The organism is Halorubrum zhoui (assembly GCF_051194155.1).
In the GTDB taxonomy this organism is placed as follows: Archaea; Halobacteriota; Halobacteria; order Halobacteriales; family Haloferacaceae; genus Halorubrum.
Genome location: NZ_JBLZNJ010000003.1, coordinates 109,688 through 164,864 on the forward strand (window position 1 = coordinate 109,688; position 55,177 = coordinate 164,864).

The 55,177-nt window shown below is 67.5% G+C and carries 57 protein-coding genes, 3 tRNA genes and 2 pseudogenes (2 of these 62 cut by a window edge); 16 read left to right on the forward strand and 46 right to left on the reverse strand.

Annotation, left to right across the window (positions count from 1 at the left end):
- The 6 genes from ACNTAO_RS04715 to ACNTAO_RS04740 all read right to left on the reverse strand — a co-directional run.
- A protein-coding gene (locus ACNTAO_RS04715; RefSeq protein ID WP_435160810.1) for a TRAP transporter permease crosses the window boundary here: on the reverse strand, window positions 1–1,005 show its 5' portion. It extends 987 nt beyond the left edge of the window; the window shows 1,005 of its 1,992 coding nt (coding positions 1–1,005); the start codon lies at window positions 1,003–1,005; its stop codon lies off the left edge, out of view.
- A gap of 81 nt (window positions 1,006–1,086) precedes the next feature.
- Window positions 1,087–2,229 (reverse strand): TAXI family TRAP transporter solute-binding subunit, encoded by a 1,143-nt coding sequence (locus tag ACNTAO_RS04720; RefSeq protein WP_435160811.1) that lies wholly within the window; start codon window positions 2,227–2,229, stop codon window positions 1,087–1,089.
- 180 nt (window positions 2,230–2,409) lie between these two features.
- Window positions 2,410–2,838: a universal stress protein gene (locus tag ACNTAO_RS04725; protein ID WP_435160812.1), complete on the reverse strand. Its 429-nt coding sequence runs from the start codon at window positions 2,836–2,838 to the stop codon at window positions 2,410–2,412.
- 501 nt (window positions 2,839–3,339) lie between these two features.
- Window positions 3,340–4,161, reverse strand: a complete 822-nt coding sequence (locus ACNTAO_RS04730) for a fumarylacetoacetate hydrolase family protein (protein ID WP_435160813.1) — start codon at window positions 4,159–4,161, stop codon at window positions 3,340–3,342.
- A complete protein-coding gene (locus tag ACNTAO_RS04735) occupies window positions 4,158–4,505 on the reverse strand; it encodes a cupin domain-containing protein (protein WP_435160814.1) in 348 nt (115 codons plus the stop codon). The genes ACNTAO_RS04730 and ACNTAO_RS04735 overlap by 4 nt, the downstream gene beginning before the upstream one ends.
- Before the next feature lie 99 nt (window positions 4,506–4,604).
- Entirely contained in the window at window positions 4,605–5,906 is a 1,302-nt protein-coding gene (locus ACNTAO_RS04740; protein ID WP_435160815.1) for a nickel pincer cofactor-dependent isomerase, group 22, read from the reverse strand.
- 104 nt (window positions 5,907–6,010) lie between these two features.
- On the opposite strand from ACNTAO_RS04740, the gene ACNTAO_RS04745 reads away from it, so the two are divergent.
- Entirely contained in the window at window positions 6,011–7,120 is a 1,110-nt protein-coding gene (locus ACNTAO_RS04745) for a mandelate racemase/muconate lactonizing enzyme family protein (RefSeq protein ID WP_435160816.1), read from the forward strand.
- On the forward strand, window positions 7,117–8,334 hold the full coding sequence (locus ACNTAO_RS04750; RefSeq protein WP_435160817.1) for a mandelate racemase/muconate lactonizing enzyme family protein: 1,218 nt from the start codon (window positions 7,117–7,119) through the stop codon (window positions 8,332–8,334). Before ACNTAO_RS04745 ends, ACNTAO_RS04750 begins: the two co-directional genes overlap by 4 nt.
- 73 nt (window positions 8,335–8,407) lie before the next feature.
- On the opposite strand, the gene ACNTAO_RS04755 is transcribed toward ACNTAO_RS04750, so the two are convergent.
- The 4 genes from ACNTAO_RS04755 to ACNTAO_RS04770 all read right to left on the reverse strand — a co-directional run bounded on the left by ACNTAO_RS04755 (window position 8,408) and on the right by ACNTAO_RS04770 (window position 11,523).
- Window positions 8,408–9,394 (reverse strand): D-2-hydroxyacid dehydrogenase, encoded by a 987-nt coding sequence (locus ACNTAO_RS04755; protein ID WP_435160818.1) that lies wholly within the window; start codon window positions 9,392–9,394, stop codon window positions 8,408–8,410.
- Window positions 9,395–9,523: 129 nt separating this feature from the next.
- Window positions 9,524–10,789: an MFS transporter gene (locus tag ACNTAO_RS04760; RefSeq protein ID WP_435160819.1), complete on the reverse strand. Its 1,266-nt coding sequence runs from the start codon at window positions 10,787–10,789 to the stop codon at window positions 9,524–9,526.
- A 111-nt stretch (window positions 10,790–10,900) separates the two neighbouring features.
- Window positions 10,901–11,101, reverse strand: a complete 201-nt coding sequence (locus tag ACNTAO_RS04765) for a hypothetical protein (protein WP_435160820.1) — start codon at window positions 11,099–11,101, stop codon at window positions 10,901–10,903.
- Between the two features lie 104 nt (window positions 11,102–11,205).
- Window positions 11,206–11,523, reverse strand: a complete 318-nt coding sequence (locus tag ACNTAO_RS04770; RefSeq protein ID WP_435160821.1) for a BolA family protein — start codon at window positions 11,521–11,523, stop codon at window positions 11,206–11,208.
- A 185-nt stretch (window positions 11,524–11,708) separates the two neighbouring features.
- On the opposite strand from ACNTAO_RS04770, the gene ACNTAO_RS04775 reads away from it, so the two are divergent.
- The gene (locus ACNTAO_RS04775) at window positions 11,709–14,117 is read left to right on the forward strand and encodes an amino acid permease (RefSeq protein WP_435160822.1); all 2,409 of its coding nucleotides are present in this window, start codon (window positions 11,709–11,711) and stop codon (window positions 14,115–14,117) included.
- A gap of 9 nt (window positions 14,118–14,126) precedes the next feature.
- Here the strand turns inward: ACNTAO_RS04775 and ACNTAO_RS04780 are convergent, their stop codons facing one another.
- Window positions 14,127–15,047, reverse strand: a complete 921-nt coding sequence (locus ACNTAO_RS04780) for a DMT family transporter (protein WP_435160823.1) — start codon at window positions 15,045–15,047, stop codon at window positions 14,127–14,129.
- 79 nt (window positions 15,048–15,126) lie between these two features.
- The gene (locus ACNTAO_RS04785) at window positions 15,127–15,786 is read right to left on the reverse strand and encodes an ArsR/SmtB family transcription factor (protein WP_435160824.1); all 660 of its coding nucleotides are present in this window, start codon (window positions 15,784–15,786) and stop codon (window positions 15,127–15,129) included.
- Between the two features lie 95 nt (window positions 15,787–15,881).
- Here ACNTAO_RS04785 and gpmI point away from each other — a divergent pair, with 95 nt between their 5' ends.
- Complete coding sequence (gene gpmI / locus ACNTAO_RS04790; RefSeq protein WP_435160825.1) at window positions 15,882–17,447, forward strand: 2,3-bisphosphoglycerate-independent phosphoglycerate mutase; 1,566 nt, start codon at window positions 15,882–15,884, stop codon at window positions 17,445–17,447.
- A gap of 65 nt (window positions 17,448–17,512) precedes the next feature.
- Here the strand turns inward: gpmI and ACNTAO_RS04795 are convergent, their stop codons facing one another.
- The 22 genes from ACNTAO_RS04795 to ACNTAO_RS04900 form a co-directional block, all read right to left on the reverse strand.
- Window positions 17,513–18,559, reverse strand: a complete 1,047-nt coding sequence (locus ACNTAO_RS04795; protein ID WP_435160826.1) for a dipeptide epimerase — start codon at window positions 18,557–18,559, stop codon at window positions 17,513–17,515.
- Window positions 18,556–19,611: an N-acetyltransferase DgcN family protein gene (locus tag ACNTAO_RS04800; RefSeq protein ID WP_435160827.1), complete on the reverse strand. Its 1,056-nt coding sequence runs from the start codon at window positions 19,609–19,611 to the stop codon at window positions 18,556–18,558. Before ACNTAO_RS04800 ends, ACNTAO_RS04795 begins: the two co-directional genes overlap by 4 nt.
- Window positions 19,612–19,673: 62 nt before the next feature.
- Complete coding sequence (locus tag ACNTAO_RS04805; protein ID WP_435160828.1) at window positions 19,674–19,991, reverse strand: DUF5785 family protein; 318 nt, start codon at window positions 19,989–19,991, stop codon at window positions 19,674–19,676.
- 466 nt (window positions 19,992–20,457) lie between these two features.
- Window positions 20,458–20,817 (reverse strand): DUF7976 family protein, encoded by a 360-nt coding sequence (locus tag ACNTAO_RS04810; protein ID WP_435161354.1) that lies wholly within the window; start codon window positions 20,815–20,817, stop codon window positions 20,458–20,460.
- 35 nt (window positions 20,818–20,852) lie between these two features.
- Window positions 20,853–21,896 carry an Mrp/NBP35 family ATP-binding protein gene (locus tag ACNTAO_RS04815; protein WP_435160829.1) on the reverse strand — a complete coding sequence of 348 codons (1,044 nt, stop codon included), beginning with the start codon at window positions 21,894–21,896 and terminating at the stop codon, window positions 20,853–20,855.
- Between the two features lie 99 nt (window positions 21,897–21,995).
- Window positions 21,996–23,072, reverse strand: coding sequence for a S1C family serine protease (locus ACNTAO_RS04820; RefSeq protein ID WP_435160830.1), 1,077 nt, complete (start codon window positions 23,070–23,072; stop codon window positions 21,996–21,998).
- Window positions 23,073–23,114: 42 nt separating this feature from the next.
- The gene (locus ACNTAO_RS04825; RefSeq protein ID WP_435160831.1) at window positions 23,115–23,939 is read right to left on the reverse strand and encodes an isopentenyl phosphate kinase; all 825 of its coding nucleotides are present in this window, start codon (window positions 23,937–23,939) and stop codon (window positions 23,115–23,117) included.
- Entirely contained in the window at window positions 23,936–24,952 is a 1,017-nt protein-coding gene (gene mvk / locus ACNTAO_RS04830) for a mevalonate kinase (RefSeq protein WP_435160832.1), read from the reverse strand. The genes ACNTAO_RS04825 and mvk overlap by 4 nt, the downstream gene beginning before the upstream one ends.
- Before the next feature lie 103 nt (window positions 24,953–25,055).
- Window positions 25,056–25,889 carry a 30S ribosomal protein S2 gene (rpsB, locus tag ACNTAO_RS04835; protein ID WP_435160833.1) on the reverse strand — a complete coding sequence of 278 codons (834 nt, stop codon included), beginning with the start codon at window positions 25,887–25,889 and terminating at the stop codon, window positions 25,056–25,058.
- Between the two features lie 16 nt (window positions 25,890–25,905).
- Window positions 25,906–27,108, reverse strand: coding sequence for a phosphopyruvate hydratase (gene eno, locus ACNTAO_RS04840; protein WP_435160834.1), 1,203 nt, complete (start codon window positions 27,106–27,108; stop codon window positions 25,906–25,908).
- On the reverse strand, window positions 27,108–27,287 hold the full coding sequence (locus ACNTAO_RS04845) for a DNA-directed RNA polymerase subunit K (RefSeq protein WP_435160835.1): 180 nt from the start codon (window positions 27,285–27,287) through the stop codon (window positions 27,108–27,110). Before ACNTAO_RS04845 ends, eno begins: the two co-directional genes overlap by 1 nt.
- A gap of 2 nt (window positions 27,288–27,289) precedes the next feature.
- Window positions 27,290–27,484, reverse strand: a complete 195-nt coding sequence (locus ACNTAO_RS04850; protein WP_435160836.1) for a DNA-directed RNA polymerase subunit N — start codon at window positions 27,482–27,484, stop codon at window positions 27,290–27,292.
- A gap of 12 nt (window positions 27,485–27,496) precedes the next feature.
- On the reverse strand, window positions 27,497–27,895 hold the full coding sequence (locus tag ACNTAO_RS04855) for a 30S ribosomal protein S9 (protein WP_435160837.1): 399 nt from the start codon (window positions 27,893–27,895) through the stop codon (window positions 27,497–27,499).
- Complete coding sequence (locus ACNTAO_RS04860) at window positions 27,889–28,338, reverse strand: 50S ribosomal protein L13 (RefSeq protein ID WP_435160838.1); 450 nt, start codon at window positions 28,336–28,338, stop codon at window positions 27,889–27,891. Before ACNTAO_RS04860 ends, ACNTAO_RS04855 begins: the two co-directional genes overlap by 7 nt.
- Window positions 28,335–28,688 carry a 50S ribosomal protein L18e gene (locus ACNTAO_RS04865; protein ID WP_435160839.1) on the reverse strand — a complete coding sequence of 118 codons (354 nt, stop codon included), beginning with the start codon at window positions 28,686–28,688 and terminating at the stop codon, window positions 28,335–28,337. Before ACNTAO_RS04865 ends, ACNTAO_RS04860 begins: the two co-directional genes overlap by 4 nt.
- Before the next feature lie 35 nt (window positions 28,689–28,723).
- A tRNA-Leu gene (locus ACNTAO_RS04870) sits at window positions 28,724–28,808 on the reverse strand.
- Window positions 28,809–28,926: 118 nt separating this feature from the next.
- Window positions 28,927–29,679 carry a DNA-directed RNA polymerase subunit D gene (locus ACNTAO_RS04875; protein WP_435160840.1) on the reverse strand — a complete coding sequence of 251 codons (753 nt, stop codon included), beginning with the start codon at window positions 29,677–29,679 and terminating at the stop codon, window positions 28,927–28,929.
- A 1-nt stretch (window position 29,680) separates the two neighbouring features.
- Entirely contained in the window at window positions 29,681–30,070 is a 390-nt protein-coding gene (locus ACNTAO_RS04880; protein ID WP_435160841.1) for a 30S ribosomal protein S11, read from the reverse strand.
- A 6-nt stretch (window positions 30,071–30,076) separates the two neighbouring features.
- Window positions 30,077–30,604 (reverse strand): 30S ribosomal protein S4, encoded by a 528-nt coding sequence (locus ACNTAO_RS04885; RefSeq protein WP_435160842.1) that lies wholly within the window; start codon window positions 30,602–30,604, stop codon window positions 30,077–30,079.
- Entirely contained in the window at window positions 30,601–31,113 is a 513-nt protein-coding gene (locus tag ACNTAO_RS04890) for a 30S ribosomal protein S13 (protein WP_435160843.1), read from the reverse strand. The genes ACNTAO_RS04885 and ACNTAO_RS04890 overlap by 4 nt, the downstream gene beginning before the upstream one ends.
- A gap of 56 nt (window positions 31,114–31,169) precedes the next feature.
- Window positions 31,170–31,255: transfer RNA gene (locus ACNTAO_RS04895), tRNA-Ser, on the reverse strand.
- 172 nt (window positions 31,256–31,427) lie between these two features.
- Complete coding sequence (locus ACNTAO_RS04900; RefSeq protein ID WP_435160844.1) at window positions 31,428–31,895, reverse strand: universal stress protein; 468 nt, start codon at window positions 31,893–31,895, stop codon at window positions 31,428–31,430.
- A gap of 109 nt (window positions 31,896–32,004) precedes the next feature.
- Between ACNTAO_RS04900 and ACNTAO_RS04905 the strand changes: the two genes are divergently transcribed.
- Entirely contained in the window at window positions 32,005–32,373 is a 369-nt protein-coding gene (locus tag ACNTAO_RS04905) for a DUF7977 family protein (protein ID WP_435160845.1), read from the forward strand.
- A gap of 170 nt (window positions 32,374–32,543) precedes the next feature.
- Here ACNTAO_RS04905 and ACNTAO_RS04910 read toward each other — a convergent pair whose 3' ends face one another.
- Entirely contained in the window at window positions 32,544–33,029 is a 486-nt protein-coding gene (locus ACNTAO_RS04910; protein ID WP_435160846.1) for an AbrB/MazE/SpoVT family DNA-binding domain-containing protein, read from the reverse strand.
- 147 nt (window positions 33,030–33,176) lie between these two features.
- Between ACNTAO_RS04910 and cmk the strand changes: the two genes are divergently transcribed.
- The 4 genes and pseudogenes from cmk (at window position 33,177) to ACNTAO_RS04930 (ending at window position 35,390) form a co-directional block, all read left to right on the forward strand.
- Entirely contained in the window at window positions 33,177–33,755 is a 579-nt protein-coding gene (gene cmk / locus ACNTAO_RS04915; protein WP_435160848.1) for a (d)CMP kinase, read from the forward strand.
- A 7-nt stretch (window positions 33,756–33,762) separates the two neighbouring features.
- Entirely contained in the window at window positions 33,763–34,794 is a 1,032-nt protein-coding gene (locus ACNTAO_RS04920) for an RNA-guided pseudouridylation complex pseudouridine synthase subunit Cbf5 (RefSeq protein WP_435160849.1), read from the forward strand.
- A gap of 67 nt (window positions 34,795–34,861) precedes the next feature.
- A tRNA-Pro gene (locus ACNTAO_RS04925) sits at window positions 34,862–34,932 on the forward strand.
- A 165-nt stretch (window positions 34,933–35,097) separates the two neighbouring features.
- Window positions 35,098–35,390: pseudogene (locus tag ACNTAO_RS04930) on the forward strand (DUF433 domain-containing protein).
- A gap of 15 nt (window positions 35,391–35,405) precedes the next feature.
- On the opposite strand, the gene ACNTAO_RS04935 reads toward ACNTAO_RS04930, so the two are convergent.
- From ACNTAO_RS04935 to ACNTAO_RS04945, 3 genes are all read right to left on the reverse strand, one after another.
- On the reverse strand, window positions 35,406–35,939 hold the full coding sequence (locus ACNTAO_RS04935) for a hypothetical protein (protein WP_435160850.1): 534 nt from the start codon (window positions 35,937–35,939) through the stop codon (window positions 35,406–35,408).
- 495 nt (window positions 35,940–36,434) lie between these two features.
- Complete coding sequence (locus ACNTAO_RS04940) at window positions 36,435–36,863, reverse strand: universal stress protein (RefSeq protein ID WP_435160852.1); 429 nt, start codon at window positions 36,861–36,863, stop codon at window positions 36,435–36,437.
- 184 nt (window positions 36,864–37,047) lie between these two features.
- Entirely contained in the window at window positions 37,048–37,461 is a 414-nt protein-coding gene (locus tag ACNTAO_RS04945; RefSeq protein ID WP_435160853.1) for a type IV pilin domain-containing protein, read from the reverse strand.
- Between the two features lie 172 nt (window positions 37,462–37,633).
- Between ACNTAO_RS04945 and ACNTAO_RS04950 the strand changes: the two genes are divergently transcribed.
- From ACNTAO_RS04950 to ACNTAO_RS04960, 3 genes are all read left to right on the forward strand, one after another.
- On the forward strand, window positions 37,634–38,647 hold the full coding sequence (locus ACNTAO_RS04950; protein WP_435160854.1) for an AI-2E family transporter: 1,014 nt from the start codon (window positions 37,634–37,636) through the stop codon (window positions 38,645–38,647).
- Between the two features lie 171 nt (window positions 38,648–38,818).
- A complete protein-coding gene (locus ACNTAO_RS04955) occupies window positions 38,819–39,043 on the forward strand; it encodes a UPF0175 family protein (RefSeq protein ID WP_435160855.1) in 225 nt (74 codons plus the stop codon).
- The gene (locus tag ACNTAO_RS04960) at window positions 39,044–39,556 is read left to right on the forward strand and encodes a PIN domain-containing protein (RefSeq protein ID WP_435160856.1); all 513 of its coding nucleotides are present in this window, start codon (window positions 39,044–39,046) and stop codon (window positions 39,554–39,556) included.
- A 302-nt stretch (window positions 39,557–39,858) separates the two neighbouring features.
- Here ACNTAO_RS04960 and ACNTAO_RS04965 read toward each other — a convergent pair whose 3' ends face one another.
- The 5 genes from ACNTAO_RS04965 to ACNTAO_RS04985 form a co-directional block, all read right to left on the reverse strand.
- The gene (locus ACNTAO_RS04965; protein ID WP_435160857.1) at window positions 39,859–41,247 is read right to left on the reverse strand and encodes an NAD(P)/FAD-dependent oxidoreductase; all 1,389 of its coding nucleotides are present in this window, start codon (window positions 41,245–41,247) and stop codon (window positions 39,859–39,861) included.
- A gap of 88 nt (window positions 41,248–41,335) precedes the next feature.
- Complete coding sequence (locus tag ACNTAO_RS04970; RefSeq protein ID WP_435160859.1) at window positions 41,336–41,815, reverse strand: type II toxin-antitoxin system VapC family toxin; 480 nt, start codon at window positions 41,813–41,815, stop codon at window positions 41,336–41,338.
- Between the two features lie 9 nt (window positions 41,816–41,824).
- Window positions 41,825–42,103, reverse strand: coding sequence for an AbrB/MazE/SpoVT family DNA-binding domain-containing protein (locus tag ACNTAO_RS04975; RefSeq protein ID WP_435160860.1), 279 nt, complete (start codon window positions 42,101–42,103; stop codon window positions 41,825–41,827).
- A 162-nt stretch (window positions 42,104–42,265) separates the two neighbouring features.
- The gene (locus ACNTAO_RS04980; protein ID WP_435160861.1) at window positions 42,266–42,988 is read right to left on the reverse strand and encodes a queuosine precursor transporter; all 723 of its coding nucleotides are present in this window, start codon (window positions 42,986–42,988) and stop codon (window positions 42,266–42,268) included.
- On the reverse strand, window positions 42,981–43,223 hold the full coding sequence (locus tag ACNTAO_RS04985; protein WP_435160862.1) for a ribbon-helix-helix domain-containing protein: 243 nt from the start codon (window positions 43,221–43,223) through the stop codon (window positions 42,981–42,983). The genes ACNTAO_RS04980 and ACNTAO_RS04985 overlap by 8 nt, the downstream gene beginning before the upstream one ends.
- A 293-nt stretch (window positions 43,224–43,516) precedes the next feature.
- Here ACNTAO_RS04985 and ACNTAO_RS04990 point away from each other — a divergent pair, with 293 nt between their 5' ends.
- The 3 genes from ACNTAO_RS04990 to ACNTAO_RS05000 all read left to right on the forward strand — a co-directional run bounded on the left by ACNTAO_RS04990 (window position 43,517) and on the right by ACNTAO_RS05000 (window position 49,374).
- Window positions 43,517–45,262 carry a COG1361 S-layer family protein gene (locus tag ACNTAO_RS04990; protein WP_435160864.1) on the forward strand — a complete coding sequence of 582 codons (1,746 nt, stop codon included), beginning with the start codon at window positions 43,517–43,519 and terminating at the stop codon, window positions 45,260–45,262.
- A 3-nt stretch (window positions 45,263–45,265) separates the two neighbouring features.
- The gene (locus tag ACNTAO_RS04995) at window positions 45,266–47,794 is read left to right on the forward strand and encodes an efflux RND transporter permease subunit (protein WP_435160865.1); all 2,529 of its coding nucleotides are present in this window, start codon (window positions 45,266–45,268) and stop codon (window positions 47,792–47,794) included.
- A gap of 65 nt (window positions 47,795–47,859) precedes the next feature.
- Window positions 47,860–49,374 (forward strand): hypothetical protein, encoded by a 1,515-nt coding sequence (locus tag ACNTAO_RS05000; RefSeq protein WP_435160867.1) that lies wholly within the window; start codon window positions 47,860–47,862, stop codon window positions 49,372–49,374.
- An 86-nt stretch (window positions 49,375–49,460) separates the two neighbouring features.
- Here the strand turns inward: ACNTAO_RS05000 and ACNTAO_RS05005 are convergent, their stop codons facing one another.
- From ACNTAO_RS05005 to ACNTAO_RS05015, 3 genes and pseudogenes are all read right to left on the reverse strand, one after another.
- The gene (locus ACNTAO_RS05005) at window positions 49,461–51,077 is read right to left on the reverse strand and encodes a DUF7827 domain-containing protein (protein ID WP_435160868.1); all 1,617 of its coding nucleotides are present in this window, start codon (window positions 51,075–51,077) and stop codon (window positions 49,461–49,463) included.
- 147 nt (window positions 51,078–51,224) lie between these two features.
- Window positions 51,225–53,798 carry an HVO_2072 family ArtA-dependent S-layer glycoprotein gene (csg, locus tag ACNTAO_RS05010; protein ID WP_435161355.1) on the reverse strand — a complete coding sequence of 858 codons (2,574 nt, stop codon included), beginning with the start codon at window positions 53,796–53,798 and terminating at the stop codon, window positions 51,225–51,227.
- Window positions 53,799–54,071: 273 nt separating this feature from the next.
- Window positions 54,072–54,221, reverse strand: a pseudogene (locus tag ACNTAO_RS05015) (surface glycoprotein); the annotation flags it as partial.
- Window positions 54,222–54,521: 300 nt separating this feature from the next.
- Here ACNTAO_RS05015 and ACNTAO_RS05020 point away from each other — a divergent pair.
- Window positions 54,522–55,177: the 5' portion of a DUF4399 domain-containing protein gene (locus ACNTAO_RS05020; protein WP_435160869.1), read on the forward strand. 334 nt of this gene lie beyond the right edge of the window; the window shows 656 of its 990 coding nt (coding positions 1–656); it begins with the start codon at window positions 54,522–54,524; its stop codon lies off the right edge, out of view.

Consider the following 55,177-nt stretch of genomic DNA (forward strand, 5'->3'; position numbering starts at 1 on the left):
CTCCATGTCCTGGCTGCTCGAGTCGCTTATCGCCGTGTAGTGGACCGCGATGGCGATCGACGCCACGAGGATGGCCGCCGGCATCAGCCCGGCGACGACGATGTTGAGGTACGCCACGCCGAGGTACGACGCCATCACGAACGCGGACGCGCCCATGACCGGCGGGAGCACCTGTCCGGCGGTGGAGGCGACGGCCTCGATACCCGCCGCGCGGTGACCAGCCATCCCGCTCTCTTTCATCGTCGGAATGGTGAACGAGCCGGTCATCGCCGCGTTCGCGGTGTACGAGCCGTTTATCGATCCGATGACCGCAGACGAGAGCACGGCCGTCTGGGCGACACCCGACCGGATGCGCCCGGCCGCGACGATCGCGAGCCGGAGGATCAGATCGAAGGCGCCGTACGCGAACAGGAGGCCGGCGTACAGGAGGAACGGCGCGATCCACGACGCGGTGAGCTGCGTCAGCGAGCCGTAGAAGCCGTACAGGTCGGTCACCGTTGCCTGTAACAGCGTCAGTTCGGTCATTCCTGCGTGCCCGAGCACGCCCGGGACGGCGTCGCCGTAGATGGCGTACACCATCACGCCGATCACGAGTCCCAAAAAGAGGTTCCCGAACTCACGCCAGGTGAGGTACAGAAGCGAGACGATGATCAGCCGCGCGAGCATGTACTCGTGTGGCGTCGCGAATCCCTGTCGAAGCAGGTACACCGTCTCGAAGTTCGTGAAGAAGTACGCCGAGGCGGTGATGAGTACCCCCGCGGCGGGGAGTAACACCAGCGCGTCGACCCAGCTGCCTTCTTCGAGCGATTCTCGCGTCTCGTTTATCGCGTACACCGTGAGTACCCCGCCGACGAACAGCGTTCCGTACCTGACCGTCGAGATAGACTGCGTGTGCGTCCACCAGAGTGCGATCAGCCAAAACAGCACGGCAGCGAGTGTGACGGTGACGTCGAGGCCGCGAAGCCAGCGTGCGGGGCCATCGGGTTGTTCCGCGTGTGTGTCCATTGTTGAGTGATGAGTTGTGCGGTAAGGTAGTACGAATGCGCCGGCGCTCGTGCCGCCACTGAGCCGCCCCGCCGTGGGGCGTTACTCGCCGACCTGGAGGCTGTCGTCCCAGACGCCGTTGTCCTCGTAGTACTGCACGGCACCGGGGTGCACGGGGATGCTCTCTTGTGCGTATCCGAGCATGTCGCCGGCGCCTCCGAAGTCGTTGAACTGAGCCTCGCCCTCGTTCACGACGTCGTTGGCCTCGTTCACGACGCGACACAGCTCGTAGACGGCGTCGGCGTTGGCCTCGGGGTTGAACGTGTAGTTGACCTCGAGGTCCCAGGTGAACACCTCGTCCGTGCCGATGTCCTGGGGCATCTCCCACTCGCTGTAGGGCGTCGTCGTCGTCCCGGCACCCGAGAACGACTCCGCGGACTCGATGAGCGCGTCCGTCGGCTCGACGTAGTGGATGTCGACGCGGGAGGCAATCTCCTGAACGAAGCCGGTGTACCGGACGCCGGGCGTGCCGTAGGCGATGCTGGCGTCGATGCTTCCCTCCTCCATCGCGCCGGGCGCGTCGCCGACTCCCATATTCTGGATGTTCATCTGCTCGTAGACGTCCGCGGTGGGCTCTTGTGACCAGACGTCGAGGGTGGTCCCACGCGTCGAGTAACCCGGCTCCGCGGGGTAGACGTTCTTGCCGGCGAGGTCGTCGAACGTCTCGATGTCCGTGCCGTCGCGGGCGATGATGTAGATGCTGTACGGGAACGCGCTGAACCCGTAGTACGGGATGCGCGACACCGACTGCTCGGCGAACTGGCCCTCGTCGTTGAGCGCCTTGTTCAGCGAGTTGTTGTCGGTGATCCCGGCGTTGAACTGGTTCTGTGCCATCCGATAGATGGTCCCGATGTACCCCGGACTCTCGATGGTCGAGTAGTTCAGCGTGTCGCTCTCCTGGCTTACCGCGCGCTCTACGGCCAGGCCAACGTCACGGGTTCCCCCAGCAGACGTCCCGACACGGAGCTCGAGGCTCTCGCTCTCCTCGCTGCTGCTCTCCTCGCTGCCCGAATCGCTGCCGGCGTCGCTGCCCGAATCGCTGCCCCCACTGTCGCCGCCGGAGTCACTGCTCTCCTCGCTTTCGCCGCCCGATCCGCCGCCACCACTGCAGCCGGCGAGGCCGGTCACGCCAGCGACTGCGGTGCCGTACAGGAACTTTCGTCGGTCCACGGGTGTATCTGCCATGTACGACTGTGACGTTCACCCGGATACATAATAATGTATCTCTTTCTTTCAGGCAAAATGGTGATCCCGTGGCGATGCGGGCGCTGCGTTCCGGATCGTTCGAATACGTGTCAGTAGATCAGACGTACGGGCGTGAACAGCGGCGAGAAGCCCACCCGTGTGTGGATGGTCGCCGCCGCGTCACTCGGTGAGCGACACCGTCACGGGACAGGACGCCGAGAGCATCACCGATTGGGTCGTGCTGCCGAACAGGACTTTGCCCGTCGGGCTCCGTTTTCGGCCGCCCATGACGATGCCGTCCGCGTCGAACTCGTCTGCGGCCGCGAGGATTTCTTCGGTGACGTCGCCGTGTTCACGCCGCGTCGAGACGGAGACGCCGGCGTCGGAGAGCGTCTCGACGACGGCCTCGACGCTCTCCGGGTAGTTCGACTCGTCCCAGACGTCCGCAGAGCGCACCCGGCCGGCCTCCCCGGTGACGTCGAACTCCTCGAACACGTTCAACACGAGCGCGTCGATCGACTCGCTCGCACCCGGTAGCGCCGTGACCGCCTCTGCGGCCGCGAGTGCGCGATCTGTGTCTTCTCCGACGGGAACGAGTACCCGGTACATCGTACGCACCCTCAGTATCGTCCCTGATAAACCTTCCCTCCGGAGCGTAGACGTCGGTGATGCGAGGCCGGACACCGGCGAGGATAGACACCGGCGAGACCGGACACCGGCGAGGATAGACACCGGCGAGAATAGACACCGGCGAGGCCGGACACCGGCGAGAATAGACACCGGCGAGGCCGGACACCGGCGAGAATAGACACCGGCGAGTCAACCACACCCTCCCCAGTACGCGTGTGGCGGTTGTAGTGGAACGGACACGACTACGCGACCGCCGGACACCAGTTACCGCCACAACCCTCCCCAGCCGATTCGATACGTTCGTGGACGTGGTTGTGTGAACGAGACGACTGCGCGACCGCCGGACACCAGTTACCGCCACACCCTCCCCAGCCGATTCGCTCGTCGCCTGTGGCGACTCGCTCATCCCTCGCACGCGCTCGCGAGCACGCCTCCGGCGGCTCGCGAGGCGCGCGCCACCGCAATACGGTGCCGTCTGTCCTATCGCGTCACCGGTGCGTCGACCGACCCGATCGACTCGACGACCGCACGGACGTGGTCTCCGGGCTCGATGGGTGCCGCCCCGGGCGTGCCCGTGCTGAAGAGGTCGCCCGGCTCGAGCGTCATCACCCGGGAGTGAAACGCCACGATCTCTGCGGGCGAAAAGAGCATGTTGTCGACGACGTTTTCGGCTTTCATCACGCCGTCAATTTCCGTTCGGACCGAGAGTTTCGAGAGGTCCATCGGTGATTCAGGCACCGCGATGACCGGTCCTGGAACGATGAACGTGTCGTAGCTCTTTGCGCGGGTGAGAAACCGCGGATTGCGCCCTAACACGTCCTCGGCAGTCATGTCGATCACCGGCAGGTACCCGGCGACCACGTCGTCGACCGCGTCGCGCTCGACGTCTCGACACGTGCGACCCATCACCACGGCGAGTTCCGCCTCGGCCGTCACCCGCTCCGACTGCGCGGTCGGCGGGAGTCGGATCGGACCGCCGGGGCCGGTGAGCGCCGTCGACGGCTTCAGGAAGCTCGCCGGCTCCTCCGGGCGGTCCTCGTCGAGGTCGCCCGCGTGCTCCTCGTAGTTCAGTCCAATCCCCCAGAGCTTCCCGAAGCGCTCGAGCGGCGGCTCGAACGTGAGGTCCTCGCGGGGGACGCGTGCGGTCGGTGCTGTTTCGACGGCACCGAGGGTGCCAGCGGCGGCGCGGGGTAACGCGGCACGAACGCTATCGAGCGCCGGTTCGACCGCAGAGAGCGGAACAAAGCCGTCCTCGTCGCCGAGGAGCGGCCGGCCCGTCGCAGTGCGTGCGAGGTACTTCATTCCTCGCGGTCCGTCCAGAAGTCGAACGAGCGGCCCGGCGCGAAGACGTCGAGGCCGACCGCCAGCTCCTCTCCGGTGTTCTCGACGCGGTGTGGCTCGTCGGACTCCAGCAACACCGAGTCGTTCGGCGCGAGCGTGACCGAGTCGTCCGGGGTCACGACGGTGAGTTCGCCCGCCAAACAAAGACACACCTGCTCGTTCGCGTGGTCGTGCATCGGCGAAGTGTGTCCCGGCGGCTTCTCGAACCACTCGAAGGAGAACCGGTCGCTGCCGGCCATCGACACCCGACGCCAGCCCTCGTCTGGCTCGTACGTCTCGGCCTCGTCAAACGGGACCGGCTTCATCGCCACCACTCTGCACGTCCCGACCTCTCGCCGGGAATCTCGTGACTCATGCTGCGGACCATCACGGAGATCCCTGATAATCTTTCGGTCACGGGCGATTCACTCCGGGGCGAACGACGCGGTTCCGTCGGTGAACTCGACCGAGACGTCGTCGTCGACGACCTCGGCCGCCGGCGGGAGGTCCGCGACGACCGCCGCAGAGACGTGAAGCTCGCCGAGGTCCTCGGTGTTTCGGATCCAGACGATGCGGACCGTCTCCGGGTCGTACCCACCCAACGCGGCACAGGCAGTGCGGAGCGCGAACTCGTCGTCCGGGGCGACGACCGGCAGCTTCGACTTCGCGAGCGAGCCGCTCGTGAGCGCGTTCGCGTACGTCTTCTGGACGTCGAGTGCGTCGACCGCAGACCGCCGGGTGAGGTCGGCGAGGCCGATCCCGTTGCCGTTCCCCTTCGTCGCCTCGGTCAGCCCGCGGACGTAGATCAGGTCGATGGCCGGCGTCTCCGGGTCGGGCGCGTTGAGCACGCGGTATCGGCCGATGACGTTGGTGTCCATCCCGGCACCGGAGATCTCTTTGCCGATCTCGTCGACGACGAGCAGGTCGACGTCGTCGACCGGCAGCGTCGCCATCTCGTCGTACGCACGCCGCAACAGCGCCGGCTCTCGGTCGAGAAACGACCCGGCCGGGACCGCCTCGACGTGCGTGAGCGCTTCGTCGAAGTTCTCTATCAGCGCGAGGCCGCCGAGCAACGGGGTCGTCGACTCGATCGCCTCGAGTGCGGCCGAGAGCGTCTCGACGTACCCCTCAGCGATGGCGGCGGAGTGGAACGACTTCGCGCCGCGCTGCTTGCCGAGCCCGACGACCGTCATCTTCGCCAGCCCGCTCTCGATCGGGCCGGTGAAATTGGTGTGGGCTTTCACCCGGTTTACCACGACCACGCCGTCGGCCTCGCGTGCGGCCGCCGCGACGTACACCGGAACGTCGGTGTCGCCCACCGACACGGTCGCGACCTGCTCCGCGTCCATCCGGGCGTCGATCGGCGCGCCGAGCCGTTCCTCGTCCACGCCCAGCGAGGCGAGCACCTCCCGTTGGCCAGCCGCGGTCGCCCCGCCGTGGCTTCCCATCGCCGGCACCACGATTGGCTCGAACCCACGGTCGGTCGCCCACTCGACGGCCGCCGCCGCGACGTCGTCGATCCGGTGGATGCCACGACTCCCGACGCCGATGGCGACGGTCGCGCCCGGCTCGAGCGTCGAGACGTCGAGCTCGTCGAGCTCCTCACGGGTGACCGCGACGGGCGCGTCGAGAGCCTCACTCGGGGGCTCGTATCGCACGCGGACGAACGACGGGAGCGGCTGCGGGTCGATCAGGTGGTCGACGTCGCCGCGGGTGGGAAACTCCATGGGTGCGGCGTCGGTCGGGAGCCACAAATAGGGATCGCGTGGCGGCTCCGTGCGGCGGTTGCCCGTATACAGAATTATTTATCAGTAGGGATATCGGCTCTCGTATGGAGATAACTGCGGTCGAGTCGTTCCCGATCAAGCTCCCGTTGGAGTCGCCCGTCTCCTTTTCCAACCGGACGCTTACCTTCCGGGATCACGCCATCACGTACGTCAGAACCGACGAGGGCCACGAGGGAGTCGGCTACTCGCTCGGGTACGAAGGGGCCCCGCTCGTCGCCGAGGCCGTCGAGTCGTTGTTGCGACCGATGTTACTGGGCGAAGACCCACGCGACACCGAACGGCTCTGGCACGAGATGTACGACGGCACCGTCCAGATCGGTCGGACCGGGCTGTTGTTGCGCGCCATCTCGACGGTCGACATCGCGCTCTGGGACGTGAAAGGGAAGGCCGCCGGCGAGCCGCTCCACCGGCTGCTCGGCGGCCACTCGACGTCGGTCCCCTCGTACGCCAGCGGCGGCTACTACCGCGACGAGAAGGGCCACGAGGCGCTTCGCGGTGAGATGCGGCGGTACCTTGACGAGGGTCACGACGTGGTGAAGATGAAGGTCGGGCGGCTCTCGGCCGCCGAAGAGGCCGAGCGTGTCGCCGCCGTCCGCGACGAGATCGGCGACGACCGTACCCTGCTCCTCGACGCCAACGGCGTCTGGGAGTCGAGCACGGAGGCGCTCCGAAACTGTCGGGCGTTCGCCCCGTACGACCCCTACTTCATCGAGGAGCCGGTCATGATCGACCGCGTCGAGACGATGGCGACGGTCAACGACGCGATCGACTACCCCGTCGCCACCGGCGAGTTGGAGGGAACTCGGCACAACTTCGCGCGGCTGGTCGACTCGGGCGCAGCCACGATCCTCCAGCCCGACGTCACCGTCTGTGGCGGGATCACGGAGTGGCTCAAGATCGCCAACTACGCCGCGGCGTACGACGTGCAGATCGCGCCCCACTACAACTGGAACATCCACGCATCGTTGCTCGGGGCGATCGAGAACGGTCTCTGGGTCGAGTACTTCTACCGCGACATGGACGTGAAGGCGTTCGACGACGTGGTGGCGGACCCGGTCCGGCCCGACGACGACGGCGTCATCGACCTCCCGGACCGACCCGGCCACGGCGTGCCGCTCGACACCGACGCGCTCGCGACCTACGAGTGGACATGAGAGACTACTCCTCACACGTCGAACGGCGGGATCCGGCGCGCGACGTCTCGATCACGAGCCTCGACGCCTGCGTCGTCGAGGGGAACTTCGAGTGGAACCTGATCAAAGTCGAGACGGACGCGGGCGTGACTGGCATCGGCGAGGCGTATCGCGGCGGCGGCGTCCCGGAGCTCGTCGAGTACACGAACCGCTTCCTCGTCGGCGAGAACCCACTGGACGTCGAGCGGCTCGTCCGGTACATCTTCCAGGAGATGTCCGGTCACGGCGGGACGACCGGCAAGGTCGTGACGGCCGCCTCCGGGATCGAGATCGCGCTGTTGGACGCGGCCGGGAAGATCCTCGACCTCCCCGTCTACCAGCTGCTCGGCTCGAAGTACCGCGACGAGGTGCGGCTCTACTGTGACTGTCACGCCGGCGAGGCGTACGCCGTCGAAGACGGCGCGACCGCCTACGCCGACGCCGAGGCGTACTCACCGGAGGCGTACGCCGCCGAGGCAGCCCGGGTGACAGACATGGGGTTCGACGCGCTCAAGTTCGACCTCGATCTCCCCGCGGACAACGACCCGGACCCGTACAACGGTCGACTGACGAACGCCGCGATCGCCGAGAAGCGCGAGATCGTCGCCGCCGTCCGCGACGAGATCGGCGACGAGATCGACCTCGCGTTCGACTGTCACTGGGATTACTCCGTCGAGAGCGCAAAGCGGCTCGCCTACGAGTTAGAGCCGTTCGACCTGATGTGGCTCGAAGACCTCGTGCCACCGGAGAACATGGCGGCCCAGACGGAGGTCACGAAGGCGACGCGCACGCCCGTGGCCACCGGCGAGAATCGCTTCCGCGTCTTCGAGCTCACCGACCTGATCTACGACCACGGCGTCGACGTCGTCACGCCCGACCCGACCACGGTCGGCGGGCTCACCGAGACGATGCGAATTGCCGACCGCGCCGAAGAAAACTACATACCGATGTCGCCACACAACGTGTGCAGCCCGGTCGGGACGATGGCGTGTGTCCACCTCGGTGCCGCAGTACCGAACTTCGACCTCCTCGAGTTCCACGCGCTCGAGGTGCCGTGGTGGGACGATCTGCTCGTCCGCGAGGAGCCCCTCATCGACGACGGCGTCATCCAGGTCCCGGAGGCACCCGGGTTAGGGATCGAACTCGACGAGGCGGTCGTCGACGCGCACCTGCTCGACGGGACGACCGGCTGGTGAACACGACAGGGCACCGTGTGTGACCGATCGGATTCGTGTGTGTGTCGGACGCGCGGCGTCGGCCGCACACAGCTCACACGACCTGATTCTGTAGGGCGTCGTACGTTCCCGCCTCGGCGACGCGTTCGAGGTTCGCGACGAGTATCTCCGCCCGTCGCTCGAAGTACTTCGGGGTGTGACCGGCGGTGTGAGGAGTGATGAAGACGTTCTCGAACCCCCACAGCGGGTGAGACTCCGGAAGCGGCTCCGGATCGGTGACGTCGAGTGCCGCCCCGTGGATCGCGTTCGACCGGAGGGCGTCGACGAGGGCGTCGGTGTCGACGACGCCACCGCGGGCGACGTTGACGACGATGGCGTCGGTCGGAAGCGCCTCGAGTGCGGCCGTGTCGATCAACCCGCGCGTGGTCTCGGTGAGCGGACACGAGAGCACGAGGACGTCGGTCTCGACGAGCGCCGGGAGCAGCGCGTCGTAGCCGACGACCTCGTCCGTCGGCCCGCCCGCGGATGGGCTGTGGCGCACCCCGATCGTCTCGACGTCGAACCCGGCGAGCCGCGAGACGATCGTCTCGCCGATCGCACCCAGTCCCACGACGGTGACGGTGCTGCCGGCCAGCTCGGCGAACGATTGGAACCGTCGCCACTCGCGGCGTCGCTGCCGCCGGCGTCCCTCGTCGAGTCGGCGGACGAACGTCAGTATCCACCCGAGGACGTGCTCGGCGATGTTGGGTCCGTGGACACCGGAGGCGTTCGTGACGGCGACCCCCCGAGCGTCGAGCGCGTCGAGCGGGAGGTGGTCGACCCCGGCGGCGTTACACGCGAAGAGCTGGAGCGCCGGGGCGTCCTCGAGGTCGGACTCGGAGAGCCGCTTGCCGGCGACGACGGGTGCGCGTGCGAGGAGCCGACGCCGGTCGGCGGCGGTCCGAGCGAGCGCGACGGTGCGGTCCGGGAGTCGCCGGTCGAGGATGTCGGCGTACTCGGCGGCTGGGATGCCGTGTGCGTCGTGGTCGAGCACCGCGACGTCGACGGCGGACGGATCGGAGACGGACGACTCGATGGGCATGTCGTGGGGGTCGCCGCCGACCCACAAAGTACCGCGGGTGGCGGCGAGTCGGACCCGGACGACGAGACGCGCGCGGCCGTGAGGCGAGCGTGAGCGGACGCAGAGGCGAACAACACGGCTGCGATGTGCTCACGACGGGGACTCCCACTCCGCCATGCGGATCGGCGGAGCGCGACTCATCGCGAGGAGACAGCCGATACCGACGACGGCTCCGACGACACCGGTCGCCAAGCCGACGAGCCTGACCGCCGGAACGAACGCCATCTGCGCGGTCGCAACGGCGATCGCCGCGCCCATGGCGATCGGCGTCAGCGTCGCGGCCGCGCGGCCGCTCCCCTCGCTCAGGCTCACGAGCCCACCGCGCAGTCCGGCCGGTGCCAGCGTCGTCACGACGCTCCGATACATCGAGAGCACGAGGCCGAATCCGGCACCCATGAGGACGACGCCGACCGCGGCGATCGACAGACTCGTGGCCAAAAACACCGTTCCGAGGCCGACGCCCATCGACGCGTTCGCCGCGACGAGCGGGTACAGTCGTGACTCGAATCGAGCCGTGATTCGGCCAGTCTGTGTCGCCGCGAGCGCATAGGTGAGACTCGCCAGCGCGGCGAGCAGCCCGGCCTGTGCCGGCGTCCCGCCGAGGACGTCGACGACCACGATCGAGTTGTACGTCAGGAAGCCGAACCACGCGAGGTTCGCGGTGCCGCGGGCGACGACGATCGTCCACGCGCGTCGGTGTGCGAGCAGCCGTCTGAGCCCCGCCAGCTGGTCGTCAAGGGCGGCGTCGGAGCCGGTCGTCGCGTCCGTGTCCATCGGTTCTTCGAGGTGTCGGTAGACGATCGCCGCGATGGGGAACGCGACCGCGTAGAGCAGAAACGGGTACCGCCAGCCGACTCCGACGAGGACGCCGGCGACGAGCGGGAACGCGGTCTGTGAGAGCCCCGAGCCGGTGAACCGGAGCCCCTGTGCGGTCGCCTCTTTGGTCCCCGCGTAGAGGTCACCGAGGCTGGTGATGATGATCGGCGTGAGCGCGGCGAACCCGATTCCCTGGAGCAGCCGCAAGGCGATGGCGGCGCGGAAGGTGTCGACGAAGGCGATGGCCGTCCCCGTCAGCCCGAACCAGACGAGTCCGAAGATCAACACCGGGCGACGGCCGTACCGGTCGGAGATCACCCCGGCGATCGGGATGACGACGACCGCCGGGCCGGTGAACGCCGACATGAGGAGTCCCACGCTGGCCGCAGTCGCACCGAGCGGCTCGACGAGCGACCCGAGCACTGGAGAGAGGAGAGCCGTGCCGAGCGGCGGAAGCACGTTCACGAGGAGCAAGAGCTGGAACGACCGCTCGCGGACGATTCCCGACTCGGTACCGGCGATCGACGGCGTCGAAACCACGGTGTGCTGGTGGAGGCAACTCCGCTACATGTGGCTACGTTTTCCGGCAGAGACCGGGGGTTCGATCGGGGACGCGACGACGCTGGCGACGACCGGCCCCGCCGAGGCGTCCTACCGACGGGCAGTGATCCGCGCGGCCGCAACACCGAGGACGAGAAGCAACACGCCGATGAGTGCGTTGACGGCGACGCCGGCTATCGACCCGTCGGTCGCACTGACGGCCGCGACACCGAAGAACACGACCGCACCGAGGAGGTGTACTGCGACGACGGCAGTCGGAACGTTCGCGCCGGCTTCGAACCCGAGTTGCATACCGCGTGTACTGACCCGGACAGGAAAAACACGGTGGTGTGTGCCGGCGACCACTGGCTTCGGGTCGGCGTCGCCCGCGTCTCGTCGCCTCCGGACTCGGCGCGCTACTCCTCCGGAGCGAGCCCGGCTGCACGGAGGTCGTCCGTGAGCCGACCGTCACCGTGTTCGGCGTACGCGTCGGGGGTGTACGTCTTGATTTCGAGTGCGTGTACCGATCGCGTCATGTGGTCGCCGACGGCGTCGTAGACGCGCTGGTGCTGGTCGACGAGTGACTCGCCCGCGAAGGCCGGTGAGACGACGACGACGCCGAAGTGGGCGTCTTCTTCCTCGTGGTCGTGGACTCGAGGCATGCTGACGTGCGCGACCGCGTCGGGAATCTCGGTCTCGATCAGGTCGGTGATCGTCTCGGTGTCGACGGTCATATCCACCGTCTGACCCGAACGAGCAAAAACCGACCGGACGTCCCGGATGGTGGACGCCGTCGGTGACGACGTCCGCGGGTGACGAACGATCCGCCTAAATCCCTTGCCGAACGACGCAGTGACATGTCCCCCGACGACGCCGGCGGAGTCGTGACGCCCGGAGACGCCACGGCGAGGAGGCCGACGTGAGCGGCGACGAGGAGCTCGCGAAGGACCTTAGCCTCCTCGCGGCGCTCACGATCGGCATCGGCACCATGATCGGGGCCGGCATCTTCGTGTTGCCCGGCACCGCCGTGGCTCGAGCGGGCCCGCTCGCTGCCGGAACGTTCGTGCTCGGTGGGGTGATCGCGTTGTTCACTGCGCTCTCGGCGTCCGAACTCGGTACGGCGATGCCGAAGGCCGGCGGCGCGTACTACTACGTCAACCACGCGCTGGGGCCGATGTTCGGCTCCGTCGCGGGGTGGGCGAACTGGCTCGGCTTGGCGTTCGCCTCGGCGTTTTATATGTACGGCTTCGGTGAGTACATCAACGCCCTCGTCGGGCTCTCTGCGGTCGGCGTCGGGCCGATAACCCTCGAGGCGGCACAGATCATCGGGCTGGTCGGCGCGCTGGTGTTCATCGGCGTGAACTACGCGGGTGCAAAAGAGACCGGCGGGCTCCAGATCGTCATCGTGTTGTTGTTACTCGCCATCCTCGCGCTGTTCACCGTCGTCGGGCTGGCGAACGCCGAGCTCTCGTCGCTTCGCCCGATTGCTCCGCCCGGAACCCCGGGTGCGGTGTTACCGGTGACGGCGGTCGTCTTCGTCTCGTACCTCGGGTTCGTCCAGATCACCTCGGTCGCAGAGGAGATCAAAAACCCCGGACGGAACCTCCCGCTCGCGGTCATCGGCTCGGTGCTCATCGTGACTGTCGTGTACGCGCTGTTCCTCGTCGTGTTGCTCGCGGCGGTGCCGACCGAGCTGGTCGCCGACAACGACACCGCCGTCGTCGACGCGGCGCGGCTGCTGTTCGGGGGCTACGAGGTGTTCGGCTACTCACTCGGCGCGGTCGGGGCGGGGCTGTTGTTGTTCGGCGGGCTGCTCGCGACGGCCTCCTCGGCGAACGCCTCGATCCTCTCGTCGTCGCGAATCAACTTCGCGATGGGTCGCGAGCGGATCGTGACGCCCCGGCTCAACGCGATCCACGACCGGTTCGGCACGCCGTACCGATCGATCGCGTTGACCGGCGGGCTCATCGTCGGGTTCCTGTTCGTCGGCGGCATCGAGCCGCTCGCCACCGCCGGCTCGGTGTTACACCTCATCGTCTACGGCCTGCTCAACCTCGCGCTGATCGTGATGCGCGAGTCGGGCGCGGAGGCGTACGACCCCGACTTTGAGGTGCCGTTGTACCCCGTCGTTCCGGTCATCGGTGCCGTGTCGTCGTTCGCGCTGATCGCGTACATCAGCCCGCAGATCGTCCTCCTCTCGGTCGGACTGGTCGCGTTCGCGCTGGCGTGGTACTTCGTGTACGCCCGCCGCGAGGTCGAAGGCGCGGGCGTCCTCAGCGGCTGGATACTCGACCGGGCCGGAGCCCTCCCAGACGGAGCCGTCTCGGCCGCGACAACTGTCCAACCCGAACAAAGCGACTACCGGGTGCTGGTGCCGCTCGCGAACCCACACACCGAAGAGCACCTGATCAGTCTGGCGTCGGCGATCGCGAAGCGACACGACGGCACCGTCGTGGCGGTCAACATCGCGAACGTGCCGGACCAGACCTCCCTGGAGGCGGCGAGAGAGCGAGGCGCCTACGACGCCGCCCACGACCTACTCGACCGCGCGGAAGCGGACGCCGAGACGTTCGGCGTCGACGTCGAGAGCCACGTCGTCCTCTCACACCGGGTGTTCGAGGAGGTGTTCGACGCGGCGCGGACGTACGGCGCAGACCTCACCGTGATGGGCTGGGGTGAGAACGCTCACGGCTCGCCCGGGCGGGCCGAGTCGGCGATCGACGAGTTGGCACAGTCGTTGCCGTGTGACTTCCTCGTGTTCAGAGACCGCGGCTTCGACACTGAGCGCGTGCTCGTCCCCACCGCGGGTGGGCCCGACTCCGCGCTCTCTGCGGCCGTCGCCCGGATGCTCCGCGCGGAGTTCGGCGCCGCGGTGACGTTGCTCCACGTCGCCGACGACCACGAGCGTGGCCGCGCGTTCCTTGAGTCGTGGGCCGAGGCGAACGGACTCGAGGACGCCCAGCTCGTGGTCGAGTCCGGCGACGTCGAGTCGCGCATCGCCGAGGCGGCTCGCGAGGCGACGCTGCTCGTCATCGGTGCGACAGAGAAGGGGCTGCTCTCGCGGCTCGTGCGCGGGTCGCTGGTGCTCGAGGTGTTGTACGACGTCGACTGCTCGGTGCTGCTCGCCGAGAAGCGACACGACCGCGGGCTCATCGACCGGCTCTTCGGCAGCGGCTCGCGTGCGCGAGAGCCCTCGTACGCCGACGTGGGCGTCGGGACCGAGGCACGAACGCCGGCAGTCGACGCGTCGACCGAGGCAGATGGCCCGGACGGCGACGGCGTGAAAGACGAACGCGCCGGCGAGGCGGCCCGCGACGGCACTAACTGACGCCGACGGTCACGCCAGGAGCCCAGCCCGCTGGAGCTCCGTGCGAATCGCGGTTCGCTTCACGATGGCGAAGCCGGCACAGACGAGGACGAACCCGGCCACCGTGTTCGGTTCGATCCCCTCTCCCAGGATCACCCACCCCGAGAGCGCCGCGAATACCGGTGCGACGTAGGAGACGAGGTTGATCTCGATCGGACCGAGCTGATCCAATAGTCGGAAGTACAGCAGGTAGCCCGCACCGCTCGCGACCACCGCGAGGTAGCCGAGTGCGAGGACGGCCTCCGTCGTCCACGCGATCGTCGCGGGCGACTCGCCGATGGCGGCCGCAGCGAGATGCATGAGTCCCGCTCCCAGGAGCATCGCCCACGCCTCCATCGTCTCGATCTCCAGGTCGGTGTCGAGCGCGCGGGTGATCACCGACCCGAGTGCGAAGGCGGTCGCAGCACAGAGGACGAGGAACTTCGCGACGGTCCCGCCGGCGGTCAGGTTGGTCGGGTCCGGCGCGGCCAACACCACCGCGCCGACGAGGCCGACGAGGAGGCCGACGACGCCGAGCGGGGTGAGTCGCTCGGCGGGGAGAAGCACCCGCGCGAACACCGTCGTCAACACCGGCGAGAGACCGACGATGACGGAAGCGACTGCACTCGTCACGGCTGGGTCGCTCTCGCCGACGAACAAGAGCGCGTGGTACGCCGCGATGATCAGCGTCGCACCGACGAGGACGACGGTCCACTCGTCGCGCCCGCGCGGTAGGGGGTCGTCGGCGACGAGCCACGCGTAGCCGAGCATGATGACGCCGGCGACGTCGTAGCGGACCGCAGCGAACAGTACCGGCGGAACGTACGCTAACCCGGCGTTGATCGCGACGAACGCCGACCCCCACACGGCGGCGAGCACAACGAACAGAGACAGGGTTCGATACTGAGACACGCTGTGTCTGGGTGCGGGCCAGCTCAAGCCCTTTCGAAAGCGGCGGGGGTGGCCGAAGACGGCGGACGGCGCCGCCGGCTCACCGGATGTGAAATCGGTTGCCCTCGCGTGTGACGACGCCGACGTCGGCGAGCCGGCCGAGGGCGTCGCGGACCGCCCGCGCCGGCGCACCGATCTCATCGGCGACGGCCTCGAGCGTTCCGTCGGTCTCGACGAGCGCCGTCAGGACGGCCGCGTAGAACCGGCTGTCTGCTGTGGTACCGAGTCGGTCGTCGATCTCTGCGAGCGCCTGCTCGACGCGCCCGTGGACCCACCGTTTCGCCACCGATAGCTCCCGGTCGAGTTCGCGGAGCCGACCGTACTCGGCGGCGAGCTCGGCGATGTCGTCTGCGCGTTCGCCGGTTCCGGGATCGTCGATCGAGAGGTGCGGACAGCGGCCGGACATGTCGAGGCTGTTGCTCGCGGGGTACGCGCTCTTCGCGCCGAAGCCGTACGGCGAGACGCTCACCTCGAGCCGGAGGCTCCGGGTGATACGGAAGTACTTGCGCCGCTGGTCGTCGGTCGTCGACTCGATCAGGCCGGCCTCCTCGAGCTTCCGAAGGTGGTCGATGACGGCCTTCGGACTCACCCCGAGGTACTCGGAGATCTCCGTGACGTAACAGGGCTTCTGCGAGAGGAGCCGGAGGATCCGACGCCGATTCTCGTTGCCGAGGAGATCGAGCAGTACCGCGGAGTCCATTAACGTCTCGTTAGTCTTCTGTGCGTAAATGATTGACTCATGCGGCCGCGGTCACAGTGAGAAGCGTCAATACCCCACGTCGGGGACGGTGAGCCATGCGCGCAGCACTCGTCATCCTCGACGGCTGGGGCCTGGGTCCCGACTCAGAGTACCGAACCGGACACGAACCGCCGGAGCCGCCCGCGGCGCGCGACCCGGGTCGCGACGCGGTCGCGACCGCGGCGACCCCGACGTTCGACGCCATCGCCCGCGATGGCGCGTACGGATCGCTCGTCGTACACGGCCGGCGCGTCGGGCTCCCGGAGGGCCAGATGGGGAACTCGGAGGTCGGCCATCTGAACATCGGCGCTGGGCGGATCGTCGAGCAGGCGTACACGCGGATCACGGACGCCCTCGAGTCGGGGTCGTTCAGCGACAACGACGCGATCGCCGGCGCGTTCGAACACGTCGCGTCGACCGGTGGGCGCGTCCACCTCATGGGACTCGTGAGCGACGGCGGCGTCCACTCGCACGTCTCACACCTCACGGCGCTCGTCGAGGCGGCCGCGGCCGCGGGCGTCCCGGCGACGACCCACGCGTTCACCGACGGCCGCGACACCGCGCCGGCGATCGCAGACGAGTTCCTCGCGACCGTCGCCGACACGGCCGCCGAGTGCGGGACCGGAGCCGTCGCGACGGTCACCGGCCGGTACTACGCGATGGACCGCGACGAGAACTGGGACCGAACCCGTCGCGCGTACGACGCCATCGTCCGGCGCGAGGCCGACCACGTGGCCGAGTCGGGGGTCACAGCCGTCGAGGCCGCACACGCCCGCGGCGAGACGGACGAGTTCATCGAGCCGACGCTCGTCGCGGACGAACCGGCGCTCGTGGACGGTGACGCGGCTATTTTCTGGAACTTCCGCGCAGATCGCGCCCGCCAGCTCGTGCGGCTGCTGACCGAGACGGAGCCGACGTGGGGGTTCGAGCTGGACCAGCCCGACGTCGAGCTGGTGACGATGACCGAGTACGACGAGACGTTCGCGTTCCCGGTCGCGTTTCCGCCGGAGCTCCCGGAGGGCACGCTCGGCGAGGTGGTCGCCGACGCCGGCGGGACCCAGCTCCGCATCGCCGAGTCGGAGAAGTACCCGCACGTCACGTACTTCCTCAACGGTGGCCGCGAGGTCGAGTTCCCGGGTGAGACGCGGTCTATCGTGCAGAGCCCGGACGTCCCGACGTACGACGAGCAGCCGGCGATGTCGGCGCCAGCCGTCACCGACGAGGCGGTCCGCGTGATCGAGACCGCGGACCCGGACCTCGTGGTGGTGAACTACGCGAACCCGGATATGGTCGGACACACCGGTGACTTCGAGGCGGCCGTCGAGGCGGTCGAGGCGGTCGACGGGGAGCTCTCGCGGCTGCTCGACGCCGTCGCGAACGCCGGCGGCCACGCCGTCGTCACCGCCGATCACGGCAACGCAGACGACATGGGAACCGAGGCGGACCCCCACACGGCACACACGTTCAATCCGGTACCGTTCATCTATCGTACGCCCGCGGGTGACGACGGCGGGCACACGGTCCGAAGCGGGGGGTCACTCTGTGACGTCGCTCCGACGATCCTCGAACGCATGTCGCTCACACGGCCATCGGTGATGACCGGCGAGTCGCTTCTCGAGTGAGCGGAGCGGCCACGATCGCCGGTCGGTCGTCGGTCGTCGCGCTCGGCGTCGACCGAGCCCGAGTTTTATCGGTCGTCTCGAACCGCGCCCGTTCCGGGGCGGTCTGTCGCCGCCAGGTCGATCGAGCCGCCGGCGAGGTCGACGCCCGTGAACGGGTCCGTCTCGAGCAGTAGCGAGCCGTCGAGGTCGGCGTAGTCTACCGACGGGGCGAGGTGTGCGGCGGCGGCGATGGACGCGTTCGACTCGATCATACAGCCGAGCATCACCTCGAGTCCGTGTGCCCGCGCCGTTGCGATCGCCCGACGAGCCTCCGCGAGCCCGCCCGTCTTCATGAGCTTCAGGTTCACGATGTCACAGCGGTCCGCGACCGCGGGGACGTCGGCCGCCGTGACACACGACTCGTCGGCCGCGATCGGCAGTGCCGACCGCTCGTAGACGAACCGGAGGCCCTCGCGGTTCGACGCCGGTACGGGCTGTTCGACGAACTCCACGCCGAGGTCCGCGAGCCAGCCGCTTTTCATCACCGCCTCCCGTGGCGTCCACGCCTCGTTCGCGTCGACCCGGAGCGTCGCCGCCGGAGCCGCATCGCGCACCGCCTCGACGATCTCACGGTCGCGGTCGCCGCCGAGTTTCACCTTCAGAAGCGAGTACCCGGCCTCGGCCGCAGCTGCTGCCTTCTCGTGCATCCGCGCCGTGGTGTCGATGCCGACGGTGAACGAGGTGACTGGCGTCGCCGACGGGTCGAGTCCCCACAGCCGGTACAACGGGAGGTCGACCCGCTTTGCAGCGAGGTCCCACATCGCGATCGACACCGCACACCGCGCCGCTGGGTTGTCCGCGACGGTCGAGCGCATGCGAGTCTCGATCTGTTCGAGCGCGTGTGGGTCGCCGACCGACTCGACGTCCGCGAGCAGGTCCGAGAGCACCGCAGCGACGGTGTCGGCCGTCTCGCCGTAGTGTTTAGAGGGCGCTGCCCCTCCGACACCGGTGTGGCCCGCCTCGTCGGTCACGGTGACGATCAGGTTCTCGGCGTCGGTCTGGGTGCTCCGAGAGATCGTAAACGGATCTGCGAGCGGGAGCGTCACCCGCTCGGCGGCCGTCTCGAGGGTCATTCGCCGAGCCCCGCGTCGACGATGCCGTCAACGATCCGGTCGGCGCCGTCACGCACGGGGTCGGCCGTGGGGACGTCGAGCGTCTCGGCGACGTCGGAAACGGCAACCTCGGCTGCCACGTCGTCGTCTATCGACTTCGTGTTCACCGCGCCGGCGACGACGTGGGTCTCGTGGACCGGCGCCGCAAGATCCTCGTAGAGGTCGACGTAGTCGGTGAGCGGTGGGATCGCGACCGACTCGTAGCCGTGGATCGCGTCGCGGCCGGCCGCGTGACACAACACGAGCCCGTCGGCCATCGCGCCGTGAAGGATGCCGCAGGTCACTGCCGAGTACGCCGGGTGAACGATCGTTCCCTGGCCTTCGACGACGAGGAGGTCGTGGCCGTCGCCCGCCGTGAGAACGAGATCCTCGACGGCTCCCGCGGTGAAATCGGAGACTACGCGGTCGATCGGGGTCCCCCACCCGGCGATCATGATCCCCGTCTGGCCCGTGGGCACGAAGGCGGCGTCGATGCCGCGGTCGCGCGCGGCCGCGACGATCTCGAGTGCCGCGGTCATCTTGCCGACCGAACAGTCCGTCCCAACGGTGAGCACGACGTCCGCGTCGACGTCGGCGGACCGACCGCTCGCGACGCCGATGTCGTCCGGTGGCCGGCGAACGTCGCGTAGGTCGACGTCGTGGTCCGCGGCGAGTGCGGCGAACTCGGCGTCCTCGTTCAGAAAGTAGTGGAGGCCGCTCACGACGTCACAGCCGGCGGTGATCGCGGCCCGGACGTCCGCCCGCCAGGAGTCGTCGAATCCGCCGCCGATGGGCGCGATACCGACGTAGAGCGCGTCGATGGCTCCCTCGGCGGCCGCGAGGGCGTCCTCGAACGACGCGACGATCGGTGCGTCGTCGAGGTCGGGGGCGTGGTCGGCGACGCGGTCGCCGGCGCGGTCGCGGTCGAGGACCGCAGCGACCGCCTGGTCGCCGTATCGCATGACGCCGAGGGCGGTTTTTGCGCCGTCGGGGAACTTCTCGTGGGCGAGCACGACGATTCGCTCGGATGGCATGTCGGCCGGTCACCCCGGGAGAGATTAAAACGAGTGGAGACGGAAGCCCTGGCCGGAGCCGCTCACGCCGATTCGCCGACGAACGTCTCGGCGCCCTCGTAGAACCAGTAGCCGTTCTCGCGCATCGCCCGGCCGAGTTCACGGTGGAACTCGACGAAGTCCGCGAACTCCTCGCGTTCGACGCCCTCGAATATCTCTTCGACGGAGACGATCGTCTCGTGGTCGATCCGCACCGGGTGGTCGCCGTACGCCTCGACGTACTCGGCAGCCGACAGCGGGAAGTCCTCCGACTCGTCGATCTTCTTTGCGAGCACCGCGTGGCCGTACTTTCGCATGCCCTCGCTGCCCTGCTCGCCGTCGGGGTCGTGTGGCCAGTCCATGAACGACGATACGAAACTCGGTGGCATAGTCGTTACGCTCGCATACAGACCGTGTGCGAGGTGGCTCTCGACTCCAATCCGTTCGATTGTGGTGGGGGTGTGGCCGAGACGGTCCAAGACGCCCGGACGCTCCTTTCAGCCACACCCTCTCTAGTACGTGTACGATTGGTGTGGTGGCTCTATGAGCGATACGACCGCGCGACGGCCGGACACCAGTTGGCCACACCCTCTCCAGTACGTGTACGACGGTGGCGATGTGACCGAGACGACCTGCGACAGCCGGACACGACTTTGCCACACCCTCCCCAGCCGATTCGCGAGTCGCCCACGGGCGACTCGCTCATCCCTCGCGCGCGCTCGCAAGCCCGCCTTCGGCGGCCTGCGAGGCGCGCGCCACCGCAAGTAGGGCACTCGCTGGTCGATACGTCAGAAACGACGATTGGACGCAGTGTACCGTAATCCGGCCTCAGCGTTCGAGTCCGCCCTGGGCTGTGATCCGCATAATGTGTCTGACGTTCAGGTATATCTCCGTCGGCGAGGTCGACTCGGCAGGGTCGTACAGATCGGAGACTCGATACAGTATCGCGGCGAGCTGGGCGCTCTCGGTGTCGTCACCGCGCACATCCTCGGCGATCGCCCGAAGAAACTCGCGAACCGCCTCGTCGTCCGGGAAGTCACCAGTGGGTGCGTCCGCGGGGACGACCGGGTCGACGCCGGCCGCCTCGAGCGGGTCGACCGACCCGTCGTCGCCGACACCTCGATCCTCGCTGATCGTGTCGTCCTCGCTGATCGTGTCGTCCTCGCTGGTCGTGTCGTCCTCGCTGATCGTGTCGTCCTCGTCGGCCCGGCCGTCCTCACCAGTCATCGGTCCGTGGCGACCTCGCGCCGCCGCACCAGTCCGGTGTTGTTCGCGACGTTCTCGACGACGATCTTGAACGCGTCGGCGGTGTCTCCCTCCGCTAAGACGACCGGGGCGCCGTCGTCGCCGCCCGCCCGCACGTCGGGGTCGAGTGGGACGCCCCCCAGAAACGGGAGGTCGTTCTCCTCGGCGAGCGCCGCGCCACCGCCGCTGCCGAAGATGTCGTGGACGCTGCCGCAGTCGGGACACCGGAAGCCGGCCATGTTCTCGGCGATGCCGAGGACGTTCGTGTCGTGTTTGCCGAACATCCGGAGCCCCTTCACCGCGTCGTCGAGCGCGACGTCCTGGGGCGTGGTGACGATGACGGCCCCCGAGAGCGGTAGCGTCTGGAGGATCGTGAGCTGGGTGTCACCAGTACCTGGGGGAAGGTCCAACACGAGGTAGTCGAGGTCGCCCCACTGGACGTCTTCGACCAACTGGGTGATGATCTTGTGAACCATCGGTCCACGCCAGATCACCGGGTCGTCCTCGCCGGTGAGAAAGTCCATGCTCATCAGGCGGACGCCGTACGCCTCCGGTGGCACGATGGTGTCACCGTCGGTCTCGGGGCGGTCCTCGGCCGCCACCATCCGCGGGACGTTCGGCCCGTACACGTCGGCGTCGAACAGTCCCACGCGAGCGCCGAGCGCGGCGAGCCCCGCGGCGAGGTTCACCGCCATCGTCGACTTGCCGACGCCACCCTTCCCGGAGGCGACGGCGATCACGTTCTCGACGTCGGGTAACACCTGCTCCGAACGGTCGACCGGATCCGGGATCGACGCCGACAACGACACCTCGAGGTCGACGTCCGAGAGCGCCTCGCGGACGTCGGCGGCGATCGCCGACTCGTGTGGCGAGAAGGGCGCACCGAGCGCGAGCGAGACGTGAACCTCCTCGGCCGCCTCGTTGACGTCGACGTCGTTCACGAGGCCGAGCGAGACGACGTCGTCGCCGAGGTCGGGGTCCTGGACCGTTCGCAGCCGCTCGCGCACCGCCGCGTCGTTCATACGCGTCAGACGGGGCTGTGGTGAATAAGGATTCTGTCCAGTCCGACACCGTCTGGCGACCGTACAGGCGGCCGACCACGCTCCGGGGACGGGGTAACGTCATCGCGTGGGGCGCACACCGAGGCGCACCACGACCGTCGTCGACTCGCCGTCACGTCGCACGCGGAGGGTCGCCGTCGCCCCGGGTCGCGTCTGTAAGGCGAGGTGGCTGCCGAGGTCCTCGGTCGTCTGTACCGGCTCGTCGTCGATGGCGGTGACGACGTCGCCGCCGACGGGCACCTGACGGCCGTCGACCAGTTCGGTGTCGGAACTCGGCCGGAGGATCCCGTCCGAGGGACCGCCGGCGACCGTGTCGACGACCAGCAGTCCGCGCGGCTCCGGCAGGTCGTTTGCGGCCGCGATCGTCGGCGTCACCGGTGCGAGTGAGACGCCGAGGTACGCGTGGTCGTACGTCCCCGTCTCGACGATCGACGGGACGACCCGTTTGGTCAGGGCCGCAGAGATGCCGAACGCGATGTTGTCGCCGCCACCGGAGTTGATCACCGCGACGACGTCGCCGTCGAGTGCGACCAGCGGCCCCCCGCTGTTGCCGGGATTCACGGCCGCGTCCGTCTGGATCGCGTCCGGGATGGTGAAGCCAGTTTGGGCCGGAATCGCCCGATTGACCCCGCTCACGATGCCCGTCGTGACCGTGCCGTTCAGGTCGTACGGGTTGCCGATGGCGACGACCTCCTGGCCAATCGCGGGCTGACCGTCTGCGAGCGAGAGCGGGTCGACGCCCGTCGGCAGCGACCCGACGTCGAGCACCGCGAGGTCGCTGTGCGGGTCCGTGCCGACCACCGTGCCGGTCGTCCACGCTCCCGTTTGGAACCGGATCTCGGCCTCGCTCGCGCTTTTGACGACGTGGGCGTTCGTGACCACGTGGCTCGCGTCGTACGCGAATCCGGTCCCCTGCCCACGGGGCGGCTGCACGAGGACGACGCCGTCTATCGTTTCCCGATAGACTCGCGTGTACGGGCTCTCCGTCCGCGTCGAACCCGGCGTCGACTCAGCTGTGGTGTCGCTTTCGTTTGTCCCCGACTGCGCCGGCGTCGTCCGGTCCGTTCCAGCACAGCCGGCGAGGGCGGTCCCCGCGGCGACGAGCACTCCCCGGCGCGTGAGCGTTGGCTCCGCCATGTCGCGTCGACGTTCACGCGGTCTCCGCGTATGTCTTGTGGGTCACTCGATCGTCGTGCCGGGGTTCGCCCCGCGGAGGAACGCCTCGAGGTCGGCCGGACCGAACACGGACGCCGGGGCGTCGAGCGCGAGCAGTTCGCGAACCTTCGCCGCCATACCGCCGGAGACGTCGGTCGCGTCGCTCGCGCCGACCGCCTCTACGACCGGCTCGAAGGCGTCGATCGTGGGTATCACGTCGCCGTCGCCGTCGAGGACGCCCGGAACCGTCGAACACACCCCGACCCGGTCGGCACCGAGCCCCCCGGCGAGTTCGACGACGAGTTCGTCGCCGGAGACGACCGTCACGCCCGCGCCTGCGGTCGCGACGAGGTCGCCGTGGACGACGGGGACGAACCCCTCCGCCAGGAGCGTTCGCACCGACGCGAGCGGGAGGGTGAGCGACCCCTCGGCACCCGATTCCCGCGCCGCAAGTGAGAGTGGGTGGACCGGAACCGCGGGCACGCCTCGCTCGCGGAGCGCCGCGAGCACGGCGTCGGTGAGAACACCCATCGCGCCGTGGACGTCGGCGACGGCCGCGACGTCGTCGCTGCCGTCGGTCGTCGAGAGGCCGTGTTCACTCGCGTGGTGGTGACCGAAGCTCCCGCCACCGTGGACGAGCACGAGTCCGGCGGTCCGGGTCGTCTTCGTATCTGTGTCGCCGCGGCCTGGCGACCCCCCGACGTCCGCCGCGGCGACGGCGTCCCCGGCGGCCGCGAGCGCCGCTTTGTCGACCGTCTCCGGTCGATCCTTCGCCGTGATCAGACTCCCGCCCAGCTTGAGGACGACCGGCGACTCGCGGTCACGCGGCGTCGACGACCGGTCGGTCACGGCTCCACCACGCGGACGCCGTCGGTCGCGAGCTCCGCACGGAAGGCCTCGACACAACCCTGGGTGAACGAGAGCGCCGTTGGCGTCTCGGGGCTCGGATCGAGCGCGACGATACACCCGCCGCCGCCGGCTCCGGTGAGCTTCGCGCCGTGTGCTCCGGCCTCGCGAGCCGCCCACACCATCGAGTCGAGCGACCGCGCCGAGACGCCGAGGGCGGCCAGCAGTCCGTGGTTGAAATCCATCAACTCACCGAGCCCGTCGAGCAGCTCACTCGAGGGGGACACGGTCGGATCGGCGTCGGCGAGCAGCGTCTCCCCCTCTCGGACCAGGTCCCCGATCGACGCCACCGTATCGGCCGCGAAGTCGTGTTCCTCTCGGAGGGCCCGCACGCCCGCGACGAGCGCACCGGTGTCGCCCGCCCCGCCGTCGAACCCGATCACGAAGGGGAGACTCGGCGCGTCGATCGACTCACAGTCGTCACCCGCGACGCGGACGGCCCCGCCCATGGTCGAGCAGAACGTGTCTGCGCGCGACGCCTGCCCGTCCTGGACCTCGAACTCGGCGCGGTACGCCCTGTCGGCGAGTTCCCGTCTATCGAGTGGCACACCGAGCGCCCGCGTCGCCGCGTCGATGCCGGCGACGACGACGGCCGCCGACGAGCCGAGCCCCGCGCCCAGCGGGATGTCGCTCTCGACGGTGATATCGAAGCCGGCGTCGGGCGCGTCCGCGGCTGCACGCGCCTGTCTCACCGCGGCGTCGACGTACCCCATCGCCGCGTCGACGAGCGATGCCGGGACGTTCACGTCCGGCGGGTCGTCGACGGTACCGGCGTACTCGACGGTGAATCCATCGAGCGAGAGGTCCGCCGCGGTGACCCGAACGTGATCGTCCGCCCGCGGCTCGACGGTTACGCGCGCACGCCGCTCGATCGCCGCCGGCACGGCCGGCTCGCCGTACACCACGGCGTGTTCGCCGAAGAGGTACACCTTCCCCGGCGCCTCACAGACGGTCATGTCGCGACTCACACTCCGAACCCATACAGGCGTTGTGTTTGCGGCGCTGGGTAGTCACTCGGGTGGTGTGAAAATGCGGTGCGTCGAAGACGCGGTCGTCGCGCTATAATTCGTCTTCGAAGTCGTCGAGCGCGAACACGGTGTCGGCGCCGCGGCGATCGAGCGTCTCGTTGGCGAGCAGCCAGTAGACGACCGACAGTGCGCGCCGCCCCTTGTTGTTCGTCGGGACGACGAGGTCGACGTTCGAGAGCTGATTGTTCGAGTCACACATCGCGATTACGGGAATACCGACCGTGATCGCCTCCTTGACGGCCTGGGCGTCACCGATGGGGTCCGTCACCACGACGACGTCCGGCTCAATGTAGCCGGCGTAGTCGGGGTTCGTTAGCGTCCCTGGAATGAACCGGCCGGTCCGGGCGCGAGCGCCGACCGCGTCGGCGAACTTCTCGGCGGGGAACCGTCCGTACTGTCGCGAGGAGGTGACCAGGATCTGTTCGGGGTCGTAGTTCGCGAGGAAGTCGGCCGCCGTGCGGATGCGGCCGTCGGTCTCGCTCACGTCGAGCACGTAGAGCCCGTCGTCGCGGACGCGGTGGATGAACCGCTCCATGTCGGCCGTCTTTTGTTGGGTTCCGATGTGGACACCCGCAGAGAGGTAGTCCTCGACGGGGATCAACAGGTCGACGTCTTCGTCGGGCATGACGTCGTCGTCGAACGGCGAGGCCGGCTCGTCCGGCGCTGTCTCCTCGGTCTGGGCGTCCGCTGACGCCTCCTCGGCTGGAGCGTCGGCTGGCGGCTCGACTGCTGGTTCAGCGTCGGCAGGCGCCTCGTCGGCGGCCGCGTCGGCGGGCTGGTCCGCTGTCGTGTCGGCCGCCTCGTCGATCGCCGCCTCGGTGTCGGCTGTCTCGTCGAGTTCGACCGCGTCGTTGTCCTCTGTCATGCGTTGTATGGGGTCGTCACACCGCGTCGTCCGCGATGCGGATCAGTTCGTTCAGCTTGGCGGTTCGCTCGCCGCCGACCGTGCCGGTCTTGATGAAGCCGGCGTCGGTCGCGACAGCGAGGTGAGCGATGGTCGCGTCTTCGGTCTCGCCGGAGCGGTGAGAGATCACACTCTCCATGCCGTGTTCGGTGGCGAGTTCGACCGCGTCGAAGGCGTCCGAGAGCGTCCCGATCTGGTTCGGCTTGATCAGGATGCTGTTGGCCGCGCCGACGTCGATGCCGGCCTGGAGCCGTTCGACGTTGGTGACGAAGAGGTCGTCACCACAGATCAGCGTTTGGTCGCCGACGCGGTCGGTCAGCTCGGCGAACGCCTCGTAGTCGTTCTCGTCGAGGGGGTCCTCGACGTATGCGAGGTCGTACTCCTCGACGAGTTCGGCGACGTAGTCGACCTGCTCGGCGGTCGTCCGCGTCTCGTCGCCGTAGACGTACGCGTCGCGGTCGGCGTCGTACAGCTCGGCGGCCGCGACGTCGAGGCCGAACTGGACCTCGAAGCCGACCTCGTCGGCGACGCGGTCGACGGCGTCCTCGACGACCTCGAACGCCTCGGCGTCAGAAATCGCGGGGGCCCACGCGCCCTCGTCGCCCTTCGCCGCTGGAACGCCTCGCTCGTCGAGGACGTCGCCGACCGCGGCGTGCACCGCGGCGTTCGCGAAGACGGCCTCCGAGACGCTCGGTGCGCCGACGGGCGCGGCGAGGAACTCCTGAATGTGTGTCGCCTCCTTGGCGTGTTCGCCGCCGCCGACGACGTTACCAAGCGGAGTCGGAAAGCCGTCGCCGCGGAACGCACCGCCGAGGTGCTGATACAGCGGGATGCCGAGCACGTCGGCGCCGGCCTTCGCCGCCGCCATCGACGTGGCAACCGCGCTGTTCGCGCCGATGGCAGAGAAGTCGTCGGTGCCGTCGGCCGCGTGGAGTGCGGCATCGACGGCGCGCTGGTCGCCGACGAACAGCCCCTCAAGTCGGGGCACGGCGTGTTCGCGAGCCGCCGCGATCGCCTCCGCGGCGGGCAGTTCGATGGCCTCGTACTCGCCGGTCGAGGCCCCACTCGGGGCGGCACCGCGGCCGAAGCCGCCCGACTCCGTGAGTACGTCGGCTTCGACGGTCGGGTTGCCACGCGAGTCGAGGATGCGACGCAGCGAGACGCTGGTGATTCGTGTCATCAGTTGGATTCCCTCCGAACCGTAAAGGGGAGCGCGCCCGCGTCGTACTCCTCTGCGGCGACGAGGATCGGCTCCGTCTGGGTTGTGTCGATCAGCACGGGCGCGCCGTACGACACCTGCAGTGCTCGGGCGCCAAGGATTCGTGCCTTCTCGTATCGGTTGTATCGCTGTGTGGACATGGTCACTGGTAGGGGGCGACGACGTCGACGAGGTCGCGGTGGCTGACCAACATGCGTCGACAGCAGTGGCGGTTCACGCCGAGGTCGTCGAGCACCTCGCCGGGGTCCTCGTCGCCCTCACGGGCGCGTGCTCTGAACGCTTCCCAGTGTTCGCCCACGACGTTGCCGCAGGTGAAACACCGGACGGGGATCATCATGCTCTGACCACCTCAGCGGTACGACTTCTGGTAGCGAGCCCGGGCGCCAGGTCCGCCCCACTTTTTCGCCTCGGACTGCCGCACGTCGTTGACCAACAGCGTGCGGTCGAAGTTCATGTACGCGTCGCGCAGCTCGGCGTCACCGAGGTGCTGGACGAGTCCACGGGCGATGGCGGTCCGCGTCGCGTCGGCCTGACCGCTGAAGCCGCCGCCGGCGACGTCGATGTCGATGTCGACGCCGTCGCGCAGCTCCTCGCCGGCGATGCGGAACGGCTCGAGCATCTTGAGCCGGGCCTGTTCCGGCTCGACCAGCTCGACTGGTCGTGAGTTGATTCGCACGCGACCCGCTCCGTCGCGCACCGTTGCGCGAGCGACGGCCGTCTTCTTTTTGCCTGAGGTGTTTGTTACCATGTGACGTTAGCCCCCAGCGACTCGGCGATTGCGCCGAGCGTGGTGAATTTGATGTTTGAGAGCCGATCCAGCGAGGTGCCGTCTACGACGACCGCCTCGGCGTCCTCGTCGCGCTCGTACGGGTTGCCGACGTAGACGCGGACGTTCGAGAGCGCCTCGCGGCCGTCGTCGGTCTTGTACGGCAGCATGCCGCGGATCGAGCGCTTGAAGATGCGGTCCGGCCGCTTGGGGTAGTACGGCCCGCTGTCGGAGCCGAGTCCCGCACGGGTGTGGTACGTCTCCATCGTCGACTCCTCGTTGCCGGTGATCACCGCCTGCTCGGCGTTGACCACGGCGATCGTCTCGCCGTCGAGCGCGCGTTGGGCGACGTTCGAGGCGACGCGACCGAGGATGCAGTCGCGCGCGTCGACGACGACGTCGGCGTCGACCTTCGCGAGACTCATCGGATCACCCGGACGTTCCCGCCCTCGGGGTTCTGTTCGACGAACTGCTCGAGCGGCACCGCCTCGCCAGCCTGTTCGATCTTCGTGCGGGCGGTGCCCGAGAAGTCGACGGCGGCGACGGTGACGTTCTTCTGGAGGACGCCGCTGCCGAGCACCTTGCCCGGAACGACGACCGCTTCGTCTTCGTTTGCGTACCGTTCGATGCGACCCAGATTGACCTCGGCGTGGGTGCGCCGGGGCTTCTCGAGTCGGTCGGCGACGTCCTGCCAAACGTTGGCACCGGTGTCACGCGAGACCGACTTTAGATCGGCGATGAGGTTCTGTAAGTGTGGATTCGTCTTGCTACTCATTGCTGTCTCCCTGGTGGGATTCGTGAAAATCGGAGTGCAGGGAGCAGGATTTGAACCTGCGGACCTCTACAGGACAGCGCCCTGAACGCTGCGCCGTTGGCCTGACTTGGCTATCCCTGCGAACACTCCGTCGTACTCCGGCTCCACTCAAACCACTTTCGGTCCGACCGCTCGGACCGGACACGCCGCTCGCCGCCGGGCGGCGACCGTCGGTGGTGGTGAGTGGTGCCGGCATCGCTTACACTGCGACTTTCGTCCGTAGTTCGTCCGCGCGCGCCTCGAGTGAGTCGATCGCGTGGAGTAACAGTTCGGCTGCGGTGAACGAGCCGTCCGTCTCGACGTGGAAGACGAACGCGCCGGGGACGTCCTCGACGGACACCTCCTCGTCCGGATACCGTTCGGTGAGGTCGTTGTCGAACTCGTCGGTGACGACGATCTCGCCCTCCGGCGTCTCGACGACGCCGCGAAGGATCTGTGGCTCCTCGTCGTCGAACTCGCCGCGATCGCCGTCGATCGAGACGCGCTGGAGGTGGCGGTAGCCGACCGAGACCCCGCCCTGGTGTTTGGCGTGGTCGGTGCCGGACGCCAACACCGCGTCGGCCTCGAGCGCCAGCGTCTGTCCCTCCTTCAGCTCGATTATCGGGACGTTCTCGTCTGCGGGCACTACGAGCGGCTCCGCCGACTCGAGGTCGCCGGAGTACGCGGTCGCCGGTCCCGAGACGTCGAGCGAGAGCGTGACGGTGTCGCCGAGCTCGAACTCGTCGAGTGGCGTCGTCAGGGGAACGAGCCCCAGCCGCAACCCGATCATCTCGTCGAACATCACGGAGGAGTTCTCGAGGAACCGGACGGTGTCGATCGAGAACGTCGGGACGTCCGCGATCATCGCCCGGCGGATGCCGTTGGCGAACGCCGGGGTGAGCCCGCGGATCAACACCCGCGCGCTGCGGTCGTCCCGTTCGACGTACTCGACGTCGAAGTCGGCGTCAGTCATGTCAGACTCGCTTGTTCTTCGGCGCCTTCGTCCCGTCGTGCGGGATGGGCGTCACGTCTTCGATGCGGCCGATCTCGATGCCCGCACGCGAGAGCGCTCGGATCGTCGCCTGTGCGCCGGGGCCGGTCGACTTGTTGAGGTTGCCACCGGGGCCGCGCACGCGAACGTGCACGCCCTCGAGACCGGCCTCTTTGACCCGCTCGGCGACGACCTCTGCCATCTGCATGGCGGCGTACGGCGACGCCTCGTCTCGGTTCTGTTTCACCACGGTCCCACCGGAGGACTTGGCTATCGTCTCCGCGCCAGTCTCGTCGGTGACCGTGATGAGCGTGTTGTTGAACGACGCGTACACGTGGGCGATGCCCCACTTTCCGTTGTCAGATCCACTCATGGGTAGTTACTCCTGTGACTCCGCGCGCTCGGGGTGGAGGTCGTCCGCGAGCGGACTGGTCTCGTCGAACGCGATGGCGCTCTCGTCGCTCACGTCCATCTTCACCGACGGGCGCGTGACGCGTGCGCCGTCGACGGTGACGTGGCCGTGAACGATGAACTGGCGGGCCTGCTGCGGCGAGGAGCCGAATCCCTGTCGGTACGCGACCGTCTGGAACCGTCGCTCCAGGAGGTCGGTCACGTCGAGTGACAGCACCGACGAGATGTCGTCGGCGTCGCCGAGGATGCCGATTCGGCGCAGTCGAGCGACGAACTCGGCGCCGGTCTCGCCGGCGACGTCGACGTCACCCTGTGCGTCGCCAAGGAGGCGTCGTGCCTCACGGCGCATGCGACGCAGTTCGGACTGTGCACGCCAGAGCTCCTCTTTGTTCTTCAGCCCGTACCGCGAGAGGAGATCGGACTCCTCGGCGATGCGCTCGCCCTGGTACGGGTGGTTCGGGGTCTCGTAGCCCTTGGTGTTCTTGCCGGTGCTCATTCTTCACCGCCCTCCTCGTCGCCCATCTCCTCGCGGATCTCCTCGACGTTGACCCCGATGGTCCCCTCGGTTCGACCCGTGGACTTCGTTCGCTGGCCGCGGACCTTCTGGCCGCGCTTGTGGCGAACGCCTTTGTACGATTCGATCAGCTTCATCCGGTTGATGTCGTGACGACGCTTCTCTTCGACGTCCGTGCCGACGAGGTGGGTCGTCTCTCCGGTGAAGAAGTCGTTCTGTCGGTTGGTCATCCACGACGGGACGTGGTCTTCGAGGTTCTCGGCGACGTCGACCACCGCCTCGATGTCCGCCTCGTCGAGGAGCCCGAACGTGGCCGTGCGGTCCACGTCGGCCTCCTCGGCGACCAGCCGCGCCATGCGCGTGCCGATTCCGTTGAGTTCAGATAGGCTTCGCTCGACCGTCTTCGTCCCGTCGAGGTCCGCGCCCCCGATCCGGACGAAGTACTGGAGGTCCTCCTCCGTCGAGTCGTCCTGTTGTTCTTCCGTGCTCATGTGTTGATCGCAGTGAGTCCTACCGGCGCGATCCGGCGGTACTCCGTCGTTTCGAGCGTTGCGGCGGGGATTTGAACCCCGGAGGCAGTGACGCCACAGAGTTAGCAACCCTGCGCCTTGGGCCAGGCTTGGCTACCGCAACTCGCGTCGTATCGTCGCCCTCGTGGACTCGGGACCCGGCGTCCCTGCAGTTTGTGCAACTGTACGGTCCACGCTTCGCTACTTAAACATCACGAATGGGCGACGCGACTGCGGGCGTGTGACACGGAGCGAACCGAGGCTGCCGTGTGTCGTGTGGACGACCGCGGGCCGCGTCACGACCCGTCGCTCGCGGGGTCTGGAAGCGCTATCACCGGCCGGGTGGCGTTCGAGACGAGACGCGCGGCGACGTTGCCGGCGAGCAGCTGCGTCAGGCGACTGCCGCCGCGCGGGCGGTAGACGATCGCACTCGCGTCGACCTCGGCGGCCGCGGCGACGATCGTCGCGGCCACGTCCCGGCCGTAGGCGGTGTGCTCGGCCGCGTCGGGAAACACCTCGCGCACCGCGTGGTACGCGTCGGCGGCGATCGCCTCCGACTGCTCGACGGGCGTCTTGTCGGGTACACCCTCGCCCTTCTCGACGACGTGGACCGCCGTCACGCGGTCCGGTTGGTAGGGCGCGAGCGCCCGGGCCGTGGCGCGAGCGTCGTCTTCGGTCGCGGCCGCAACGAGCGCGTGTGCGAGGATATTGGTGGTACCGTCACCGTCAGCTTCACTACCACCCGTGTCGTCTGTGTGCTCCATGGTTGGCTGTCGGTCGTCGCGGTGAAAAGCGTATGTTGCCGCCCGGTCGACTGAGTGAGTTACAGGAACATCGCGAGGGCTTTTTGCCGTGCGACCGCAAAGTCACATCGTGAGTCTGGAGACAGACGAAGACGACGGCCGCTCGCAGGCGGCTACGCACGTCGAGGACGTGACGGCGACGTCGCCGACCAGCGAGCAGTCACGCCCGTCCGGTGAGGCAGGCAGTACCGGTGAGGCGGGTAGTGCCGGTGAGGTGTCGGTCGAGGCGGACGGGTTCGGTGCGAAGGGCTGGGTGCTGACCGCGGTGCTGTTCGTGAGCGTGATCGTCATTCCCGGGATCATCTACGCGTACCCGTACGCCGCTGGTGGGCTGGGGTTCACGTTCTTCGCGACGTACCTCGCACTCCCACTCGTGCCGGCGGCGCTGTTGGGGCTCGTCGCCGTCTGGTCGATGACCGCGGCGATCGCCGACGACTAACAGGACGATCTAGTCGCCAGCAGTCGTCTGACCAATGCGACTCCGTGACACCCGGGCACCAATGTGCCACACCCTCTCGGGCCGATTCTATACGTGTCTGGGAGCAGTTCTGTGACGAACACGACCGCATGACACCCGGGCACCAATGTGCCACACCCTCCCCAGCCGATTCACTCGTCGCCAGCGGGCGACTCGTTCATCCCTCGCACGCGCTCGCGAGCACGCCTCCGGCGGCCCGCGAGGCGCGCGCCACCGCCGGAGGATGTCAAGAAACGCGTGACACGCAGTGCGCTGTCGTCATCAGTGCAGTATCTGTCGCGTGAGCGATGGCTTCCCCACGTTCGTGGTTCTGATCTCGGGAGAAGCGAGCCGCGATGAGAACGTTTGCGTCTACGACGACGTTGGCCATCAGTGGTCTCCAGCAATGAGGTTTGATCGGTGGCGGCATCGGTTGGGTCACCGATATCGACTGGTTCGAGCCGGGAAAACACGCCGTACTGTTCTTTGACGAGCTCGACTGAGAGGGCTCCGTCTTCATCGACGTACCAGCGGATCGTATCACCCGATTGGACGTCAGCCGCTCGCCGTACCGCTGCCGGGACCGTGACCGAGTAGCTCTTGTTCACCGTCGTTTCGTCTTCGACCTCGGGAGACATATGTGGGAGTGCTACACTGGAAAATAATTTGGCTTTAAATTTGCTCCACGCGGGTTCTCACACGTGTGAACTGCACCCCTCGCCCCGTCGTCGGCCGCGGGCGCGCCGAACGACAATCGTTTTTACCGGCCCTTCCGGATGGTGAATATGTTGATCACCGTCTCTGGCCCGCCTGGCAGCGGGAAGAGCACGAACGCCGCCGGGCTCGCCGACGCGCTCGGGCTCGACCACGTCTCCGGCGGAGACATCTTTCGCGAGATGGCCGCCGACAACGGGATGACGCCGGTCGAATTCAACGAGCACGCCGAAGACGACGGCGCGATCGACCGCGACCTCGACCGACGACTGCACCAGATCGCGACGACGCGCGACGCGGTCGTGCTCGAGTCACGACTCGCCGGGTGGCTCGCCGGTGACGCCGCCGACCTCCGGCTGTGGTTCGACGCCCCCCTGGCCGTCCGCGCCGAGCGAATCGCCGAGCGCGAGGACAAGGCGGTAGACGTCGCGCGAGCCGAAACCCGCCGCCGCGAGGCGAGCGAGCGAAAACGCTACCGCGCGTACTACGACATCGACATCGACGACCTCTCGATCTACGACGCCGCCTACAACACCGCACGGTGGCCGCCCGACCGATTCCTCGAGGCCCTGGTCGCGACCGTCGAGGCGTACGATCCCGCCGAAGACGAGGGGAAAGCCCCGGTGACGGGCGTCCAATACGACTTCTAAGTGCTCGATGGCTCCCGACTCCCCACCGAGCGACGCGTCGTCTGACGATACAGAGACCGATGCCACCGACGACGGCCCTCTCCGTTCTCCGCCAGACGAGCGGTCGGTGCGGGAGCTGCTCCGGTTCGGCGTAGTGAACCTCGACAAGCCCGCCGGGCCCTCCTCACACCAGGTCTCCGCGTGGGTCCGCGACGCTATCAACGACGCCCTCAACGCGGTCGACCCGGGCGGCGAGCCGATCGCAGGCGTCGCACACGCCGGGACCCTCGACCCCAAGGTGACCGGCTGTCTCCCGTCGCTCACCGGGACTGCGACCCGCGCGGCACAGGTGTTTCTCGAGGGCTCGAAGGAGTACGTCGCCGTCCTGGAGCTACACGGGCCGGCACCCGGAGACCTCGAGGCCGTCGTCGCGGAGTTCGAGGCGACAATCTACCAGAAACCCCCACGCAAGAGCGCCGTGACGAGGCGACTGCGGACCCGAACGATCCACGACCTCGAGCTACTCGAGGTCGAGTCGCGCCGGGCACTGCTCCGTATTCGGTGTGCCTCCGGCACCTACGTCCGCAAGCTGTGTCACGACATCGGACTCGCCGCCGGCGTGGGCGCGCACATGGGCCACCTCCGACGGACGGCGACGGACCCCTTCAACGACGCGACGCTACACACGCTACAGGACCTCGTCGACGGTCTCGCGTGGGCCGAGTCCGGCGACGAGGCGCTCCTCAGACGAGTCGTGAAGCCGGCCGAGACGGCACTCACTGAGCTCCCGTCGGTCACGATCGCTCCCTCGGCCGCGCGGGCCGTTGCGACCGGGGCCCCGGTGTACGCCCCGGGCGTGATCGACAGCGAATGCTCGGCGAGAGAGGCGGCCACGACCGCCACCGAGTCGGCCGATAGCACGGTCCCCGAAGAGGCTGAGCGTGCCCCGCTCGTAGCCTGTTTCACGCCCGACGGGTCGGCCGTCTGTCTCGGGCGGCTCGTCGGCGACCCGGCGGCCGAGTCGGGTACCGTGGTCGCGATAGAGCGCGTCCTCGTGTGAGCCAAGCGAGTCGGGGACCGAAACGAAGTTCTTAATTACGCGTCGGTCGTCATTCGAGACACGATATGGGACCGTGGGGTAGTGGTATCCTCTGCGGATGGGGTCCGTAGGACCTGAGTTCGACTCTCAGCGGTCCCATACGAATGTTCACGCGAAGTGTCTGTGTTCCCCACGTGCACAGTACAGTAGCGGGTGTCGCTCATGGCGGCACAAGCACGCAGCAGGACAGCGTCAGGTGTGGTCGAGTGAACTAGCTAGCAGCCGGAGCACTGGTTTATATATTTTCGACAGCTACTCACAGTTATGACGCAGTCATCGGTTCGGATCGTGACTGACGTACACGACGAGCCGCATATTGAGGGGCGGCGCGTGACTGTCCGGCGAATCCAGGGGCTCGTCGAGGGGGCTGGAAAGTCTGCCAAGGAGGTGGCGGACCAACTCGATGTCGACGTAGCAGACGTGTACGGCGCACTCCATACCACAGTCATCCCGACGAGATGGTCGCGGTCGAGCGCCAGCGGGTGGAACGCGAGGCTGCGGCGCGGGAGGCGGGCGCGGTGTCGCTGTCGGAGCTGAAAGGCGACGAGAACCCGTGACACACCACGATCGAGTCACGTCGCGGTGTGAACGTCGAGCAGATACACCGGGACCCAGACGACGAGCACGGCGGAGCCGAGGATCGTCGCGATACCGGCGGCGACGAACCACTCGATGAAGACGACGCCGAGCGGGCGCACCGAGGTGAAAAGCGGGATAAGACTCACGAGCGCACAGCCGATCCCACACAGCCAGATCAGAAACGCCACGATACCGGTGCCGTACGAGAGCTCAAGTGAGTCGACCCATCGCTGGGTCGACGACACCGCATCGCGGAGTCGGCGGTTCGGCCGGCGGCGGCCAGGACCGGCCCACTGGTAAAAGGACCGCTCGTGGAGCGCGACGACGTCGTGTTCGGTCGCGAGCGCCGAGAGCTGGTTGGCGACCGTCTCGGGGGTGTTCGCTCGGCACTCGTCGCGGATCGCCTCGAAGATCGTCTCGGGGTCGTGTTCGCGGTCGGGATTGTCGTGGAGATACGCGACGATCGCGCGCTTGGTGTCCTGTGTCGGCCCGTCGTACGTGTCGAGCAACGTGCGCTTGGTCGTCATCGAAGATCACGCCCTGAAAGCGGGTCGTGACGGTCGTCACGGGCGGTGAGTCGGTCTATGATGGCCATCACGAGATAATTACAGGGTAAACTATCGTGGGTATATATGTTTCCGTCTGCCGTGACCACGAGTCGATGCACTGCACTCACTGCGGCCGGGAGGCCGCCGACCAGGTCGGTCTGTGGTTCGATCGCGACGGCGGCGCACAGCTGCTCGCGCTCTGGCTCTGTCGACGGTGCGTCGAGACGCTCCTCGCAGAGCCCGGCATCGAGCGTGGAATCGGCCCGCGCGGGTCGCGTTCGACGACTGCGGACGTGGGAGATCGGAGCGAAATAGCGCAGCGACGCGGGAGCGCGAGCCGAACGGATCCCGAGAGGGCGGGCGGCGCGCCGACACACGCGAGCGACGCGGCTCGCACAGGTGACTCGAACGGCCCCGCAGACGACTCGGCGGGGGGTGGTCTCACAGCCGACCACCGGCCACGAGCGAGGAACCTTACCGGACGATCGTCACGGGGACCGACGCGCGCGTCGAGACGGTCTTCGCGACGTTGCCGACGAGGAAGCGCCGTGAGGCACGGTCGAAGTCTGCCCCGTGCGCCCCGATGACGACGCCATCGTACGCCGCGGCGCGGTCGAGGATCTCACGGGCTGGGTGACCGAGCCCGACGGCGGTCTCGACCTCGCGGTCGTACTCGCCGGCGACGGCGGTCGCGCGCTCGAACACGGGTGCAGCGTGTTCGGCGGCGGCCGTATCGAGGTCTGGCTCGAAGGTGAGCCCGACGGCCTCTCCCATCAGCATCGACGGCGCGCCGACAACGTGGAGCACGGTGACGGTCGCCGTCGGGTGCGTCTCGAGCGCGTATCGGAGGGCGTCACCGGCGTGCTCGGAGTCGTCCATCGGAACGAGGATTCGGTCGGACACGTCTCTACGGGGCGGCTCGAACGGTTACATACGTTTCGCCGCTTCCCGGCCGGGACAAAAACGCGAAGAGACACGGGTGTGAGCCCCTGACGTGGAGTGTGACGCGCTCCATCGATCGAATGTGATTACGTACCATAGTAACATGTCGAAACAAGCAAAAACTTCTGCTAGCTGTCGACGCAGCTCACTCGCTCACGTCGACGGTCGTCTCGTAGACGATGCTCCCGCTCGGGTCGTGAATGAGCCTGAGCGTCTGTTCGCCGGTGGCGTCGGTGTCGTGCGTCACGCGTTCTGTGTCGCCGGTTCGCCACTCGTCGCCGGAGAATCCCGCGTCGACCCGGTCACCGCCGAGAGAGAGCGCGAGCTGGGTCGTATCGAGCGGGTCGCCGCCGGTCTTCACGATGGTGACCGTGTCACCAGTCGCCGACTCGACAGTGAAAGAGGCCTGCGGGGCGGTCTCGGTGAGCGAGTCGCCGAGTCCGACCACGTACGTTCCGACGACGGCCGCGAGGATCACCGTGATCGCGACCATCATGACGACGCCGATGACCGGGCTGACTCCCCGGTCGCTCCTGTGAAACGGGCTGTCTGCATTCATGCGTAGAATCGACCGACAGTCGGTCGGTGGTCGGTTGGTGCCGCCACGTTTGTAGCTACCGGCCCAGCTATCAGCGTTGATACTCTGCTCGTGCGTCTCACGGCGCGAGTTTAAGTCCTGGGCGGTCCCTCTTTCGGTCGTCGATGACCGAGCGACCGGACGGAGGGGCGTCGTGAGCGGATCGTCGAGCCGTCGCCGGGAGCGCCGCGCCCTGGCGGCCATCGCGCTCGCAGGGGCGCTCGTCGCCGGGCTCCTCGTCTCGAGGTACCTCCGCTACGTGCTCTTGGGGGTCGTACTGGCGTACGTACTCACCCCCGCACAGCGTCGGCTCACCACGTACGTGCGAGCGGACGTCGCCGCCGTCTCGCTGATCCTCCTCACGGTGGTGGTCGTGTTCATCCCCGTGGTGTACGTCCTCGCGGTGGCGATTCAGCAGGGACTCGGACTGCTCGGTGCCTTCCGTCGCGGTGAGCTCGACGGTGTCCTCCTCGAGCCGATCGAGGTCTTCGGATACACGGTAGACGGCTCACAGCTCTACACGACGTACAGAGAGCCGATCGAGACCGGGTTCGGGCGGCTGGCGAGCTGGGGGTTGGAGTTCGTTCGGGGGCTCCCCGGTCTCGTCGTCGGCCTCTCGGTGACCGCGTTCGTTCTCTTCGCGCTCTTGCGCGACGGCGACCGCCTGCTCGCGTGGACGATGGCGGTCGTCCCGGTTTCGACGTCCGTCCAGCGAGAGCTGCTCGCCGAGCTCGACGACCTGATGTGGGCGTCCGTCGTCGGGAACGTCGTCATCGCCGCCTCACAGGCGGTGGCACTCGGCGTCGGGTTCTTCGTCGCCGGGTTGCCGGGCGTCACCTTCCTCACCGTCGCCGCATTCTTGCTCACGTTACTCCCGCTCGTCGGCTCGTTCGGCGTCTGGGTGCCCGCGGCGGTCTACCTCTTCGCGGGCGATCGACCGACAGCGGCGGGGGCCATGCTCGTCTTTGGCGTGGTCGTCAGCATCTCTGACGTCTACGTGCGACCGGCCGTGATCAACCGGGCCGGCGCGATCAACGTCGCGGTGATCGCCGTCGGCATCTTCGGCGGGCTCGTGCTCTTCGGCGGCGTCGGGCTGTTCGTCGGCCCCGTGATCCTCGGCGGGGCGAAAGAGGCGCTCGACCTGTACGCTCGTGAGTCCGGCAGTTGATGGCCGACACACGTACCCCCGTCATGAGGGGTGCGAGATGGTCACGCGTTCTCCACTACGTCACCGATGGTCCTGTGACGAACACGACCGCGCGGCTCTGTTGAAATACGTAGACTGTGACTGTTTTCGAGGAATACATTCATATGCGCACAGGTTCGACCGCCAAGCAGAATGGTATTGTCAACCAGCCCTGAAGCGAACGACGAACTCGCGACCGCTGTCGGTCAGTATGTGCTGGGCGAGATCTCGCTCGGGAAGGCTGCCGAAGTAGCGGGAATGACTCGGTGGGAGTTCGAGGCGGTTCTCGAAGAGGCTGGCTTTACCGCGCTTTACGGTCCACGGGCAGACGCCGATCTTCAAGACGAAGTCGACGTCGCACGGAGTCTCGGCGAGTGAATGTCGGGCGGGTACCCTCAGCCAGTCGTCCTCGACACTACAGTCGTCAGTAACTTCGCCAGCACCGATAGCGTCTCATTCCTCGCTGCCGTGTTGGAGAAGCCAGTCGTCGTGCCGGCTGTTCGTGACGAGCTCGAGCGCGGTCTAGACGCCGGTCACGAGTATCTCGACGCCGCCGTCGATGCGCTCGGTGAGGAAGTACCTATTCAACCCGCCGCAGCAGACGATGGTGTTCAGGAGATCCGTGATCGGTTGGATCGCGGGGAAGCAGAGTCACTGCTCGGTGCCATAGAACACCGTGGAACGCTTGCGACCGACGACCTCGCTGCCCGGAAGGTCGCCAACCAACGAGACGTCCCGGTCACGGGATCAATCGGACTGCTCGTGCTCGGCGTCGAATCAGCGTATCTCGACCGCAACACTGCCGACAAGTGGCTTGACACGTGGCGGGACCGACGCGGGTACTACGCACCCGTGAAGAGCATGGCTGAACTACTCGGTAAGGAAGAATAACCAGCAGTCAGCTGGATCTAAGACGACCACGTGACAGCCGGACACGACTTCGCCACACCCTCCCCAGCCGATTCGATACATTCGTAGACGTGGCTGCGTGACCGAGACGCTCACACGACCGCCGGACACTACTTCGCCACACCCTCCCCAGCCGATTCGCTCGTCGCCTGCGGCGACTCACTCATCCCTCGCACGCGCTCGCGAGCCCGCCTGCGGCGCGCTCACGAGGCGCGCGCCACCGTCGGTGGGGTGCTGGTGGATGTGCACCACGGTTCGAGTCGCGGGGTCGGCGTCCGAGCGGGCTAGTACACGTACTCGTCTGCGGCGATGCCGACGTAATCCCGGCTGGTCGCCCGCTTGTTCCACCGGTAGCTCGCGATCAGCTTCAGCGACTCCCACCCGGACCGGTACGGCTGTGCGAGGAGGCCGTCGCCCGCCTCGGCGGCGAGCATCGCGTCGGCCGCACCGATGATCCGGTCCCAGTCGGCAGGGCCGTAGTCGGCGACCATGTCGGCCATCGTCACGTTTCGGAGCACCTCGTCGCCGATGGCCTCCTTCCAGCGTCGGTTGTACGCGGCGAGGTCGCCGGTCGCGGCGAGCTCCCCGGCGATCGCCCCCGTCCGAACCGCGACGTGGTCGCCGCCCTCGTGGAACGCCGACGTCGTCCCCATCGCGCCGCCCACGACGGCGATGCCCGCGTCCGTCGGCGAGTCGATCGGGCGCGTCGACGAGATGGGGTACGTCTCGGTCCCGTCGCGCTTGCCGGCGGCCTCGACCACCGGAAAGTCCGTTTCGACGTCGTACTCGTCGCCGTACTGCCACTCCAACAGTCGACGGACGTACTCGCTTCCACTCGGGATCGAGTCGTCGTCCGGCGACAACAACGCGTAGGCGTCGGCGTCGAACGCCGAGACGTCCATCCCCATCGGCATCGTCAACCCGATCCGGCAGACGCGGTCCTCGTTGGGGAACACCCACGGATAGGCGGTCTCACCGGGCATCACGCCCCACCAGAAGACGATCGCGCCGTCTATGGCCTCGTAGACGGCCTCCGGAACGCGCCGGTACTCCTGGTAGGCGATGTGGTTCGCCTCCGGCGGGGAGAGCCGCTCGGAGGCGGTCGCGTCGGCCGGGAGGTACTCGTCGAGGACGGGGTTCGTCACGGTCCGCTGCGGGCCGTCGGCGAGCACGAGGACGTCGGCACCGACGGTCGTACCGTCGGCGAGCCGAACGACGTGTCGTGGGGTCGGCCCGCCGACGCCGGTCGTGTGGTCCGTCTCGACGTCGCGAACCGCGGTGCCAACCCGGTAGCTCGCGCCGGCGTCTTCGGCGCGCTCGCGGAGCCAGTCGTCGAACCGCGCTCGGTGGAAGGTGTACCCGAAGGCGTCGTACGAGGAGTCGATGCCGGTGTCGTACAGCGTCGCGGACGTCGAGGGACCGCGGAACTCCGCGCGGTCGAGGCGGCGCTGGACGATGCCGTCGTCGAACTCGTCGGGGTGGATCCCCATCAGGTCGACCCAGTAGTCGAGGATCCCGGCCGCGTCGGTGGAGTCCGGTCCGAGACCCTCGCGGTCGGCTCGCGGCACCCCCTTCTCCACGACGAGCGCGTCCGCACCCTCACTCGCGGCCGCGTGCGCCGCGGACGCGCCGGCGGGGCCTCCGCCGACGATGGCGACGTCTACGCGTTCCATACAAAGAGAGGTCGACCTCCGGGCTTTAAATTCACGGTCGGGTCCGGGGTGCGCCTTGAGAGACGCGTCGTCGACGGCGCGGGCAGCGTCACCCTTGGAGGTACGTCAGGCTGTCCCGATCGTCGAGCGGAAGTGGATTTGTATACGTAACGGCCTCACCGTCGCATAGGTCGTCAAAATCGTCATCGGTCGTGAGTATGTATTCAGCATCGTACGCCCGTGCGAGCGACAGAATGAACGAATCATATACGTCGTGGTTCTTTTCAGCGCTGATCTGGTATGCCTCCAACAGTGTGTGCTCGGTCGCACTGATCAGTCGTGCTGGACTCCGGACGAGTGATTGGACCGCATTTCGAGCCGCGACCGCATCCACGTCGAAGGCGTCGATCATGAGGTGTTGTGCTCTGAGTGGATAGTAATCAAAGATGAGTAGCACGTTTGGCCCGTCAAGCGCGTGTTGGATCCATGGGTACACCTTCTCGTGTGCGGGATGATCTTCGGTCAGACCGATAGCGAGGACGTTCACATCGGTGAGTATCGTCACCTCTGTCGGGAGTGCGTCACTCATCCTCCGAAGTCACTCGTCCATCGATCCGAACAGTACGTCTCCCGCGTCAGTCGGCGTCGTATGCTCCCAGTCGGTTCGATCTGCTGTTGCCCGTTTCAACTTGGAACTGGGCTTCGGATTCAGCTCAAGCACAGATCCGATGAGCGTCGCTGGTAGTTCGTCGTTCGATTCGATACCCAACTGTTCGCGAACCGACTTCGGAAGGGTGACTCGTCCCCTGTCGTCAACTGTGAGAGTCAGTTCCTTTTCGAAGGGTTCGTCGATCGATTGTGTTCCCATTATTGCCATCTACATTCCCATTTCTCGGGTGATGTATAAAACCGCACGGGTGCTGTGTGCATACAGCCCACACGCGTCTCGCATGCGCGTTCCACCACCTATACGTGGGTCAATCCCGCGCTGGAGCGAGGTGTTCTCCTCGATCCTCCGTACTCGACAGTACCGCCCTCCTCACTCCCGAACCGCGCCGACGACGAGGTAGACGAACGGCGTGTCGACGAGCGCGATCGCGAGCTTCAAGACGTACTGGCCGGCGACGAGGGTCCCGACCACGGGGAGCGGAAGCGGCTGTCCGATGCCGAGCAGGGTCGGCGCGACGAGGAACGCGACGCCGACGAAGATGACGGTGTCGACCGCCTGGCTCGTCGCAGTCGAGGCGACGTTTCGCAGCCAGAGCAGCCGCGGACCCGTCCGCTCGCGGATCGCGTGAAACAACACGACGTCGACGTTCTGGCTCACCACGTACGCGAGCAGGCTGCCGGCGACGACGTTCGTCGTCGGGCCCAGCGCGGTCGCGAACGCCGAGGAGACGTCGGGGTCGACGCCGGGCGCGACGAGCGTCGACCACACCAGCGCGAGGACGACGAAGTTCATCGCGAAGGCGACGTTGACGACCACCTGGGCGGCGCGACGACCGTAGAGCTCGGCGAAGCAGTCGGACGCGAAGAAGGTGAGCGCGTACGCGAGCGCCGCCCCCGGCAGGAGAATCTCCGGGCCGACGACGGGCAGCGCGACCGGAAGCGGGAGCGCGAGCACCTTCGCGGCCGTGACCTGAGCGGTGACGAGCGCGGTGACGAAGAGCGCGACGAGCCCGACCGCCGCGACCGCGGGGCGTGAGAGCGGGTCGACGGCGAACACCGACTGTGGCCCCCCGGTCGCCGCCCGGTCAGCCATCGTCGGCCTCCACGTCGCCACCGGCGGGCTCCTCGCGGTCGGCCGCTGCGTCGCGCCCCGTGGGCTCGTCGGTGAGTCGTCCGTGTCGCGCGTCGATCTCGTCGAGGACGTCGAGGGTCTTGCGGATCGACGCGCGGATCGCGTCGCTTCGGTTCACGAACTTCCCGTCGTCGCCGACGTGGTCGTCGAGGTCGGCGAGGAGCTCCTCGGGGACCTCGACGCTAATCTTCGGCACCGCGATCACCGCCCCCGGTCGGCGGCCGTCGGCGTGGCGTTCGATAGTATCACAGTATGCTTCGAAGAACCTCGGACGAGCAAAAAGCTGCCTGTCTGGGTCCCGGCGGGCCACCTCACGACGCGGCTGTGGTGGGAGTACTCCGCCGTCGAAACCGGCTGGCGACTCGAGGAACGTAACAGTTATTAATTTTTGAACGGATCAAAATACGTGAGACGAGCCCTTCTTCAGCACGCGTATCGTCGTCCCCGTGGGCGCTCTGTGCCCGTACGGAGACCCACACGAGGTGACCGATGACCGGCCGATCGTCGGGGTGGGTCGCAGTGGTGTTCGCCGGCATGCTCCTGGTGAGTGGCACGGCTGGTATCGCGGCCGCCGGCGTCGCGGCCGCGGGCGTGTCCTCAGGGGGGCCGACCGACGCACCCGCACTCGAGACGACCCCCGCTGTCGACGCGTCGGGTGCGGCGACGGACGCATCGGCAGCCGCAACCGAGGCGGGTGCCGCGCCGGCGCGACCGCAGACCGCGGTCGTCCGCGGCCGGCCGGACCTCGAGGTGATGCTCCCGGACTCGACGGTGACGCCCGGACAGACGAACGAGCTCAGCTTGCAGATCGCGAACGACGGAACGCTGAACTTCGGGTCGGCGGAGAACCGACAGGTCGTCACCACCGCGCGAAACGTGCGCGTCGAAGCCAACGCCGAGGGGACCCCGCTGACGGTCGACACCGACATGCAGGGTATCGGCTCGGTGACCGAAGACCAGCCGCGCACGTTCCAGGTCGCCGTCGACGTCCCCCAGTCCGTCGAGACGGGCACCTACGACCTCGACGTCGAGGTGCGCTACGCGTACCGGTCGTTCCAGGGCGGCGAGCCGATCGGCTCCAGTGCGAACGAGCGAACACGCACGATCACCGAGACCGTCGAGGTAGAGGTGAAAGACGAGGCCCGCTTCACCGTCGTCGACGCAGAGACGGACGCACAGGTCGGTGACTCCGGCACGCTCGAGGCCGTCGTCGAGAACACCGGCTCCGAGCCGGCCATCGACGCCGACGTGACGCTCGAGGCGGCCGGCGACTTCCGGTTCAGCGGGGCCGAGACGAGCACGACGCGGATCAGTCGTCTCGAACCGGGTGCGCGGGCCACCGTCACCTACGACGTGACCGTCGCACCGGACTCGGCCGTCAGGCAGTACTCGATCGACGGGCGGGTGGAGTTCGAGGACCCAGACGGCATCACCCGCGTCGACGAGGCGATCTCGCTCGGCGTCACCCCGCGGCCAGAACAAGAGTTCCGGATCGACGGCGGCGAGACGACGCTCCGGGTCGGTGAGGACGGCGACCTCCGCGGCACCGTGCGCAACGAGGGGCCCGCGCCCGCACGAAACGTCGTGGTCGTCTACGAGAGCGAGTCGCCGAACGTGATCCCGATCGAGACCGAGGTCGCCGTCGGGTCGCTCCAGCCGGGCGAGTCGGCCGAGTTCGCACTCCCGGTCGAGATCGGTGGTGAAGCGGAGGCCGTCGACCGCGTCGCCGACGTGGCGGTGCGCTACCGCAACGACGAGAACGAGCTCCGGCGGTACGAGGACGTCGAGGTCGCATACGCGGTCGGCGAAGAGCGCGACGACTTCGGCGTCGAGGTCGTCGACCGCGAGGTGACTGCCGGCTCGACGACGACGTTCGACGTCGTCGTGACGAACAACCTCGATGAACCCGTCTCCGACGTCGAGGCCCGGCTGTTCGCCGACAGCCCGCTCGACAGCCCCGAAGACGAGGGCTTCGCCGAGTCGCTCGGACCCGGTGAGTCGACGAACATGACGTTCACGCTCGCGGCCGAGGGCGGCGCGACGGCGAAGACGTACCCCGTCTCGATGGACTTCCGGTACGACGACGCCGACGGCGACAGCACGCTCTCCGACACCACCCGCGTCGCGGTGCGCGTCGTACAGAGCGAGGGCGGCTTCCCGTTCCTCACGGTGCTCGGCGTCGTCGCCGCGGTCACCGTGGTCGGCGGGGCAGCCTACTACCGGCAGAGGGAGTAACCCGTGAGCCGACTCGGCGACCGCATCCAGGCCGCAACGGTCACGCTCAGCGAGGTGGTCGTGCGCCGGCGGAAGGCCGTGATCGTCGCCTTCCTGCTCGTGACGGCCGTGTTCGCGGGTGGGATGACGATGGTCTCGACGGAGTCGGACGCGACGGACAGCTTCACCCAGGACGTTCCCGCACAGAACGCCCTCGACGCGGTCGAAGACGAGTTCGAGGACCCCTTCGCGGCCGAAGACGAGTCGACACAGCTGGTCCACACCGGCACGGACGTCCTCTCGCGGCAGGCGATGCTCGCGAACCTCCGGGTGCTCGACCGGGTCGACCGCCGTGAGAGCCTCCGAATGGCGTCCGCACGCGGGCCCGCGACGCTCGTCGCGGCCGAACTCGATCCGGCAGCCGAGACGCCGCGCGAACAGCGTCGAGCGATCCGGACGGCGACGGACACGGAGCTGCGCGAGGCGGTCCGGGCGGCGAGCGAGCGGCCCGGGTTCACGGGTCTCGTCTCCGACGACTTCAACGCCCGCGAGGCGTCCGCGTCCGCGTCGGTGACGGTGATCACCCACGACGTCCCGCAGGGATTCAGCGACGGTGACCTCCAGTCGATCCAGACGACGATCGCGACGCTGGCGTCCGACGAGCCGGCCGACATCCGGGCGTTCGGCAGCGGGATCATCAACGCCGAGACCGGCCAGATCATCGGCGACTCGCTCGCGCTCGTGATGCCCATCCTCGTCGTGTTGTTGTTGGGCTTCCTCGTCGTCGCCTACCGCGACCCGATCGACCTCGCACTCGGGCTCACGGCGTTGTTGATGACGATCATCTGGACGTTCGGCTTCCTCGGCTTCTCGGGAATCCCCTTCACGCAACAACAGATCTCGACGCCCGTGTTGTTGTTGGCCGTGGGCGTCGACTTCGGCATCCACATCATCAACCGCTATCGTGAGGAGACGGTGACGGGCCTCGAGGCGATCCCCTCGATGCGCGTCGCGACCCGGCAGCTGACGATCGCGTTCGTCATCGTCACCGCGACCGCGGTGTTCGGGTTCGGCGCGAACGCCCTCTCCGATCTCCAGCCGATCCGTAACCTGGGGATCATCTCGGCGGTCGGCATCGTCTTCACCTTCCTCATCTTCGGGCTGTTCTTGCCCGCGGTCAAACTCGAGGTCGACCGCCTCCGCGAGCGCTTCGGCGTCCCCGAGTTCAACTCGACGCCGATCGCCAACGAGGAGTCCGCGCTCGGCCGCCTGCTCGCGCTCTCGGCGAGAGCCGGCAATCGCGCGCCGGTGGTGCTCGTCGCCGTGTTGTTGGTGTTCGGCGGCGGGATGGCCGCCTACGGCACCGGCGTCGACACCTCCTTCGAACAGGAGGACTTCCTCCCGCCGTCCGAAGAGCCCGCGTACGTGCAGTACGTGCCCGGGCCGCTGGCCCCCGGCGACTACACCGTCTCGTCGACGCTCGACGTGCTCGAAGAACGGTTCGATGCGAACCAAGACGAGTCGATCACGGTGTACGTCCAGGGGCCGATGGAGGCCGACCACGCGCTGGAGTCGCTCGTGCGGCCCGACCGCGACCCGCCCGACACGCTCGCGCTCGGCGACGAGAACGCGGTCCAGACGGAGAGCCTGGTGACGGTGATTCGTGGGTACGCCGAGCGGGACCCGCAGTTCGCCGCCCTCGTCGAGCGCAACGACCGCGACGGCAACGGCGTCCCCGACCAGAACCTGGCGCTGATCTACGACGCCTTACTCGCGTCGCCCGCCGGCGACCGCGCCGAGCGGTACCTCACCGACGACCGCCGCAGCACCCAGGTGGTGTACAGCGTGGAGTCGGACGCCTCACAGGACCTCGTCACCCAGCAGGGTCGCGCACACGCGGGCGAGTTCCGGTACGCCGCGACCGCGACCGGCAGCATCGTCGTCTTCGACGTGATCTCCGGGATCATCTTCGAGTCGGCGGTCCAGGGGCTGTTCCTCTCGCTGTTTCTCACCGGTGGCTTCCTCATGGTCGCGTACGGCGTCTTGGAGTCGAAGCCGTTGTTGGGGATCGTGAACGTCTTCCCCATCCTGATCTCGGTGGCGGCGCTCGTCGGGACGATGCGCGCCCTCGGGCTCTCGCTCAACGCGCTCACGGCGACGCTGTTGTCGATCGGCGTCGGACTCGGGATCGCGTACTCCGTCCACATCACCGCGCGGTTCGTCGACGAGTACGAGCGGCGCGACACCGCGCTCGACGCGCTCACGAAGACGCTCACCGGGACCGGCGGCGCGCTCATGGGCAGCATGCTCACCACGTCGCTCGGGACCGGGTCGCTCGCGCTGGCTATCACCCCCGTGCTCGGAAACTTCGGACTGTTGATGGGGATGAGCGTGGCGTACTCGTTTTTCATCTCGATCCTCGCGCTCCCCCCGGCGTTGTTCCTGTGGGACCGGTACGCGCCCGGCAGCGGGTCGACGGCGAGCGCGGACGAACCGGCCGTGAGCGAGCCGTCGGCCGAGGACGGCGACGCCGGCGCGCCGGCCCCGCCGTGAGCGCACGGTATCGGCTCCGATAATCGGCGCGGGAGGCTTATTGCGGCTCGCAGACCCCGTCCGCTATGACACGGGGACGGCGCTGGCTGCTCGTCGGGTCGTGCGTGCTCGTCGTGCTCGCGAGCGTGACCGTTGTGCCGGTCACCGGAGCCTCGCCGACGGTCACGCTGACGGTCGACGGCGAGCCGGTCGCGGCCGGCTCGGAGACGCTCGTCCGGACGGACCCGACCGTCGGGGTGCGCGTCGAGGCGTCCGTGCCGGTCGAGCTCGTCGACGTCCGCGTCGACGGGGCGATCCGGTGGTCGCGTGAACCCGGGGAGTCGTCGGTCGAGGCGACGGTCCCGCTCGCGCTCGAGAGCGGAGCGAACGAGGTGACGGTCGTCGCGAACGCGGACGGCGTCTCGAGCGTCTCGGCGACCGTGATCAAAGACGACCAGCGGCCGCGGGTCGCGTACACGGCTCCCTTCGAGACGAGCGCGCTCGCGGGGGTGCCGGCGGAGGTGCGCGTCGACGCCGCAGCGACGACGCTCGCCGGCGACCTGGTCGACGACGCGGGCGTCACCCGACTCACCGTCGACAGGGCGTACACCTACGAGCGCGCCGGCGAGACGCTGGCGAGTCGGCGACACCACGCCCAGCGCGACCCCGGCGACTCCTTCGACCAGCCGCTCTTACTCGGCGACGGGCGGAACAACGTGACCGCCCAGTACACGGACCGCCTCGGGCAGATTCGCGCCGACTCGTTCGTGATCGTCGTCGACGACACGACCGCCCCGACGGTCGACGTCTCCGCGCCGGCACAGACGAGTGCCGAGACGGTACGGCTGACGGGAACGGTCCGCGACGCGGTCAAGGTCACCGACCTGCGGGTGACCCGCCCCGACGGCACCGAGGCGATACTCGTCCAGACGGACGCCGAGCCGGACCGAGACCGGCTCGCGGTCGCCCTCGAGGAGACGGTCCCGCTGCGAGACGGGACGAACGAGATCGTCGTGACGGCGCGCGACCCGGCCGGCAACACTGCGACGGAGACGGTCACGGTCGAGCGTACCGGCGACGCCGACCCCCGGGTGAACGTGACGGCTCGACCGGTCGCGGGAGCGACGGATGCCGTGCGGGTGGTCGGTGCCGTCTCCGGCGGGCCGGTCACCCGAGTGACCGTCGAGAGCGTCGACGAGGCGACCGGCGACCGGCTGGACGTCGTGCGCGTCCGTGGGGCCGCCGAGCCAGCGACGCGCGTCGGCGTGAACGCGTCGCTCGCGGCCGCGAACGTGTCGACGACCGTCCGCGTTCTCGTGACCGACGCGGACGGCGTCCAGCACGAGACGACGGTCGTCGCCGACGAGGCGACGACGGCGACCGCCGCGTCGCCGTCGGCGGACGACTCGCCGGGCGAGTCGGCACCCGCAGAGCCGACCGTGCGCGAGCCGTCACCCCCTGGTGACGCCACGACGGACGAGAACGGTACAGCAACCCGAGCCGAGTCGGTCGACGACGTGGTTCGTCGGATGCTGCGCGAGACGGTCGGGGCCGTCCGAGAGCGCGTGCGCGGGCTCACCGACGTGGACGCGCCGTGGTGAACGAGACGGTGAGCGTCTCCCCGACGCCGGGGTGAGTCGAGCGTCGCGGCAGGAAGCGGGTGTCGTGGTCGGCCGGGTGGGGTCGATCAGTCGTACGCGACCGGCCCGCCGACCGTGTCGGTACCGCGTGCGACCGACACCTCGATCGCGAAGTCGCTGGCGGGCTTCGTGAGGTCGAATTCACACGCGATGCGGCCGTCGGCCGTCACCGCCGTCACGCAGTTCGACACCTGGCTCACGCCGCCGCCACGCTCCTGGGCGTCGACCCGGACGACCACGTCGTTGCCCGGCGCGAGGTTCGTCTCGGCCGAGACGGTGAACAACGGGTCGTCGGGGACGCTCCGGTTCGTGAACGTGACCGACGGCTCGACGACGCGGATCTCCTCGCGCATCGTCGTCGTCGGGAGCACGTCTGGGGCCGCCGCCCCGACCGAGAGCTCGACCGTGTACGTCCCCGGTTCGAGTCGACTCGTGTCGGCGTCGACGACGACCGCGTCCCGTGCCGGGTCGTACGTCGCCTCGAGGGCGGCGAGCGGGGCGACGCGCTCGTCGGCGTCGGCGTCCGCAGCGACGAGCCGCGCGTCGACGCCGTGGCCGAGCGACCCCTGGCCGGCCGGGCCGTACCGGACCACGCCGCGTTCGGTGTGGCTCACGGAGGCGCCGGCGAGCGTCACCGAGACGGGCTCCGTGCCGGCCGTGTCCGGGTTGGTGACCGCGTACGACGCGAGCAGCGTGTCGCCCGCATCAAGCGGGACCGCGCGGTCGAACGCGAGGGTGACCGTGCCGTCGGTGCTCGTCCGGATGTTCCCCACCGCGAACCGAACCGAGCGGTCGACGGTGCCGTCGCCGGTGGTGTCGACCCCGAGCGTCTCGATGTCGCCTCGCGAGAGCCGGTAGACGTCGGTCGGGATCGCGTCGCTCTCGCCGTACTCGATCGTGACCGACCGCATCCGCACCGCCTCGGTCGGCGAGGCGCGGAGCCGATGGGTGGTCCGTGCCGACCGGGACGCGTCGACCGCCGAGACGAGGTCGGCACCCGGCGCGGGCCGCTCAAGGATCCCCCCGAGCCCGCTCACCGCGAAGGTGCTGCGGGCGTGGTCACCGCGCGCGACGGTCGTGGGACCGTCCGTGGGCGTCGACGGGGGTGCCGAGTCGGTCGAGGCGGTGTCGGCGCGTGACTCCTCGGTGGGCTCGGCCGGCAGCGGGGTCTCCGGTGGCACGGCCTGGGTGGCGTTGCCGCCGGCGGTCGGCGGCTCGAGTCGGAGGACGGCCGCGATGCTCGTCGACTCGGTGGCGGCGATCAGGTTGTAGCGGCCGTCCGCGAAGACGAGCCCCTCCTGGGTCGTCGTCTCCGAGACGAGTTCGGCGTCGTCTGCGGGGTCGACCGTCGAGACGTCGACGGTCGTGTCCGCGTCGAGGCCGCGGAAGGTGTCGAGTCGGACGCGGATCCGGCCGTCGCCGTCGCCGTCGCGGACGTCGACGTCGGCGCGGTACGACTGGTCTGCGGCGCGGACGCGGAGTGTGGCCGCCTCGGTGTTGCGAACCCGGAGGTCGACGGTCGCCACGTCGCCCTGGGCGGCGACGGTCGTGGCCTCGCCGAAGCCGACCGCGGGCTCGGCCTGTCCGACCGCTCCGGCTGGAAGCAGCGAGACGGCGAGACAGACCGCGAGGAAGCCGGCGAGCACCGCCGTGCGTGTGGCCATGTGTGCCACCCCTATCGCTGTGTCGGCTAAATACTTTCTGTGGTGGGGTCGCGGCGCGAGACGCGCCGCTGGCGCTCGTCGGGTGAGCGTCAGCAAAAATAAACCGCGTCGGTTGTGGTGAGCGGCCGGTCCGCTCAGGGGTGCTGCTTACTCGTCGCGACGACGGGTCGCGAGGAGCGCGGCAGCGACGAGTGCCACGAGGGCGACGAGCGCGCCGAAGCCGGGCGTGCTGTCGTCCGTGGACTCTTCCTCGGTGGTTTCCTCAGTGGATTCCTCCTCGGTGGTCTCCTCCTCGGTGGATTCCTCTTCAGTGGTCTCCTCCTCGGTGGTTTCCTCCTCAGTGGTCTCCTCTTCGGTCTCCTCCTCGGTGTCCGTCTCGTTCGTGGCTTCCTCTTCCTCCTCAACGGACTCGACAACCTCGACCGTCGTGCGGTCGGTGTTGTCGCCCGTGTCGGCCTCGACGGTGTAGGAACCGGTCTCGAGGTCGGAGGTATCGATGGTCACCATGTAGACGCCGTCAGAGTCCCACATGTCAGTGGAGCCCGACGCGAGCGAGTTACCGTTCTCGTCGAGCACGTCCACGACGACCGAGTTGTCGTCGGCCTTGCGGTTGGTCGTCCCCTCGACGACCATCGTGTCACCCGCTGCGACCGGGTTGACGCCGCTGGCCTGCGAGCCCTCGGGGTAGACGGCATCGACCGAGACGGTGCCGTCGGTCAGACGGAACGTCTGCGAGATAATGACGTCGTCGCTTGCGTCGTCCTCGACGGTCTCGGTGAGGATCCGGTCACGGACCTGGTCACCGCTCAGCTGGCCTTGGCCGCCGAGCGCCTCAATGTAGTTGGTGAGGCCGCCGATGTTGTTCTGGAAGGACTGTCCGTCGATGTCCGGGAGGTCACCGTCACCGATGTTGCCATCACGGCCGTTCGAGATGACGTGGGCGGAGACGGTACCCTGGTTGAGGTCGACCGCGAGGTCGTCCTCGTCGAACGCGTCCTCGTTGTCGACGTTCACGTCGTACGCTTGGGTGTTACCCCGGTCGTCGACGAATGCGACGACGACGCTATCCTGACCAGCAGCCGTACCGTTCACGTCGATGATGTTGTCCTCGTCGGCGATCTGGCCGTTGTACGTGACGAACTCGCCGGTGAGGTCGCCCTCGACCACGTTGATCGAGTCACGGCTGCTCGTCGCCGTGGTCCAGTCCGACGTGGAGATCACACTGGAGCTGATGTCGCCCGCGCCGTTACGGGTCTCGTACTCGACTGCGTCGGTCTCGGAGATGACACCGATCTCGTAGCGGCCCTCGAAGGCCAGGATGTTGTTACCGCCACCCTCGCCCTCGCGGAGGTTGATGTCAGTCTCCTCGAACGTGTCGTCCGAGTCGACGTCGATCGTGTACAGGTCGTCGACCTGCACGATCTCCCAGTCGTTGTTGTCCTTGGCGTAGAGTCGGACTTCGTCCGCACTCGATGCCGTTCCTGCAACGTCGACTTCCTCGCCGACGACGTAGGTGTCAGTCGGGCTGTCGAGGGTCACGTCGCCTTCAGTGACGTCAAAGTCGACGTCGTCTTCTTCAACATCCTCGAGGTCGGCCAGCGACTGCGGGCCGACACCGGCTTCGTGAACGTAGACATCGACCGTGGAGTCATCGAGGTACTGCGTCTCGATGGCACCAGGGGCCTGCGTCCCGTCCATCTCGACGATGGCGTAGGCGTACTCGATGTTCTCGCGGTCGAGCGTGTCGAGTGCGTCGTCACCGGGGAGGACCGTTTGACCGTCAGACGTGAAGAGACCAACTTCGACGGTCTCGCCGACGTTACGGAACGTCTGTGCGAGGTCATCGTTCGGAGTGCCGTCACGGAGGTCGGCCTCCTCGATCAGGACGAGGTGCTGGTCCCCGTCGATGCCGCCTGTTGCGGTGAACTCGAGGTTGTCGCCCTGTGTTGCGGAGTCACTACCGAGCTCCAGCTGGATGTTGTCCTGGCTGGTGGTCTCGATCGTGTACTCTTCGATGACGTCACCGTAGTCGAGGTTGTTGCTGCCCTCGAAGATGACGGTGTACTCGCCCGCGTCCTCATCGGCGAGGTCGAGCACCAGCGCCTCGTCGGTGCTGGTCACGTCGCCTTCGATCGTGGAGTCGTCGAGGACCTGGTTCGTGATATCGCTACCGCTCGGGTCTTCGACGGTGATGTCGAGGTTCTCTGCCTCTTCGAAGTTGTACTCAGCGACGATCTCGAGATCGCCTGCGCGGTCGGACGGAACCTGGCTGATGTCGTCACCCAGGCCGCCACTGCCGAGCTGAACCTCTGCAGTCGTGATGCGGGGCTCGACGACGGTCGTCGAGAAGCCACCGCTGCCCGAGTCAGGACCGTTCAGGTCGTACGTACCGGTCTCTTCGTCCTGTGGGATCGGCATCTGGAGGGGCGTGCCCTCGCGGTCGCCGGACGTGCCCGAGAGCGCGCTGGCGGCGACTTCGTTGCCGTCGTCGTCGATGAAGGTGAGTTCCTCCTCACCCTGGAAGACGACGTTGCCGTCCGTGATGGCGATACGTCCGTCGTCGAGCTCGTCACGGTTGGCGACGGAGCCGTCGGACGGGGTGTCACCGCCACCGCCGGCGGTCACGTCAACAACGGTTTCGCCAGCGCTTGCGTCACTGGTATCGCCGTCAGTGATCGTGATCTGACCCTCAGAGTCGGTTGCAGTGACAGTGTACTGCACCTCGACCGTCGTGCTGGTGAGGTTTGTATCGGCCAGTGTCACAACGAGACCTGTTTCGTCGCTATTCGATGTGGCAATCTCGTCAAGCCCCGCTTCAGAGCCACCGATCGATACAGTATCTACTGTTGAATCTGCAATTTCTCCACTAAACGATTCCTCTAGCTGATACCCAGTGCCTTCATCATCAAGCTGCGATGTCACGGTCACCGTAACCGACTCGCCCGGAGCGACTGTGTCGCTCACGGTCCGGTCGGAGCTGGTGACGGCCGCGGTTGCCGGAGAGGCAATCGCAACCATGGAAAAAACCATCAGTGCAGCGAGAATTACACTGCGTATCTTCATGCGTTTGTCGTCTGTCATACTGGTTGTAGGTGGAGATGTCCTGTGCCGGACTCTCCGTACGCTGGATTCATACCAGTCCATTAAATGCTTTGTGTACTTCGACTAAGCGTTCGTACCGTAAGCCAATCTATAATTATTGTCTATGTGTCCACAGTTGCCACGCCTGAGAATCACGAGGGTATATAAATTCAGAGTACAGTCTTAACACGTTCTGAACTTACCCAAATTTGCTTTCTTAGGCCGATCAACCAGATAGTGGTGGATATTCTGAGTGAGTTTGAGATCAGATGTATCCACCGGTGCTAGCCGCGACATCCCGCTTGTGTGTACAAATCGCCAAACCGACGAACAGTTATTATCGTATCCATCGATATTATCCCTATGGGGTCAGAAGATTCCTCAGGTGTTACTCGAAGAATAGCGATCAAATTAGTTGCCGGTGGGGCTGCGGTCGCTGCAATGGGTCCTACAGCCGTCACGGGCACAGACCACGTGGACGCGACGGTCGACATTACTAATGTTGGAGCGAGCGCATGGGAGGTAACCGCTGTCAGCGGTAGTGACGTTAGTGCGGCTACTGGTGTAGACAACCCAGAAATCACGTTCAATGCAACCGGGAGCCGGTATCGGTTCAACAACGGCGGATTTCCAAACCACCCGCTTGAGTTCCGGGACGACAGCGGGAACGCGTTGTTGAGCCAGCGCAACTCTGGCACATTCAACGGAGACAGTGCAGTCAACTGGGTGGACGACGGAGATACGGTCGAATTCACACTCACGAGCGAACTCGCAGCAGAAATGGCCGAGTACCGGTGTACAGTCCACGTGAACGCTATGAAGGGTGGCGTCACGGTCGACGCACCAGTGGTCGACTACACCCCAGAGATGGGTTCCGTGTCGTTTACCTCTCCGAATAACGGGGCATCGGTCACGTCGCCAGTGTCGTTCGACATGACCGCAGAGAACTTCACCGTCGAAGCGGCCTCAAATGGTGTTCGCGACGGGGCCGGACACCTCCACATCCTCGTCGACCAACC

Bases quoted from the DNA above. Each gene is read 5' to 3' on its own strand.
- ACNTAO_RS04755 (WP_435160818.1), bottom strand. From the start codon at position 9,394: ATGCCCATCGAGTCGTCCGTCTCCGATCCGTCCGCCGTCGACGTCGCG.
- eno (WP_435160834.1), bottom strand. From the start codon at position 27,108: ATGACACGAATCACCAGCGTCTCGCTGCGTCGCATCCTCGACTCGCGT.
- ACNTAO_RS04815 (WP_435160829.1), bottom strand. From the start codon at position 21,896: ATGAACGACGCGGCGGTGCGCGAGCGGCTGCGAACGGTCCAGGACCCC.
- cmk (WP_435160848.1), top strand. From the start codon at position 33,177: ATGTTGATCACCGTCTCTGGCCCGCCTGGCAGCGGGAAGAGCACGAAC.
- ACNTAO_RS04970 (WP_435160859.1), bottom strand. From the start codon at position 41,815: ATGAGTGACGCACTCCCGACAGAGGTGACGATACTCACCGATGTGAAC.
- ACNTAO_RS05000 (WP_435160867.1), top strand. From the start codon at position 47,860: ATGACACGGGGACGGCGCTGGCTGCTCGTCGGGTCGTGCGTGCTCGTC.
- ACNTAO_RS04800 (WP_435160827.1), bottom strand. From the start codon at position 19,611: ATGCCATCCGAGCGAATCGTCGTGCTCGCCCACGAGAAGTTCCCCGAC.
- rpsB (WP_435160833.1), bottom strand. From the start codon at position 25,889: ATGACAGAGGACAACGACGCGGTCGAACTCGACGAGACAGCCGACACC.
- ACNTAO_RS04935 (WP_435160850.1), bottom strand. From the start codon at position 35,939: ATGACGACCAAGCGCACGTTGCTCGACACGTACGACGGGCCGACACAG.
- ACNTAO_RS04805 (WP_435160828.1), bottom strand. From the start codon at position 19,991: ATGGACTGGCCACACGACCCCGACGGCGAGCAGGGCAGCGAGGGCATG.
- ACNTAO_RS04795 (WP_435160826.1), bottom strand. From the start codon at position 18,559: ATGACCCTCGAGACGGCCGCCGAGCGGGTGACGCTCCCGCTCGCAGAT.
- ACNTAO_RS04765 (WP_435160820.1), bottom strand. From the start codon at position 11,101: ATGCAACTCGGGTTCGAAGCCGGCGCGAACGTTCCGACTGCCGTCGTC.
- ACNTAO_RS04865 (WP_435160839.1), bottom strand. From the start codon at position 28,688: ATGAGTAGCAAGACGAATCCACACTTACAGAACCTCATCGCCGATCTA.
- ACNTAO_RS04920 (WP_435160849.1), top strand. From the start codon at position 33,763: ATGGCTCCCGACTCCCCACCGAGCGACGCGTCGTCTGACGATACAGAG.
- ACNTAO_RS04900 (WP_435160844.1), bottom strand. From the start codon at position 31,895: ATGGAGCACACAGACGACACGGGTGGTAGTGAAGCTGACGGTGACGGT.
- ACNTAO_RS04990 (WP_435160864.1), top strand. From the start codon at position 43,517: ATGACCGGCCGATCGTCGGGGTGGGTCGCAGTGGTGTTCGCCGGCATG.
- ACNTAO_RS04955 (WP_435160855.1), top strand. From the start codon at position 38,819: ATGGTATTGTCAACCAGCCCTGAAGCGAACGACGAACTCGCGACCGCT.
- ACNTAO_RS04885 (WP_435160842.1), bottom strand. From the start codon at position 30,604: ATGAGCACCGGCAAGAACACCAAGGGCTACGAGACCCCGAACCACCCG.
- ACNTAO_RS04770 (WP_435160821.1), bottom strand. From the start codon at position 11,523: ATGACCGTCGACACCGAGACGATCACCGACCTGATCGAGACCGAGATT.
- ACNTAO_RS04725 (WP_435160812.1), bottom strand. From the start codon at position 2,838: ATGTACCGGGTACTCGTTCCCGTCGGAGAAGACACAGATCGCGCACTC.
- ACNTAO_RS04855 (WP_435160837.1), bottom strand. From the start codon at position 27,895: ATGGTAACAAACACCTCAGGCAAAAAGAAGACGGCCGTCGCTCGCGCA.
- mvk (WP_435160832.1), bottom strand. From the start codon at position 24,952: ATGACCGTCTGTGAGGCGCCGGGGAAGGTGTACCTCTTCGGCGAACAC.
- ACNTAO_RS04960 (WP_435160856.1), top strand. From the start codon at position 39,044: ATGTCGGGCGGGTACCCTCAGCCAGTCGTCCTCGACACTACAGTCGTC.
- ACNTAO_RS04910 (WP_435160846.1), bottom strand. From the start codon at position 33,029: ATGTCTCCCGAGGTCGAAGACGAAACGACGGTGAACAAGAGCTACTCG.
- ACNTAO_RS04850 (WP_435160836.1), bottom strand. From the start codon at position 27,484: ATGATGATCCCCGTCCGGTGTTTCACCTGCGGCAACGTCGTGGGCGAA.
- ACNTAO_RS04750 (WP_435160817.1), top strand. From the start codon at position 7,117: ATGAGAGACTACTCCTCACACGTCGAACGGCGGGATCCGGCGCGCGAC.
- ACNTAO_RS04820 (WP_435160830.1), bottom strand. From the start codon at position 23,072: ATGGCGGAGCCAACGCTCACGCGCCGGGGAGTGCTCGTCGCCGCGGGG.
- ACNTAO_RS04975 (WP_435160860.1), bottom strand. From the start codon at position 42,103: ATGGCAATAATGGGAACACAATCGATCGACGAACCCTTCGAAAAGGAA.
- ACNTAO_RS05005 (WP_435160868.1), bottom strand. From the start codon at position 51,077: ATGGCCACACGCACGGCGGTGCTCGCCGGCTTCCTCGCGGTCTGTCTC.
- ACNTAO_RS04980 (WP_435160861.1), bottom strand. From the start codon at position 42,988: ATGGCTGACCGGGCGGCGACCGGGGGGCCACAGTCGGTGTTCGCCGTC.
- ACNTAO_RS04965 (WP_435160857.1), bottom strand. From the start codon at position 41,247: ATGGAACGCGTAGACGTCGCCATCGTCGGCGGAGGCCCCGCCGGCGCG.
- ACNTAO_RS04745 (WP_435160816.1), top strand. From the start codon at position 6,011: ATGGAGATAACTGCGGTCGAGTCGTTCCCGATCAAGCTCCCGTTGGAG.
- ACNTAO_RS04945 (WP_435160853.1), bottom strand. From the start codon at position 37,461: ATGAATGCAGACAGCCCGTTTCACAGGAGCGACCGGGGAGTCAGCCCG.
- ACNTAO_RS04845 (WP_435160835.1), bottom strand. From the start codon at position 27,287: ATGTCCACACAGCGATACAACCGATACGAGAAGGCACGAATCCTTGGC.
- ACNTAO_RS04720 (WP_435160811.1), bottom strand. From the start codon at position 2,229: ATGGCAGATACACCCGTGGACCGACGAAAGTTCCTGTACGGCACCGCA.
- gpmI (WP_435160825.1), top strand. From the start codon at position 15,882: ATGCGCGCAGCACTCGTCATCCTCGACGGCTGGGGCCTGGGTCCCGAC.
- ACNTAO_RS04880 (WP_435160841.1), bottom strand. From the start codon at position 30,070: ATGAGTGGATCTGACAACGGAAAGTGGGGCATCGCCCACGTGTACGCG.
- ACNTAO_RS04860 (WP_435160838.1), bottom strand. From the start codon at position 28,338: ATGAGTCTCGCGAAGGTCGACGCCGACGTCGTCGTCGACGCGCGCGAC.
- ACNTAO_RS04890 (WP_435160843.1), bottom strand. From the start codon at position 31,113: ATGAGCACGGAAGAACAACAGGACGACTCGACGGAGGAGGACCTCCAG.
- ACNTAO_RS04735 (WP_435160814.1), bottom strand. From the start codon at position 4,505: ATGAAGCCGGTCCCGTTTGACGAGGCCGAGACGTACGAGCCAGACGAG.
- ACNTAO_RS04740 (WP_435160815.1), bottom strand. From the start codon at position 5,906: ATGGAGTTTCCCACCCGCGGCGACGTCGACCACCTGATCGACCCGCAG.
- ACNTAO_RS04785 (WP_435160824.1), bottom strand. From the start codon at position 15,786: ATGGACTCCGCGGTACTGCTCGATCTCCTCGGCAACGAGAATCGGCGT.
- ACNTAO_RS04875 (WP_435160840.1), bottom strand. From the start codon at position 29,679: ATGACTGACGCCGACTTCGACGTCGAGTACGTCGAACGGGACGACCGC.
- ACNTAO_RS04730 (WP_435160813.1), bottom strand. From the start codon at position 4,161: ATGAAGTACCTCGCACGCACTGCGACGGGCCGGCCGCTCCTCGGCGAC.